Source organism: uncultured Aquimarina sp. (assembly GCF_947492965.1).
Classification (GTDB): domain Bacteria; phylum Bacteroidota; class Bacteroidia; order Flavobacteriales; family Flavobacteriaceae; genus Aquimarina.
On the sequence record NZ_CANLOZ010000002.1, the window covers coordinates 403,701 to 461,371 of the forward strand.

At 32.0% G+C, this 57,671-nt stretch carries 60 protein-coding genes (2 of these 60 cut by a window edge); 19 read left to right on the forward strand and 41 right to left on the reverse strand.

Annotated features, from left to right (window positions below):
• Positions 1-146, reverse strand: partial view of a S24 family peptidase gene (locus Q1B37_RS06095; protein ID WP_299896699.1) — the beginning only. The gene continues 454 nt to the left of window position 1, outside the view; only the first 146 of its 600 coding nucleotides appear in the window; it begins with the start codon at positions 144-146; its stop codon lies off the left edge, out of view.
• Positions 147-256: 110 nt separating this feature from the next.
• Between Q1B37_RS06095 and Q1B37_RS06100 the strand changes: the two genes are divergently transcribed.
• The 4 genes from Q1B37_RS06100 to Q1B37_RS06115 all read left to right on the forward strand — a co-directional run bounded on the left by Q1B37_RS06100 (position 257) and on the right by Q1B37_RS06115 (position 2,081).
• Complete coding sequence (locus Q1B37_RS06100) at positions 257-391, forward strand: hypothetical protein (RefSeq protein ID WP_299896702.1); 135 nt, start codon at positions 257-259, stop codon at positions 389-391.
• Between the two features lie 117 nt (positions 392-508).
• The gene (locus Q1B37_RS06105) at positions 509-898 is read left to right on the forward strand and encodes a hypothetical protein (protein WP_299896705.1); all 390 of its coding nucleotides are present in this window, start codon (positions 509-511) and stop codon (positions 896-898) included.
• Between the two features lie 11 nt (positions 899-909).
• A complete protein-coding gene (locus Q1B37_RS06110; protein WP_299896708.1) occupies positions 910-1,038 on the forward strand; it encodes a hypothetical protein in 129 nt (42 codons plus the stop codon).
• A gap of 182 nt (positions 1,039-1,220) precedes the next feature.
• Positions 1,221-2,081 (forward strand): hypothetical protein, encoded by an 861-nt coding sequence (locus tag Q1B37_RS06115; protein WP_299896710.1) that lies wholly within the window; start codon positions 1,221-1,223, stop codon positions 2,079-2,081.
• A 937-nt stretch (positions 2,082-3,018) separates the two neighbouring features.
• On the opposite strand, the gene Q1B37_RS06120 is transcribed toward Q1B37_RS06115, so the two are convergent.
• Entirely contained in the window at positions 3,019-3,405 is a 387-nt protein-coding gene (locus tag Q1B37_RS06120; RefSeq protein WP_299896713.1) for a helix-turn-helix transcriptional regulator, read from the reverse strand.
• A gap of 76 nt (positions 3,406-3,481) precedes the next feature.
• Between Q1B37_RS06120 and Q1B37_RS06125 the strand changes: the two genes are divergently transcribed.
• The 3 genes from Q1B37_RS06125 to Q1B37_RS06135 all read left to right on the forward strand — a co-directional run bounded on the left by Q1B37_RS06125 (position 3,482) and on the right by Q1B37_RS06135 (position 6,322).
• Complete coding sequence (locus tag Q1B37_RS06125) at positions 3,482-4,399, forward strand: hypothetical protein (protein WP_299896716.1); 918 nt, start codon at positions 3,482-3,484, stop codon at positions 4,397-4,399.
• 21 nt (positions 4,400-4,420) lie between these two features.
• Complete coding sequence (locus tag Q1B37_RS06130; RefSeq protein ID WP_366944306.1) at positions 4,421-5,545, forward strand: DDE-type integrase/transposase/recombinase; 1,125 nt, start codon at positions 4,421-4,423, stop codon at positions 5,543-5,545.
• Positions 5,546-5,650: 105 nt separating this feature from the next.
• Positions 5,651-6,322 (forward strand): ATP-binding protein, encoded by a 672-nt coding sequence (locus Q1B37_RS06135; RefSeq protein ID WP_299896718.1) that lies wholly within the window; start codon positions 5,651-5,653, stop codon positions 6,320-6,322.
• Here the strand turns inward: Q1B37_RS06135 and Q1B37_RS06140 are convergent.
• Both Q1B37_RS06140 and Q1B37_RS06145 read right to left on the reverse strand, forming a co-directional pair.
• Complete coding sequence (locus Q1B37_RS06140; protein WP_299896721.1) at positions 6,319-6,879, reverse strand: metallophosphoesterase; 561 nt, start codon at positions 6,877-6,879, stop codon at positions 6,319-6,321. The genes Q1B37_RS06135 and Q1B37_RS06140 overlap by 4 nt on opposite strands.
• Positions 6,876-7,463, reverse strand: coding sequence for a hypothetical protein (locus tag Q1B37_RS06145; RefSeq protein WP_299896724.1), 588 nt, complete (start codon positions 7,461-7,463; stop codon positions 6,876-6,878). Before Q1B37_RS06145 ends, Q1B37_RS06140 begins: the two co-directional genes overlap by 4 nt.
• Positions 7,464-7,590: 127 nt before the next feature.
• Between Q1B37_RS06145 and Q1B37_RS06150 the strand changes: the two genes are divergently transcribed.
• A complete protein-coding gene (locus Q1B37_RS06150; RefSeq protein ID WP_299896727.1) occupies positions 7,591-7,752 on the forward strand; it encodes a helix-turn-helix transcriptional regulator in 162 nt (53 codons plus the stop codon).
• 107 nt (positions 7,753-7,859) lie between these two features.
• On the opposite strand, the gene Q1B37_RS06155 is transcribed toward Q1B37_RS06150, so the two are convergent.
• The 14 genes from Q1B37_RS06155 to Q1B37_RS06220 are packed head-to-tail and all read right to left on the reverse strand — an operon-like array spanning position 7,860 to position 19,184.
• Positions 7,860-9,503: an FAD-dependent oxidoreductase gene (locus Q1B37_RS06155; protein ID WP_299896730.1), complete on the reverse strand. Its 1,644-nt coding sequence runs from the start codon at positions 9,501-9,503 to the stop codon at positions 7,860-7,862.
• Positions 9,504-9,514: 11 nt separating this feature from the next.
• Positions 9,515-10,093, reverse strand: a complete 579-nt coding sequence (locus Q1B37_RS06160) for a TMEM175 family protein (protein WP_299896733.1) — start codon at positions 10,091-10,093, stop codon at positions 9,515-9,517.
• Positions 10,094-10,105: 12 nt separating this feature from the next.
• Positions 10,106-10,312: a (4Fe-4S)-binding protein gene (locus Q1B37_RS06165; RefSeq protein ID WP_299896736.1), complete on the reverse strand. Its 207-nt coding sequence runs from the start codon at positions 10,310-10,312 to the stop codon at positions 10,106-10,108.
• 2 nt (positions 10,313-10,314) lie between these two features.
• Complete coding sequence (locus tag Q1B37_RS06170) at positions 10,315-10,599, reverse strand: GNAT family N-acetyltransferase (protein ID WP_299896739.1); 285 nt, start codon at positions 10,597-10,599, stop codon at positions 10,315-10,317.
• Positions 10,600-10,610: 11 nt separating this feature from the next.
• Positions 10,611-10,913, reverse strand: a complete 303-nt coding sequence (locus tag Q1B37_RS06175) for a phosphoribosylpyrophosphate synthetase (protein WP_366944301.1) — start codon at positions 10,911-10,913, stop codon at positions 10,611-10,613.
• A gap of 5 nt (positions 10,914-10,918) precedes the next feature.
• Positions 10,919-12,274 (reverse strand): alginate export family protein, encoded by a 1,356-nt coding sequence (locus Q1B37_RS06180; RefSeq protein ID WP_299896742.1) that lies wholly within the window; start codon positions 12,272-12,274, stop codon positions 10,919-10,921.
• Complete coding sequence (locus Q1B37_RS06185; RefSeq protein WP_299896745.1) at positions 12,275-12,724, reverse strand: DMT family transporter; 450 nt, start codon at positions 12,722-12,724, stop codon at positions 12,275-12,277.
• The gene (locus Q1B37_RS06190; RefSeq protein WP_299896748.1) at positions 12,721-13,158 is read right to left on the reverse strand and encodes a DoxX family protein; all 438 of its coding nucleotides are present in this window, start codon (positions 13,156-13,158) and stop codon (positions 12,721-12,723) included. Before Q1B37_RS06190 ends, Q1B37_RS06185 begins: the two co-directional genes overlap by 4 nt.
• Positions 13,142-13,774, reverse strand: coding sequence for an SCO family protein (locus Q1B37_RS06195; RefSeq protein WP_299896750.1), 633 nt, complete (start codon positions 13,772-13,774; stop codon positions 13,142-13,144). Before Q1B37_RS06195 ends, Q1B37_RS06190 begins: the two co-directional genes overlap by 17 nt.
• A complete protein-coding gene (locus Q1B37_RS06200; protein WP_299896753.1) occupies positions 13,761-15,161 on the reverse strand; it encodes a tyrosinase family protein in 1,401 nt (466 codons plus the stop codon). The genes Q1B37_RS06195 and Q1B37_RS06200 overlap by 14 nt, the downstream gene beginning before the upstream one ends.
• Before the next feature lie 56 nt (positions 15,162-15,217).
• Entirely contained in the window at positions 15,218-15,745 is a 528-nt protein-coding gene (locus Q1B37_RS06205) for a YceI family protein (RefSeq protein ID WP_299896757.1), read from the reverse strand.
• 25 nt (positions 15,746-15,770) lie between these two features.
• Entirely contained in the window at positions 15,771-17,606 is a 1,836-nt protein-coding gene (locus Q1B37_RS06210; protein ID WP_299896760.1) for an amidohydrolase, read from the reverse strand.
• Between the two features lie 58 nt (positions 17,607-17,664).
• Positions 17,665-18,414: a hydrolase gene (locus Q1B37_RS06215; protein WP_299896763.1), complete on the reverse strand. Its 750-nt coding sequence runs from the start codon at positions 18,412-18,414 to the stop codon at positions 17,665-17,667.
• Between the two features lie 56 nt (positions 18,415-18,470).
• Positions 18,471-19,184 (reverse strand): pirin family protein, encoded by a 714-nt coding sequence (locus Q1B37_RS06220; protein ID WP_299897663.1) that lies wholly within the window; start codon positions 19,182-19,184, stop codon positions 18,471-18,473.
• Between the two features lie 336 nt (positions 19,185-19,520).
• Between Q1B37_RS06220 and Q1B37_RS06225 the strand changes: the two genes are divergently transcribed.
• The 6 genes from Q1B37_RS06225 to Q1B37_RS06250 all read left to right on the forward strand — a co-directional run bounded on the left by Q1B37_RS06225 (position 19,521) and on the right by Q1B37_RS06250 (position 30,332).
• Positions 19,521-21,638, forward strand: a complete 2,118-nt coding sequence (locus Q1B37_RS06225; protein ID WP_299896766.1) for a sigma 54-interacting transcriptional regulator — start codon at positions 19,521-19,523, stop codon at positions 21,636-21,638.
• Positions 21,639-21,757: 119 nt separating this feature from the next.
• Entirely contained in the window at positions 21,758-22,318 is a 561-nt protein-coding gene (locus Q1B37_RS06230) for a recombinase family protein (protein ID WP_299896769.1), read from the forward strand.
• Positions 22,319-22,460: 142 nt separating this feature from the next.
• Entirely contained in the window at positions 22,461-25,973 is a 3,513-nt protein-coding gene (locus Q1B37_RS06235; protein WP_299896771.1) for a hypothetical protein, read from the forward strand.
• Positions 25,970-26,413, forward strand: a complete 444-nt coding sequence (locus Q1B37_RS06240) for a hypothetical protein (protein ID WP_299896773.1) — start codon at positions 25,970-25,972, stop codon at positions 26,411-26,413. The genes Q1B37_RS06235 and Q1B37_RS06240 overlap by 4 nt, the downstream gene beginning before the upstream one ends.
• A 4-nt stretch (positions 26,414-26,417) precedes the next feature.
• Positions 26,418-27,422 (forward strand): hypothetical protein, encoded by a 1,005-nt coding sequence (locus tag Q1B37_RS06245; protein ID WP_299896776.1) that lies wholly within the window; start codon positions 26,418-26,420, stop codon positions 27,420-27,422.
• A gap of 627 nt (positions 27,423-28,049) precedes the next feature.
• Positions 28,050-30,332: a lytic polysaccharide monooxygenase gene (locus tag Q1B37_RS06250; protein WP_299896779.1), complete on the forward strand. Its 2,283-nt coding sequence runs from the start codon at positions 28,050-28,052 to the stop codon at positions 30,330-30,332.
• A gap of 74 nt (positions 30,333-30,406) precedes the next feature.
• Here Q1B37_RS06250 and Q1B37_RS06255 read toward each other — a convergent pair whose 3' ends face one another.
• The 5 genes from Q1B37_RS06255 to Q1B37_RS06275 all read right to left on the reverse strand — a co-directional run bounded on the left by Q1B37_RS06255 (position 30,407) and on the right by Q1B37_RS06275 (position 36,472).
• On the reverse strand, positions 30,407-31,705 hold the full coding sequence (locus Q1B37_RS06255) for a serine hydrolase (protein ID WP_299896781.1): 1,299 nt from the start codon (positions 31,703-31,705) through the stop codon (positions 30,407-30,409).
• Between the two features lie 116 nt (positions 31,706-31,821).
• Positions 31,822-32,238, reverse strand: coding sequence for a nuclear transport factor 2 family protein (locus Q1B37_RS06260; protein WP_299896784.1), 417 nt, complete (start codon positions 32,236-32,238; stop codon positions 31,822-31,824).
• Positions 32,239-32,347: 109 nt separating this feature from the next.
• On the reverse strand, positions 32,348-33,409 hold the full coding sequence (locus Q1B37_RS06265; RefSeq protein WP_299896787.1) for a helix-turn-helix transcriptional regulator: 1,062 nt from the start codon (positions 33,407-33,409) through the stop codon (positions 32,348-32,350).
• A gap of 39 nt (positions 33,410-33,448) precedes the next feature.
• Positions 33,449-34,048, reverse strand: a complete 600-nt coding sequence (locus Q1B37_RS06270) for a hypothetical protein (RefSeq protein ID WP_299896789.1) — start codon at positions 34,046-34,048, stop codon at positions 33,449-33,451.
• Positions 34,049-34,270: 222 nt separating this feature from the next.
• A complete protein-coding gene (locus tag Q1B37_RS06275; protein ID WP_299896792.1) occupies positions 34,271-36,472 on the reverse strand; it encodes a T9SS type A sorting domain-containing protein in 2,202 nt (733 codons plus the stop codon).
• Between the two features lie 311 nt (positions 36,473-36,783).
• On the opposite strand from Q1B37_RS06275, the gene Q1B37_RS06280 reads away from it, so the two are divergent.
• Genes Q1B37_RS06280 through Q1B37_RS06290 form a run of 3 tightly spaced genes read left to right on the forward strand, consistent with a single transcriptional unit; the run spans position 36,784 to position 39,653 of the window.
• Positions 36,784-37,683, forward strand: coding sequence for a DMT family transporter (locus Q1B37_RS06280; RefSeq protein ID WP_299896795.1), 900 nt, complete (start codon positions 36,784-36,786; stop codon positions 37,681-37,683).
• Positions 37,684-37,714: 31 nt separating this feature from the next.
• A complete protein-coding gene (locus Q1B37_RS06285) occupies positions 37,715-38,842 on the forward strand; it encodes a hypothetical protein (RefSeq protein ID WP_299896798.1) in 1,128 nt (375 codons plus the stop codon).
• A complete protein-coding gene (locus tag Q1B37_RS06290; protein WP_299896800.1) occupies positions 38,823-39,653 on the forward strand; it encodes a hypothetical protein in 831 nt (276 codons plus the stop codon). The genes Q1B37_RS06285 and Q1B37_RS06290 overlap by 20 nt, the downstream gene beginning before the upstream one ends.
• Positions 39,654-39,659: 6 nt before the next feature.
• On the opposite strand, the gene Q1B37_RS06295 is transcribed toward Q1B37_RS06290, so the two are convergent.
• Together Q1B37_RS06295 and Q1B37_RS06300 are read right to left on the reverse strand one after the other, a co-directional pair.
• Positions 39,660-40,241: a DUF4251 domain-containing protein gene (locus tag Q1B37_RS06295; RefSeq protein ID WP_299896803.1), complete on the reverse strand. Its 582-nt coding sequence runs from the start codon at positions 40,239-40,241 to the stop codon at positions 39,660-39,662.
• 79 nt (positions 40,242-40,320) lie between these two features.
• A complete protein-coding gene (locus Q1B37_RS06300) occupies positions 40,321-41,007 on the reverse strand; it encodes a DUF6090 family protein (RefSeq protein ID WP_299601363.1) in 687 nt (228 codons plus the stop codon).
• Between the two features lie 135 nt (positions 41,008-41,142).
• Here Q1B37_RS06300 and Q1B37_RS06305 point away from each other — a divergent pair, with 135 nt between their 5' ends.
• Positions 41,143-42,372 carry a multidrug effflux MFS transporter gene (locus Q1B37_RS06305; RefSeq protein WP_299896806.1) on the forward strand — a complete coding sequence of 410 codons (1,230 nt, stop codon included), beginning with the start codon at positions 41,143-41,145 and terminating at the stop codon, positions 42,370-42,372.
• On the opposite strand, the gene Q1B37_RS06310 is transcribed toward Q1B37_RS06305, so the two are convergent.
• On the reverse strand, positions 42,369-42,551 hold the full coding sequence (locus Q1B37_RS06310; protein ID WP_299896807.1) for a hypothetical protein: 183 nt from the start codon (positions 42,549-42,551) through the stop codon (positions 42,369-42,371). The genes Q1B37_RS06305 and Q1B37_RS06310 overlap by 4 nt on opposite strands.
• Positions 42,552-42,750: 199 nt before the next feature.
• On the opposite strand from Q1B37_RS06310, the gene Q1B37_RS06315 reads away from it, so the two are divergent.
• Positions 42,751-43,356: a YceI family protein gene (locus tag Q1B37_RS06315; RefSeq protein WP_299896809.1), complete on the forward strand. Its 606-nt coding sequence runs from the start codon at positions 42,751-42,753 to the stop codon at positions 43,354-43,356.
• A 399-nt stretch (positions 43,357-43,755) separates the two neighbouring features.
• Here Q1B37_RS06315 and Q1B37_RS06320 read toward each other — a convergent pair whose 3' ends face one another.
• The 15 genes from Q1B37_RS06320 to Q1B37_RS06390 all read right to left on the reverse strand — a co-directional run.
• Entirely contained in the window at positions 43,756-46,599 is a 2,844-nt protein-coding gene (locus Q1B37_RS06320; RefSeq protein WP_299896812.1) for a pitrilysin family protein, read from the reverse strand.
• A gap of 68 nt (positions 46,600-46,667) precedes the next feature.
• Positions 46,668-47,210, reverse strand: coding sequence for a 4'-phosphopantetheinyl transferase superfamily protein (locus Q1B37_RS06325; RefSeq protein WP_299896815.1), 543 nt, complete (start codon positions 47,208-47,210; stop codon positions 46,668-46,670).
• Positions 47,207-47,461 (reverse strand): phosphopantetheine-binding protein, encoded by a 255-nt coding sequence (locus tag Q1B37_RS06330; RefSeq protein WP_299601352.1) that lies wholly within the window; start codon positions 47,459-47,461, stop codon positions 47,207-47,209. Before Q1B37_RS06330 ends, Q1B37_RS06325 begins: the two co-directional genes overlap by 4 nt.
• 11 nt (positions 47,462-47,472) lie before the next feature.
• Positions 47,473-48,747: a beta-ketoacyl synthase gene (locus tag Q1B37_RS06335; protein ID WP_299896817.1), complete on the reverse strand. Its 1,275-nt coding sequence runs from the start codon at positions 48,745-48,747 to the stop codon at positions 47,473-47,475.
• Positions 48,744-49,187, reverse strand: a complete 444-nt coding sequence (locus Q1B37_RS06340; RefSeq protein ID WP_299896820.1) for a 3-hydroxyacyl-ACP dehydratase FabZ family protein — start codon at positions 49,185-49,187, stop codon at positions 48,744-48,746. The genes Q1B37_RS06335 and Q1B37_RS06340 overlap by 4 nt, the downstream gene beginning before the upstream one ends.
• A gap of 11 nt (positions 49,188-49,198) precedes the next feature.
• Positions 49,199-49,681, reverse strand: a complete 483-nt coding sequence (locus Q1B37_RS06345; protein WP_299896822.1) for a hypothetical protein — start codon at positions 49,679-49,681, stop codon at positions 49,199-49,201.
• Between the two features lie 51 nt (positions 49,682-49,732).
• Positions 49,733-50,785, reverse strand: coding sequence for a type III polyketide synthase (locus Q1B37_RS06350; protein ID WP_299896825.1), 1,053 nt, complete (start codon positions 50,783-50,785; stop codon positions 49,733-49,735).
• A gap of 12 nt (positions 50,786-50,797) precedes the next feature.
• Positions 50,798-51,511, reverse strand: a complete 714-nt coding sequence (locus Q1B37_RS06355; RefSeq protein ID WP_299896828.1) for a methyltransferase domain-containing protein — start codon at positions 51,509-51,511, stop codon at positions 50,798-50,800.
• On the reverse strand, positions 51,502-52,632 hold the full coding sequence (locus Q1B37_RS06360) for an NAD(P)/FAD-dependent oxidoreductase (RefSeq protein ID WP_299896831.1): 1,131 nt from the start codon (positions 52,630-52,632) through the stop codon (positions 51,502-51,504). Before Q1B37_RS06360 ends, Q1B37_RS06355 begins: the two co-directional genes overlap by 10 nt.
• A 79-nt stretch (positions 52,633-52,711) precedes the next feature.
• Positions 52,712-53,320 (reverse strand): OmpA family protein, encoded by a 609-nt coding sequence (locus tag Q1B37_RS06365; RefSeq protein ID WP_299601336.1) that lies wholly within the window; start codon positions 53,318-53,320, stop codon positions 52,712-52,714.
• Between the two features lie 116 nt (positions 53,321-53,436).
• Positions 53,437-53,919: a lipocalin family protein gene (locus Q1B37_RS06370; RefSeq protein ID WP_299896834.1), complete on the reverse strand. Its 483-nt coding sequence runs from the start codon at positions 53,917-53,919 to the stop codon at positions 53,437-53,439.
• Positions 53,920-54,101: 182 nt separating this feature from the next.
• On the reverse strand, positions 54,102-54,797 hold the full coding sequence (locus tag Q1B37_RS06375) for an OmpA family protein (RefSeq protein WP_299601332.1): 696 nt from the start codon (positions 54,795-54,797) through the stop codon (positions 54,102-54,104).
• Between the two features lie 16 nt (positions 54,798-54,813).
• Positions 54,814-55,293 carry a lipocalin family protein gene (locus tag Q1B37_RS06380; RefSeq protein WP_299601330.1) on the reverse strand — a complete coding sequence of 160 codons (480 nt, stop codon included), beginning with the start codon at positions 55,291-55,293 and terminating at the stop codon, positions 54,814-54,816.
• 316 nt (positions 55,294-55,609) lie between these two features.
• Positions 55,610-56,932 (reverse strand): MFS transporter, encoded by a 1,323-nt coding sequence (locus tag Q1B37_RS06385; protein ID WP_299896837.1) that lies wholly within the window; start codon positions 56,930-56,932, stop codon positions 55,610-55,612.
• An 85-nt stretch (positions 56,933-57,017) separates the two neighbouring features.
• Positions 57,018-57,671, reverse strand: partial view of a M48 family metallopeptidase gene (locus Q1B37_RS06390; RefSeq protein WP_299601325.1) — the 3' portion only. It continues 168 nt past the right edge of the window; only the last 654 of its 822 coding nucleotides appear in the window; the start codon falls outside the window, past its right edge — the gene reads right to left on this strand; the stop codon is at positions 57,018-57,020.

Sequence of the window (57,671 nt, forward strand, 5' to 3'; positions counted from 1 at the left end):
TTCTCCAATTGAACAATATGATGATGAACTACACTAGTGGATGCGACATCTAATTCCTCCATTAATTCAATCATTGTTAATGGGTTATCGATATTGATACGTAGAATATCTATTAATTTTTCTTGATTTGGATGTAAATTCTTCATTATTACAAAAGTAGTTAACATTTTTGAGAACTTATAAACATATTCTATTTTTTATTCTACGAATTTATATATTTGTTCTATATTTCATTCTAATATTAAATAATAGCAAAATGGCAAGAAAAAGTAAAAGAGGTAGAGATGCTAAAACAGGTCAATTTATTACTATAAAAGAGGCAGAGAGAAGGCCAAGTACAACAGTTATTGAAACAATTAAAGTAGGTCCAACTAAAAGAAGAAATAAATAATTTATATACAGATCAATGCGTAATAGAATTTGGACCGAGCTAACACAGTCAAAACACAATATAGAATTCTCTTCTCTTTATTCCGAACATCAAAGATTCTTGTTAAGGGCTTTTAATATGACGGTCCTTATATTTTCTTCGACAGGTGTAATGGGATGGAAATTCTGGGACAATTTACCTTTGGTAGCATGTATAATCATTGCTTCTATTTCTTTATTAAAGCTTTTGCAACCTCATTTGATAATGAATGAAAAACAATTAAAGAATCTAGATGATATTCATAGGTTTTACTCTGATTATTATAACAAAATAGAAAAATTATGGTATGATTTTGAGTCCGATAGAATAACAGAAGAAGAAGCAACTAATATATTTTTTACGTTAAAATCCTTAGAAACTGAGATTAATCCAATTGTTTCTGAGACAATAAAGAGTAAACCAAAAAAAATAATACAAAAATGCAAGAGAAACTCCGACGAGTATTTCGAACAAGTTTTTAATACATAAAATGAAACATTATGGCAAGAGAATCTAATTCAAGACCACAAGGAAGACCATTAAATAATCCAAGCAACAATCCTAAGCCTAAAGGAAATAGCATGCCTCGTTATCAAAAACCACCTCCGCCACCGCCTTCTAAAAAATAATATAGCAAGTAGGGAAGGTGTTTGAGTCTTTAAAATATTAAAAAATATCTACACACAGATACGGATATCGGTTTGAAAACACCTGAGTTTATCCACCTGTTTACAGATTTGTTAAAAACTTCAAGATCTAATTATCTATTGCAACTTGTTAAAAGCTAGCTTTGTAGCTTAAATATTTTTTAATGATTCAAAAAGTTCGACGTATTATGACTCCAGGTATTTTAATTTTTATAGGAGCAGTAGCTATGGCCATTGGAGGTTTATGGTCTGATCGCCAGCAATCCAAAAAGGATAAGGAAAATGAAAAGTTGCAGGAAGAACTTAGGGCGGAGTCGGCTGAAGTGAGACGTCTAACTGAAGAAATACAGGAGCTTTCTGTTAAATCGATGGATGCTACTATAAAACCATTACCAACTTCTTTTTCTGTTGATAATTTAATAGCATTTGAATTGGATTCATCGTTATTTGAACAGTATCTTCCTGAATTAAGGAATCTTGCTTCTAAAAAGGGGATGCATGGTAAAAGTACTTCTAATTCCTATTCTGGTATTAACATATTACCCAAAACGAATAAACCTCTATTTGATTTTTTAAACGGAAAACGTATTCTGATGGAGTTTTCTATAGGTCTTCCAGATCCGCCTGCTCCACATGAAAAATATATATCCTGGATTATTATGATTGACATTGACTTTAATAATTCTTTTGAAGAATTAATGTATATACCTGATCACGAAGGAAAAGAGTACTTTAATTTAAGAGTCAATCCTGATCGAATCAAAAGTTTTGCAGTTGGAAATAACCATAGCAATTATATTTCCGCCAAAGATTTATGCGGAGAAAAAGTTCTAGTAAATCAATTCGGAATTTTTGGTGTTTCTTTTGACCCCAATATGATCTCACTTTCAGATTCACTTTATTTAAAAGACAATAATAACAATAGCTATGCTATTATTCTAGATAAAATAGAAAGTAATACAACTTATTTTAGACATGAAACAAATCATGGTTGGGTTGGGACAATGAATTGTTCAAATTTTTAGTTTCGTGTGTTTGTTATATTATGTAAAATAGAACCTAAAAATCTAAAACCGGCCTCAGAAAACTTTGGTATAAACAATAGGCAAAGGAGCGTCAATATTTTAGAGATCTAGTACTAAGGTTTAATCAAAGCTATGCATATTGATTCTAGTTCAAAGCAATCTTATGAGTCAGAATGTTTTCTAAAATATAGAGACTGCGCCGTACATTGTTTCCAAAGTTTTGGGAAGCCTTGATTTTTTGTTTCTTTTTCATTAAGGAAAAATATAATGCAAACTCTTAGAAAGTCTAATCTGTGTTGCTACGATAGCATGTGTATAGAAATTATCTCGTTAGAGTAATTTTATACTTATGCGGCAACGTCACGAGAATTGCGTAAAAACTTTTTTCATGATTTTATCAAATACGTGATTTATAAGCTACCTAAAAGTTTTGCTTTTTTTGGTGTGGCCAAGCGTTGGCAAATTGTGTGTAGAGAAAAATGCATTAAGCATTTTTATTTACAAAGCAATAAAGCGGTTGGGCGCGGCAATTTTACATAACGGCAAATTATAGCTACAAATGAGAGCAGAATGTTTCAGCAATAGTTTTTTTTGAATTATGATGACCCCAGTAGCTACGATCACTATGAAATAAAATTATCCTGGGATATTTTACATAGTATTACATTATAGCTACGAATGAGCTTAACGTTTCGCAAATTGACTTTTACATAATTACTATCGATATAAAACACTAATATGTTATTATATCTGCAATTATGTAAAATGCAAGCATCTGTAACGGTTAATTTAGAATGAAGAATATAGAAATTTATTAAAATATCTTCAATGGTTGGAATAGTCTAAATTGATGATGAAATTTAGTTGTGAGATTAAATAATTTATAATGAAGAAATTGGGAGTTAGGAGGGAAGTAAAATAATTTAAAATGAGTAATTTATTGAAACCTTCTTCGTGCTTCATTTTTAAAAATAATGGCTTCAAACATTTTCTTAATCGTTAGAACTTCGCTCTGATCATCAGAAACAAGATCTCTCATTTTTTGATACAGTGAATCAATATCCTTTATTTTTACAAATTCCTCATTGGATTCAAAAAAGTGATCTGTAGGAATTTCTAGAGCATCTGCCAACTTTTTAATAATCTTTGAAGTTGGCTTGGAAATATTATTCTCATACCTTCCTATTTGAATATATGAAACTCCAGAGATTTCACTCAGTTCCGTCTGCGTTAATCCTTTTTTAGTTCTTATTTTTTTTAACTTATTTCCTATCATAGTTAGAATAAACTCTCTTTTATCTAATAAATCAGTTTTAAATTTCAAAAAGTAGTTTTATTTAGTTATATTTATGATGGATCTCACCACTCCCTTAATTATCTAACTTAAATATACTAAAGTTATGAATGATTTAGGGCTTTTCTCATCTTTAGAATTAGATGAAAATGAAATTACTATTAAAAGTAGCGAAGTTTTTTTATCCAAATCTTTTCTTATAAAACGAGGATTTAATCCTCAAACTTTGGATAATTACTTATCGAATCACAAAAAAAATCGGAGTGATCATTACGAATTCCATATTGATCAAAATACTAAAGAAAAATGGATTCGATATAATACAATACCTAAAGCAAAATTGAGGAAGCTATCACTTCCTCCTAGGATTTCATCTGCTAATAAACTTTTCAATAAGGATAGAACAAAGATTAAGTACAAAGAATTTAGTGAGATATGGCTAATTCTCTATAATGCCTGGAACAATCAATCTTATTGGAAACAATATATTTCTTATTACTCAGCGTATTATTTGGATATTGAAAAAAGAAATCTTTTTGCAAAAACACATTCTGTAATTGCTGAAGCGATTCATATGAAGAACAATACCGATTATAAATTGAAAGACATATATCAGATGTATTTGAAGTTTGATAAAGTTTTATTTAGAACTAAAAGCTATAATTCTTTTAGTAGAAAATTATTATTGGCTGAAAAATCGAGTATCCCAGAAACAATTATTCATAAATTTAAAAAAGATGGAAGAAATAATTATAGATTGATTCCATTGGTTGAAAAAAGAATCATATACTATTATTCTCACCCAAAAAGATATTCTAAAAAGCAGATCACCGAAAAGGTAAATGAAGAGTTAGTAGATAAAGGTCTAAAGAAGATTTCATACAATTCAGTAACCTTATTTCTTAGAAACCCTGAAATGAAGAATAAATATGATATGCTTAGGTATGGAATGAAGTATGCCCAAAATAAGATTCTTCCATATTTGAGGAGGCGTGATCCTGAAAACAAAGGAGATGTATTTTAGATCGATAGTACTAGACTGAACATCCCATATGTTGATAAAGATAACAATCTAAAATTTCTGCATTTATGTGTAATGATGGATGTTTTTTCTAGAAAAATTATTGGTTTTTCTTTCTCAGAATCTGAAAATCATATTATGATCATTGAGTGTATTAAAATGGCTTTTGAACGGTATAAATTAATTCCCAAGCATATTATTCACGATAATCATTCTGCGTATAAATCTCAAGAGTTTAAAAAACTTTCAAATTGCTTAGATGACTATGGAGTAATTTTAAGAAATTCTACCCCAGGCAATCCTAAGGACAAAGGACATGTTGAAAGATGGTTTAATTCCTTTAATTCATATTATCTCAATAGATTAATTGGAAATTTAGGAGAAGGAATAAAATCAAAAACAGAAGGAGGTAGAGCCCCTTATGAGTTAGAAATTTTATATAAGAGTAAACCTTTTTTAAGAAACAAAGAGTTATTGATAAAGACTGTGTCTGCCCTTATTAAAGAATATAATTCGAAAAAAGAGGAAGACCATAGTTTTAAACAATCTAATATTAAATTTAGACAATTTAAAGAATGGGATATAGCCAAATTGTTTTATAGGTCAGGACTACGTAAAGTAAGAAGATCAATGATTTTTATTACAATAGGAAAGAAGAATTATTCATATACCATAACAGATTTTCAATTGGCAAATAAAACGAATGGAGAATATGTCCTAATACGTTATGATGAAGATTTTCCATATAAGATATTTCTATTTACTTCAAAGTCAAACAGGTATTTAGGTATGGTAAAAGCAGATCAACCTATTGACATTATACCTGATAATAACCATAAAAAGATTATAACCAAACATAATCACTTGATAAGACAAAGAATTCAAAAAGTATTTGATAGCCTAGTTGAAGATATTGATAGTAGCACCTTGGAATTGGAGTCACTACCTACTGTACAAGTATTTAATTCCAAAGAAAATTTGAATAAAATACTTAGTCAAGCAGAAGATCAGTTCTTAATAAGTGAAATGATCGATATACAATATCAAAAACCTAAGAAAAAAAGGAAATCTACAGATAAGAAAAGTCAATATTTGTCTAATAAGTTACTTCGCAAGATGAAATACAAAAAGATTGAAATTATTAGATAAAATCTCTTAGAGCCACATATGATAAGATCATTTTAAGACTTCACGCTTTTAATCGAAAGGAATCAACAAAATTTACTCTATCAATAACTAAACAAATTATAGATCATGAAAATCTTCAGAACAATCAACTTCAACATTGTTGAAGAGTTATGTAAGGATGCATTAGAAAATTCCAAAATGGTCGCTTTAATAGGATATCCTGGAGCGGGAAAGACCATTGCTCTTAAATATTTTCAGAATAATAACGAAAATGTAATTTATTCTGTAGTTAGAAAAAGTATGACTCCTAAAGAATTTTACTTGGAAATCTTACGGGATGTAGGCTATGAAGGTGATGTGCTTCAAAGCTCTTTATTTGTTATTTTGAATATGATAATTTTTAGAATTAAAAAACTTAAAAAGAAAACATTACTTATAATTGATGAAGCTGGTAAATTTAAACCAGGTCAGTTAGAATATATCCATGAAATGAGAGATCAAACTATAGATCACCTTGGTATTCTTTTGGCTGGTCCAGAATATTTTTTTGACAATTTGTATAATTGGAAAGAAAGAAAAGTAATTGGTATTCCAGAAGTTTTTAGAAGATTAGAAACAATAGAAGCATTAGGACCACCATCTTTTATTGAAATTAAATCATTTTGTATTGCCTATGGGATAACGGATCTCAAAGTAATAAGAACAAAGTTCAGAAATTGCAGCAATTTTGGTGAGTTATATAATAACATCCTTAAGTATTTAAAAGATTTAGATCAAGAACAGGATGATGATAGTTAAGTATCAAATGACGTATTTGTTTTTTTAATTTTCATTATTATTTTAATTTCATCATAAGACACAGGATAAAAATTGTGACAATCCACCCCTACATCTATGGATAGGGAAGAGGAATCATCCTTTAAATTTCCATGGGAATGTCCATATAAATGATAGGAACCCCAATGTGAGGAATTCCAAACTCTTAATGCGTAGTGAAAAAGCACAATCATCTGTTTATTTTTTTGGAAGTCATTGTCTTGAATTTTTAGTTCGTGATAATCTTTAATCCATTCAAATCTGTCTTTACAGGCTAAAGCTGATTTCTCATGATTCCCTTTTATCAGATATATTCTTCCATTTAGCCTATCTAATATCTTTTGAAGCTTTTTAGGATTTGTCAATCCAACATCTCCTAAGTGATATACCTGATCATTTTTACTAACTTTTTCGTTCCATTTCTGGATAAGAACTTCATTCATTTCTGAAGCATCTTGAAATGGTCTATTGGAATGTTTTATAATATTGGAATGCCCAAAATGATGATCTGAAGTAAAAAATATTTTGCTTGGATTCAATTTCGCTGTGTATTTTTAATTAGTTCTGGTATTTTTTCAGAAAACTTGAAAGATTTAATTTTATAATCATTAGTCCTTTCGATCCATATTATTCGTTTTTTCTGAAGCATGTTGATAATTTTCCATATCTCTTGATTTTCCAAATCATTATTGAAAATATGTTTATAAATCAGCATTTTATCTCTAAGTTGGATAATTCCAATAAGAACTCGGTACTCCAAATCTGATAATTCATCAATACTTTCTTGAGTTGGAAAAATTGTTGAGACACCCTCAAGGTATTTTGGTGAATATGATTGGCAAGGATTACAAACACGTTCTTGACTATTTACCTCATTCAAAAACTCTTTTCGACTAGTAACGATTTTTTCGTAACTGGAAAAACATAAGGTGCAATTTGAAAAATGTAAAATACAGTGAGATTTATCAAGAATAGTTGATTGAGTATACTTGAGTCTAGACAATTCTTTATTTATGTTTTCTATTGAATAAACAAAGCCTTCATCTTTAAATGACCAATATTTTGATATTACTGCAACTAGGTCCTTAGAGGTTTTATGTGATATGACAATTTCGTATTCCATACTTTTATAAATATACAGACATTTATGTCATTACAAAAATGATCAAATCTTGTGATTTTTCCCTTGCATGGGAAATCATCTAAAAAACACAGAATTATTACAACAAATCACCTCAAAGCTTAAATCCTTGAGACATGAAAAGGGACTTACCCAAGAAGATGTATATAATGATACTGGGATACATATATCGAGAATAGAAAGAAGTAAAGTAAATATTACCGTAAGTACTTTATCCGCTTTGTGTGATTATTTTGGGATCACGTTATCTGACTTTTTTAATGAAATTTAATATCGTTATATAAATCTAAATATGTACGATGTCCATTTTTGTTAATTCTAAGATTACTAGATTGATTGATTCACTTTGTTCTTAATAAAAATTTAATTATGAATACTTTATAAATCAAATTGATTAATTTCCGTTAAATATTGATGTATTTGACTTATAGCCATTGAACCTTCCCCAACCGCAGAAGCCACTCTTTTTACAGAACCTTTCCGTACATCTCCTACCGCAAAAAATCCAGGTATACTAGTTTCTAATGATTGTGGCTTTCTATATTTATATATTGATGAGTCCATTGTCTCATCTATTTTCACATCAGGACCGGTATAAATAAAACCTTTTTCATCAGTTGAAACAATACCATTTAGCCACTCAGAACAAGGTTTTGCTCCAATAAAAGTAAACAGATTAGAAATTGGGATGGTTTCTAATTTGTTTTTTGTATCCAAAACCAATGATTCTAAATGGTTATCACCATTAAGTTTAACAACATTACTTCCTTTGTGAATCTTGATATTTGGAGTAGCTTTTATTCGCTGAACTAGATAATCGCTCATTTTAGCGCCTAAATCATTTCCTCTAATTATTATATGAGCTTCTTTGGCAAATTCAGCTATAAAAAGGACCGCTTGTCCAGCGGAATTACCACCTCCAACAACACCAACTATTTCATTATTACAGGCGGCAGCATTCATTCCCGTAGCAGAATAAAATATTCCACACCCTTCAAATTTCTTTATATTAGAAATTGGTAAATGTTTATAATTTGCACCTGTGGCCGCAATGACCGTTTTAGCCTTGATTTTCATATCATTTGACGCTAAAAGAGTAAAGTATTTTCCATTATATATAACTTTTTTAGCTTTATGTGGAATGGAAATATAACAACCAAATTTTTGAGCTTGAATAAAGGCTTTGTTAGCTAAATCGCTTCCTGATATCCCAGTTGGAAAGCCTAAGTAGTTTTCGATTTTTGAGCTTTTCCCTGCTTGACCTCCTGGTGCTTTACTATCTATAGTAACCACGCTTAATCCTTCAGAAGCAGCATAAACTGATGCTGCAAGTCCGGAAGGACCAGCCCCGACAACTAAGACATCATATAGTTCATCTCCAAAATCTAATAAAACACCCGTATGCTTAGCTAGCTCTTCTATTGATGGTTGTTTAAGTAATTCGCCAGATGCACCTAGTACTATGGGCAAGTCATTAATGCTTAAATTAAAATTTTCAAGTAACTGAATGGCCTCTGGCGATTGTTCTGTATTTAAATATGTGTACCAAATATGGTTTTTATCCAAAAAGTCTCTTAAATCATAAGATTCTTTGGACTTCTCAGTCCCAATAATTTTTATGCCACCATCAAATTCTTTAAGCATAGTTTCCTGCCTATGAATGAAGGCAGTTAACAAAACATCTCCGATATCACTTTGTTTAGAAATAAGTTCTTTAAGTGAATCTGGTTTAATCCGTAATAACGTAGAATCTTTACTTGCATAGGCATTAAATTGTGCAGTTTTACTTGATAGCATACTATTATCACCGGTAAATTCATTAATACCATGGGTAACAATGAGATTCCTCTTGTTTGATTCATCTACAACTATGACTTCTCCTTTAAGTATTACGAAAAAATCGTAAGACAAATCACCAATTTTAAAGATTAATGTTTGTTCATCGAAATAGTCAACTGTACCATATGTTTTGAGAATATTAATTTGTTTCTGTGTTAAGACAGGAAATCTTGGATCGGTCATAGTGTTTTAAATTAATTAGTAATAATAGTTTTTTCAAGCTGTTTATTAGGTATAAACCAAAGTATTGCTACCAAAACATAAATACTAATAGCGATTACAGGATAAAAAAAGCTTATCACAGTTCCTATTGCATAGAGTCCTGTAGAAGTATAGGCTTTCCAAACGCGGTTATATGCTTTTCGAAAAATAGTTTGGTTAGAATGTTTTTGTCTTAATACATAAAAAAGAATTCCCCAAGCTAAACTTGCCATTAGTAATACAAATCCGTAAACTGCGGTTGGCAAATATTCAAAGTGATTTTCTCCCATATATCCAGTTGCAAAAGGGAATAGTGAAAGCCAAAATAGAAGATGTAAATTTGCCCAAAGCACTTTACCATTTACCGTATCTGAAGCATGCATTAAATGGTGATGATTATTCCAATAAATTCCCAGATATACAAAACTTAAAATGTAAGTAATAAATGTTGGTATAATTGGTTTTAAGCTTTCCAAAGTATGACCTTCGGGAATTTTTAGCTCTAAAACCATTATAGTTATAATAATAGCTAATACGCCATCACTAAAAGCCTCTAGTCTGTTGGTTTTCATAGTTTATTCATTCTATTTATATGTGAGTGCGCCTGAGGGACAAGCGTCAATTTGTTTTTTCAATGCTTGTGTTGAAGCATTTTCTGGCTTTATCCAAGGTCTATCATTTGGATTGTAAACTTCTGGTAACCGCTTTACACATTCACCAGCGTGAATACATTTATTGGGTTTCCATACTACTGTAAAATCACCTTTTTTATATTCTTTGATTTTTTCCATGGTTAAGGTTTTAATACATCTTTAATATCATCAAGTTTTTTAAACATAGCATTGGCAAAAGGACATAAAGGAAGAATCTTTAAGTTTTTTTTTCTTGCCATATCTACAATCTTGTAAAGTAGTTTTTTACCAACTTCTTTACCTTTTTGTTCTGGCTCAACTTCCGTATGGTCAATTATAATAAAATCACTCCCGGGAATTGAATAACTCATCAATCCTGCCTTTTTGCCGTTTTCTTTAGCTATAGCGAAGCCTTTATTTTCTCTTTCTCTTATTTCTATTTCCATTGATTAGGTTTTTATGGTCTATATTTTAATTTTTGAATCATTTCAATATTCAGGGGATCAGCATATACCCCATATGCATCAACCAGCAATCCTTTTAATTCAAAAGTCTTTGATGAAATTGCAAATAGGATAGAAGAGTCATCTGGATTGGAGTCTCCTTCAAAACGATGCATTTCATCAACTTCAAACTGGTCTGCATGTATTTTATAATCCAACGCTTTACACTCAAGACAGTCATTTCTGAGATTTAGGTCCTCAGAATAGCCTTTATTCTGTAAATCTGTTATAGCCTCTGAGAGGGTGTCATATTTCATAATTTTTAAAATTTAAATTCTGCTGTAATTACTGCGTGAAACAAGGTGTCATTTAAGTCACTTTCTTCAAGAAAGCCATCAGGAAAGATAACATTTGATTCAAATTCTAATGCAAAAAACTCATTGACTTCAAAACCTGTTATTGTACCTATTTGATGTCCTATAAATCGTTCTTCATTGATAGAAGGGTACTCTAAGATAAGTGGGGGACTGTATACTCCATCTTGTTTGGAAAATCGCCAAAAAGCCACATAATCAAGAGACAAAGAAAAATCTCCAAATTGAGTATTTATATAAGGATGAAAGTCAATTAAATTTGAGGGGCCAAAACGAGCCACACGACCAAAATAAGCTCCTCTTGGATATAAGCCATCAAATGTATTTAGACCATTATCAGCGTTATTGGTATCACCACTAATGGCTTCTGTTTTAAGACCAACTATCCCGTTTTCACCTAATAGACTAAAAGGGTGTTCTATATTGAACGATGCCGTCCAAGCTCTTATATTTTGGTCTCCAAATCTTCCTATCTGATATACGAACTCATTATTATATGTGAAGTTTTTCCAATTTCCATAATGTCGCAAACCTATTGACATTCGATTATCATCAGCAGTTCCAGAATTCCAAGTTTTATTTTTTTCTTCTTTATACAAAACATAAAAATCTGTACCAGTTTCTTTTGTCCAATTTTGACTCCAATACAAGGCTACTAAACTTTCTTGTTCGACGTTTAAAGCATCATTATCGAAAATTCCTTCTTCTAGTTGAAGGGGAACAGCATAAAAAACTTTAATATTAGTGTTTTCGTTTTTATATTCAACTTGTAGCATATCAAATGACAAACGTACATTAGGACCTTCTCTTACATCAATAAGTCGACCACTTCCCAAGCGCATATTTTGACGACCTACCAAAAGATTCAAATTCTTATTAAAATAATATCTAGCAAATAGTTGATTGAAACTCAACTCGTCTCTATCCACTGGTGCCAATTCTTCTTTGCTATAAATCAAACTCGAATTTAGCTCCGCAAATAATTCAAATTTATTGTCAATTTTAAAGTGCGAATGCAACTGTAATCTGTTCAAAAACCATATGTCATTCTGGTCTTCTTCATTAGAAAATTGTTCATTTATAAAAGTTTCCGTTTGGAATCTATAACTGCCTCCGAAACCTAACGTAATATTCTTACCTAATTTTAGTGACTTTAGATCTTCATAAAAGGTTTTGGAATCTTTTTGAATGATTTTGATATCATCATTTTGTCTTAGTAAACTAAAATCATATACTGATTCAATCTCTTGCGCTCTTGCGAAACTAAAACAGAGTAGAAGCCATATAATTGATACATATCTCATTTAAAATCTTCGTATTAAAAGTACACCTGCTACTAAGAAAGCAACACCTAATAATCGTTGCCAATTAATTTGTTTTACTGGTAATCCTAAAAGACCATAATGATCTAATATTAAGGATACAGTCATTTGTCCAGCAACTACTAAAACAAAGGTAAGGGCAGTTCCTAGCCTTGGAGCAAGAATAATTACTGCAGCTACATAAAATGCTCCCAAAATTCCTGCTATCCATACTACTGGCGAAACTGTTTTTGTCTGAGCTATTGCAGAAAAGTCAAATTTTAATATCAATAAATAAATAAGTAGTCCTATGGTTCCTATTAGAAAAGAAGCAAAGGCAGCAAAAATAGGTTGATGCACCGTTTTACCTAATTGTACATTTAATCCAGCCTGAAGTGGCAAGACGGCACCCGCTATGATAGCTAGCACTATAAAAAATAGTTGTGATTTCATTTTTGGTTAGTTTTAAAAAATTTAGAATCAAGAGAGTACTTTCCAGCCCCCATAAATAAGATAAGAAGATAAGCAAGAGAATACATTAATGGAACATCTCTAACCGACCAAGGATCATTACCATGAACGATAAAGAATCCCATTAATGTTACGCTAAGTATTGGTAATGTTGCCAATCTTGTCCCTAAACCTAGAATTATAAAGACGGGCGCAACGATATTTGCAACAATTGCAATTATGGTGCTTATTTCACCGCCAATACCCATCGGATCTGGAATGTGTTGAATAGTGCCTTCAAAATCAAGCAGCTTTTTTATTCCGTGTGTATTGATCATAGATAAGGACAACAAAATGCGAAATACTAATAAAGAAAGATCAGATGTCGACTTGTCCGCCTCAGGATTAAAAATTATTTTCTTAAGACTTATATTCATTTGGATATTCATTTAAAAGGATTCTTATATCATTGATTAGCCTGAGCGTATCATTTTCATCCAATCCATTATAATACCCTCGTATTCTTTGTTTACCATCTACTAAAACAAAAGTGCCATCATGTAATAGATTTCTTTCAGTATCGGTACTATCATCAAATGCACGCACTTTATAGTTCTTTGCTAACTCAAATATGATACTATCATTCCCAGTCAGTAAACTCCATCTATCAGTATTAATATCATTATTCTTTGAATATTCTAATAAGCGATCAGGTGTATCATTCTTTGAATCAATGCTTATTGAAATTATTTCTACATTATCCTCTTTTAAAAATACTTTCTCTACTGCCTTCAAATGATTGGTCATTTGTGGACAAATAGTTGGACAACTGGTAAAAAAGAAATCAACAATTTGAATTTTACCCTTAAAACTCTTAGAGTTTATTTCTTCATTAAATTGATTTGTAAGTCTAAAATCTGGCGTTTTATAATAATCATATTGACCTGTGTTGGCATCTATACTTTTCTCTCCCAGGATAGGTAAAACTTCTTTTTTCTTGCAAGAACTGAGCAATACAAATAACAGGAGAAATAAATGATTAATTGTTTTCATAATGTGTTACTAATGATATGTTCTCTAGTTTTAAAATTTCATCAGGAATATTTCTATTAGGAAGTGGTACAGGCTGAAAAATCACTTGAATATCTTTTTTGGAATCAATAGCATCAGCAATTTCTTTTTCAATTTCAATCTGCAAATGCACACCGTTTTGTAAAAGCACAGAATCTAAATCAAGAATTGGGAGTATCGTAAATGTTCCTGTATACTTACTTTGTTGTACACCATTTTTATCATATTCAAAAAACACTCTAGCACAATATGGTTGATAGGGTAGTTGTGCCCTTTCAAAATGTAATATTACATGGGTTCTTTCTTTGTCAACAAATTCTTGATAAATATTGTCTGTATCAGATGTTTTTAGATTCAAAGTAGCAATACAATCTCTTTTAGATTGATTTCTCTTTGGTTTATCAGCTTCTATAAAAGGATTGCAATAACTTGGATTTAGATTCATATCTGCAAAACGATACCCTAAGGCTTCCGTATCGAGAAGCTCTTTAATTTTAAAGTCAACAGGTCTTCCATTTCCGTCAGTAGCGAATAATCTTTTTTCTAACCATTCTTCATCAGTTGGCAGTTTATTTTCTGGGTTATAAGCTCTCCAAGCATCCCAGATTCTATCACAATTTCCGTGGTGAGCATAAAAAATAGGATCAAATCCAGACTCTGTAAATGTGGCCATTTGTCCACCTATCCAATTATGAATATTGTTGTGAAATGATTGTTCTGCAATTCCATCTAGTTGGGAATCTCCTCGTTTTTTAATAGCAGGATATCCTCCAAACGTCTTATACTTATCAGCACGAAAAGCAGCTCCTACATTGATAAAATCTTTAGGGATTTCATCAGTTTCTGAAACTAATCTAGTAATATTATTTAGAGGATTAGATTCATCACCCCAATAATGTTTTGGAATGTAATTATACTTAGTCCAATCCCAATAATGCAAAGCTAGTTTTGGTTCGCCTACTGCTTTCTGTAGTTTTTGCTCCATTCCCCATAGATATAGTCTATGCCAAGGCCAAACATACCAGTTATAATGCACTTGATTAGAATACATACTCGTTGCACAAAAAGTAGCGTGTAACATTCCATGGGCTGTCCACCCAAAAGGATCTAAAGGAGAAACTTCAGAACGATCCTTTAGTATTTTAATGGCATCCTTCAACAACTTAATTTCTGGATCATCAACTGGAATGTCTGCGATATTTCTACGAGTTACAACAGACGATAAATTTGAGGAGTCTGTTATATTTTTTTTTGTTTTAGGATCAGTATCGCAACTAGTTGAAATAATTGGGATCGCACCAAGAGCTAAAGTTGATAAGCCCATCTTTTCAAGAAAGGCTCTTCTTGAAGTATTCTCTTTATTTTTCATCAGTTTGGAGGGGTTAAAAAAGGCTGTCTTAATAGTAGGCAGCCTTTGGGTTATATTTATCCTTGTTTAACGAACTGAGCGTCAATTACCAATGTCACTGTATCAGCCACCACAATACTTCCCGCTTCAGTTACAGCACTCCAGGTTAAATTAAAGTCTTTACGGTTGATTTTTCCTCTCATTTCAAAACCAGCTTTGGTTTGACCATAAGGGTCAACGGCTACTCCGTTAAAATCAACATCAAGGGTTACCTCTTTAGTGATATCCCTTATTGTCAAATCACCCACTAAAGTTTCTCCATTGAAAGACTTTGAACTAAAGGTCATTTCAGGATATTCAGCCGAATTAAAAAAATCGTCCGACTTTAAATGATTATCTCTATCCGTATTTTTAGTGTTAATTGATTCAATTTTTGTAGAAAATTTAAATTCAGCATCACTAAAATCTTCCTTATTGGTTTCTATAGAAGCATCATATTCTTCAAAATGACCTTTAACTGTGGAAATCATCATATGTTTTACTTTAAATCCGATTTCAGAATGTGCACTATCGATACTCCATTTAGTTTTAACTACTGTTTCCATAATTCATTTTTTTTAATGTTATAATTTATTTTGATTGATAACCACCAAAGTATTTAACCGGAGACCAGTCTGGTATTACCTCTGGTAATGGCGGATTCATTTCTTTATATTCTTCACTTGCATAAACAATTTTTCCTCCTACCACTGTTACCACTGATTTTAAAGAGTTAATTTTTTTCTCAGGTACAGTAAAATAATCATCAGAAAGGATTGCAAAATCAGCAAACATCCCGTCTTCCAAAGTCCCTTTTACCGTTTCTTCATTAGACACCCATGCACTACCTTGAGTATAAAGATGAAGTGCTTCTTCTCGTGTCAATTTATTTTCTTCAGAGGCTAATTGAAAATCCCCTACAGTTTTACCAGAAACTAACCAGTACAAGGCAGGCCAAGGATTATAACTAGCTACACGAGTACCATCCGTACCAGCACCTACAGGAAGTCCCATAGCAATCATTTTTTTTACGGGAGGAGCTTGTTTAGCTTTTTCCGCACCATATCGCTCTACAAAATATTCTCCAGCATATGCCATACGAGCCTGTATAGCGATTCCTCCATTTAGCGCTTTGATACGCTTTAAATCTTTTTCCTGTACTGTTTCAGCATGATCAAAAAGCCATCTCTTGGAAGCTAATTTTCCATTCGTTTCCTGATTAACTTCTTCAAATACATCAAGCATATTAGAGATGGTCTCACCATAGGTAGCATGAATTCTGAAAGGCCATCCATTATCAACATGTAAACGTACTATACGTTTTAAATCTTTTCGCCATGTTGGTCTATCTCTATTAAGCATTGGTTGTGGAGCAAGAAAGTTCTCAAAATCTCCGGCACTCCAAGCCAAAAACTCTCCACCACCTTCCAATTCATATCCATGATCTAAATGGATTTCACCGTTATGACCCACTTCATTGTTTTCCATCCATTCTTGGAATTCTTCATACTCAGAACCCTTGTTTTGTGGAAATAGATAGTAGGATAATCGAATTGGCATTTCTCCCTTATCTGCAAGAGCTTTTGTTCCTGTATAATCTTTAGGAAATTTATGACCACCACCTCCAGCATCTATTCCACTGGTAATACCAAAACTATTTAATTCTCTATAAAACTGCTTAGTACCGTTTTCCATTTCCGCTTGCGTTAAAGGAGGAAGGCTTCCAATTCTGGCATATAAAATAGAAGGATTAGGTTCAGCTATTAAGACACCAGTCAGTTTACCATCGGGTCCTTTTTCAAATCTAGATCCTTTGGGAGCTTTAGTATTTTCATCAATACCTAAAACATCCAAACCTGCTTGATTTAAATATCCTTGACTATACAAAAAGAGTACATAAGTAGGAACATCTCCGGTCGCTTCATTTAATTCTTTCATGGTGAATAGCCGTTTTTCTTCAAACTGAAAAGGACTCCAACCACCTATGACCCGTACCCATTGACCTTTTGGTGTTCGTGCAGCTTGTTCTTTGAGCATTTCTAAAGCACGTTTTAAGGTTTTCACTCCATCCCAACGTACTTCCGCATTAAAAAACCTGCCTCCTCGAGTAAGATGAAGATGTGAATCATTTAAACCTGGAATGATAGTTCTTCCATTAGCGTCTATACTTTTGGTATTCGCTCCTTTAAGAGCTAAAACATCAGTTGTGCTTCCAGTTTTGAGTACTTTACCATCTTTTACTGCAATGGCCTTAGCAAATGAATGATTTTCATCCATCACAGCAATTTTCGCATTAGTAATGATCAAATCTGCTGTTTCTATCTGTTCTACAGTTTCTTTTTGTTCTACTTCTTTTTTGGTATCATTATTCTTACATGAAATAAGAAAAAGCAGTACCGCTGTTAATAATAAAAATGTCTTTTTCATTTGGTGGAGTTTAAAGGCCTTCAGCTAGATTTTTGAAAGCCTTGATTAGTTTTATCTTCTAGTGTTTAGAAGGATTTTCTTTCATCCAGGTTTGCATAGTTTTGATATAATCAATTCCTAATCCATACGCACCACCATATCTTTTTGAGATTTTTACTACTTCCAAATATTTATCACTACGAGCCCAATCTCTGTGAATCTCCAATAAGTACTGAAGAGAGGTAATTGGTTTTACACCAGCTTGGATCATACGTTTTATAGCCATGTCATGTGCTTCTTGTGAAGTTCCTCCAGAGGCATCTGTAACCACATAAACATCATAACCATCTTCTAAAGCTGAAAGAGATGCAGATAATGTACATACTTCTGTCCAAAGCCCTGCAATTACAAGTTTTTTCTTTCCAATATCACCAACTGCTTTAACCACTCTTTTGTCTTCCCAAGAATTCATGGTAGTTCTATCTATATAATCTTTTTCATTTGGAAAGTACTCTCTAATTTCTGGAAACACAGGTCCACTAAAAGATTTTTCAGCCACCGTAGTAACGATAGTTGGCACCTTATATAAGGTTGCTGATGCAGATAGTAATCCAGTATTATTACGTAATTCTTCGATAGGTTGAGATTCTACTGCAAAGGCCATCTGACTTTCGTGATCAATCAATAGCAAAGTATGATTTGTGGGATTTAATAATTCTTTAGACGCATTAGCTGGATCATTATTTGGATTAGGATTGTATTGATCCCATTGCGCAAATGAAACGATGCTTGAAAAAAGTGTTACTGCTGTTAAAATTAATTTTCTCATTGTTTTAGATTTGTGTCAATTTTGACTGTTTATTATTCAGTTTTAAATATTAAGTGTTAGTGCATTGGTACTTCCATTAGAAGTAATTCGCTGTTGCTATCCGCTTTTATATCCAGTTTTTCAATATCCCATATTCCATATCCATCTCTTTTGTCCAATGATTGACCATTGATGTTTACTTTTCCATCAAGTACAAAAGCATAGACTCCGTTTTTTTTAGAATCTTTTAAGTTGTATTCCAAATGTTTTTGGTTTTCGAGTGAAGTCATATGAAACCATGCATCTTGATGGATCCACACTCCAGAATCATCTTGATTAGGTGATAGGATTTGTTGTAGTTTATTTTTTCGATCGTTCGAGTTGAGTGTGATTTGGTCATATCTAGGTGCGACTCCCTTTTTATTCGGATATATCCAAATCTGTAGAAACTTTACCTGTTTATCAGGATTGTTATTGTATTCTGAATGCATTATGCCAGTGCCAGCACTCATCACTTGTATGTCTCCAGATTTTATTACTGCGGTATTTCCCATATCATCTCTATGTAATAAATCTCCTTCTAAGGGGATAGATATTATTTCCATATCTCTATGTGGGTGTGTTCCAAAACCCATGCTTTCAGAAACTATATCATCATTGAGTACTCTCAGTACTCCAAAATGCATTCTTTCAGGATTATGATAGTTTGCAAAACTGAAGGTATGCTTAGACTGCAACCAACCATGATTAGCCTTTCCTCTTGTATCTGCTTTGTGTAATACGCTGTTCATTGTTTTAAATTCTTTGTTTGGTAAATGGTTATATCCAACATTATCTGGCTCCACGTATTTCTTTTTATCTGTATTTGTCGAGTTTGCTAGAGCAGAAATTCCAACGATTGTCGCTGCTGATCCAGCTACTGATTTTTTTAAAAATTCTTTACGCTTCATTGTTTATGTTGAATTTTATTTGCTAAATAGTAAGCCAACGATGTGCCATTTAACTAACTATATGATATTCAGTATTTTAAAATGTTAATACGTAAATTAATTTTTCCTTTTTTTTAGAATTTTCTACTATTTGAGAAATTTTTAATTATTTTTAACATTCATAAACATGAATTAATAATGGTTGCTTTACATCACGAATTATCAATAAAAGAATGGCTAATTGATGCATTACCATATGAAGTAATATGGGCAGATGAGTCTGGTAAAATAGTATACGCCAATGCTAAGTTTTGCAAGCGTTTAGGCTATAAAAAATCAGAACTAATTAAGCTCTCTATTTATGATCTAAACGTCACAGTTACTAAAGAAAGTTGGAAAAATCATTGGGAAACGCTTAAAAAAGAAAAAGCACAATATTTCAAGGCGATTCATAAAACTAAATCTGGTAAATTTTACGATGCAGAAGTTTTTGCTCAATATTTCTCAAATAATGGAAAAAAGATGATTTGCTCCATTATCAATGATATTACCGAGTCTAGTTTTTATAGAAATTTATTAAAAGATGCTGAATCTATAGCCAATGTAGGTGGTTGGAAATTTGATTTACAGGATAATTCAATAATAGTAACAGAGGAATCTTTCCGTATTTTAAATACAAAAGATAAGGAAGCTTTTTTACCAGGTAATGCTGTAAATTTTTTTAATAATAAAGAGAAAGCAAAAAAACTTTTTAGTAATATTTGGAGAAAAGGTCAAGGGTTTGATGAGATTTTAGAAACCAAAACAACACCATCAAAATTTGTTAGAGTAATTGCAAAACCCATTAAAAAAGGTAATAAGTTATTTAAAATAATTGGCATATACCAAGATGTAACCGAGCAGCATAAAAAAGAAAATAGGCTTAAGTTTTTTAAGGAAATTATAGATAATGCACAAGATTTGGTCTATGTATATAATAGAGAAGGTAAATTACTTCATTATAGTGATACTGTGTCTAAACAACTAGGGTTCAGCAAAAAACAACTTGACAATTTTTCTATTTATGATTTAGATGCAAATATTACAAAAGAATGGTGGTATGAACATTTTGATGAATTGAAAGAAAAAAGTTCCATGCATATGGAATGGTTAGTAACCAGAAAGGACGGGACTAAGTTTCCTGCTGATATTGTTGCTAATCATTTAATATATGAAGGTGAAGATATTAATTGCGCAATAGTTAGGGATATTACCGAACGAAAAATGCGTGATCTAAAATTGTTTGAGGCACTGGAAGAAATTAAATCTCTAAAAACTAGACTTGAATATGAAAACGAATATTTACAAGAGGAGATTAAAAGTAAGATAAATGCCGATAATATTGTTCATAAGAGTGCTACATATTCTAAAGTATTAGAGCAAGTACATCAAGTAGCCCATACAGATACAACGGTTTTAATAACAGGTGAATCTGGTACTGGTAAAGAACTTTTAGCTAGTGCTGTTCATAATAATAGTTCTAGGAAAGAAAGAGCTTTAATCAAAATAAATTGCGCTACTTTACCTAATGAGCTAATTGAAAGTGAGTTGTTTGGACATAAAAAAGGTGCGTTTACAGGTGCTGTTGATGATAAAATTGGAAAATTTTCATTAGCAGATGGTGGAACTATTTTCTTAGATGAGATTGGTGAGTTGCCCATAGATTTACAACCAAAGTTATTAAGAGTACTGCAGGAAGGGGAGTTTGATATGCTTGGAGGAAATAAAACAAAAAGTGTAGATGTACGTATTGTAGCTGCGACCAATAGAAATTTGGAGGATATGGTTCGAGAAGGAAAATTTCGAGAGGATCTATATTACAGGTTAAATGTTTTCCCCATAGAGAATATTCCACTTCGGGCAAGAAAAGAAGATATACCTCCTTTAGCACAATTTTTTCTTGAAAAATACTCGGCAAAAGCGGGTAAGGCGTTCAAACGATTGTCTAAAAGAACAATTGAAGCTCTTTTAAATTATAATTTCCCTGGTAATATACGGGAATTAGAAAACCTCATAGAACGTGCTGTAATACTTGAAAGCGGAACTACATTAAATCCAGGATCTTGGATTCCAAAATCTATTAGCGATATCTCTTCTTCTGATTTTAAGTCTTTTGATGAAATGCAAAAAAATTACATAATAGATGTTCTTAATTATACTAACTGGCGAGTTAGTGGTCCTAAAGGTGCAGCGATTATACTAGGCATAAAGGATAAGACACTTTTTGCTAAAATGAAAAAGCTTGGAATAGAGAAACAGGTAGGATTGAAAAAATAATTGTCTTTTAAAACGATCCTTTTATGATACAATCCTGACAGCTTGGCAGCTGATAAGAATTTAGTCTCATTTACCGTCTTTTTTAGTAGTTTTGTAAAATAACTTTTTATGAGACGATTATGATAGTTGGATATGCGAGGGTCTCAACTCCCGATCAAAAATTAGAATCACAAATCAACTTACTTAAAGAAGCAGGTTGTGAAAAAATCTATACGGATATTGCCAGCGGAGTAAGAGAAGATCGTTCTGGATTAAAAGAGATGCTAAAATATCTCAGAAAAGGCGATAAGGTACTTACCTATAAAAATGACCGAATTTTTCGTTCCCTAAAGAACATGATCGATCTTATAGACCAGTTTAACGAAAAAGGGGTCCACTTTAAAAGTTTAAGCGAACCAGAATTTGATACCACATCGGCTAATGGAAAATTCTTACTACAAATCTTCGCTGCAGTAGCAGAATTTGAACGAAACTTGATAAGTGAACGTACAAAAGTAGGACTCTCTAATGCTCGCAGACGAAAAAAACTTTTGGGTAGGCCCAAAGGTCCAAAAAAGGAAACTATCGAAAAATACCAATATGCCAAACACCTCTATGACAATATGAATCTTCCGATAGAACAAGCTTGTAAAAGGGCAGGGGTGAGCAAGGCAACTTTTTATAGGGTGGAGAAGAAATAACTTAAAGCGATAAATTAATTTGATCTTATTTATGACCTAAAAACATTGCTTTAATTATGATATAATTTCCCCGTAACAAAATAGGCTATTTAGTTTATTTCAATTACATTTAGCTTCCATTTAAAAAATTAAAAGGAAGAATTTGGGAAAAAAAATCAAAGAAATACCATATGGAATTAGAATAGCAAGAAACAAATATTCTTTTATTGCTTCAAAAGAGAAAACTAGAAAAAATGCTTATTCCGAAATTAAAGAGGAGTTGACCTTTCCTGAACTATGTGAATCGGTTGATTATTTAGAGAAAAAATTGAATAAAAGATGGCAAGAACTACTTTGGGGTAATGCTCTTCCAAATGATTATTCCGAACTAGGAAATTTAAAAGAGTATCCTTATATCGGTCATAATATAAGTTCAGAACTTAATTTTGTTTTAATTAGTATTAGGAAGTATAAGTTTGAAATTAATCTATTCTTAAATTATAAAGAACAATATGAAATTTGTCTATTAACTGGTAATTATGACGAAGCTGAGTTATTATTAGATAAAATTGAAAATGAAATTTGTTTTTCGTTATGGACTTTAGAAAATAGATTTCTTCTAAAGGAAATGTCAGGGAATGCATTGGAAAACAAAGAGTTCCTAAATCTATTCAATCAAGTTAATAAATCAAAATCAATCACGTCTTCAATTGCTCATTACCTTAGTCTTAGAGCAGAGCATTCCCTTTCGACAAATAAATATAATAATGATTTGGAAGATGCTCTGGAAAGCATTCCAGAAAGTGGAACAAAACAAGCTTTTCAGAATTATTATAGATTTAGGCTTACTTTTTTGAATCATATTGATTTTATTGACTATGCAGAAATTTTATCTTTAGATTTTGGTCATAGTATTATTGATCGCTACTTACATTTGGTAAGGATGCTATCAAACCTTTTAGTAGTATCCTCATATTTAAAAGATCGAGAAGATGTTCAGTCAAAACAAGGAGTTATAAAAAGATATATACTAAACAGAGTTAACTATTTAATAAAAAAAGTTAAAGATCCTGTACTTTACAAGTTAAAACTATTAGCAGGAGATCAAATATTTCCAGCATTTGATGTTCAAAAAAGTTTGAATGAAATAAGGATACTGGATAAATACACAAGTGGATTATACAGTGATGTAGAAAAGGAACTGAAAAATTATTTGATTAATAATCCAAATCAATTTGATTTATATTTAATATATATTAAGTCTTTAGTTTACCAAAATAAACATTTTGAGCCTGTTGGAAAAAAAGGAAGTATTCAAAATCAGATTCTTTTGAATTTACATAAAATCATTTCTGTTGAAGGAAATCCTGATCAAGCTGGTCATAATCTTTTGCGAATTGCTAATAATTTAACAAGTTGTACTATAAGTTATGGTATAACGGACTTTGTTTATTTTCAATCTACTGGCAAAGAAGAAAGAAATATGCTGGCTAAGATTTCATATAATCTTTCAAACCCCATCATTCATGAAATTTTTAATTCTGATGAAGATAAAATCAAGTTTTTAGATCTTCTTGAAGAAAAATTTCCAGATTCAATAACCATTAAGTTTTTTAAAGAAAAAATAAAGGGAATCGAGAATCTTATGGATTTTAAAGAATATATTCCCGAGGGTAAATTTAAAGTTGAGTATGCAAGAAAATTACAGGATACGGGCGATTATATTGGAGCTATCGAACATTGGGAATATTTAAAGAAAAATTATAAGAATACCATACCAATTTTGGAAACAACAATAGTTAATTTATTTAATTGTTTTCAAAAACTTAATAGAATTAATGATTGTCTAAAGCTATATGTAGATTGTTTTTTCTATAACAATTACATAGTTGAAAAAATTGAAACTGGTGAACTCTTAAAGTCAATTCATTCTGAAAAATTTAGAAATGTAGATAAAACTATAGATTTACCCTTGTTTTATACTATAGTTGATGCTGATGAAGTTGAGACACATATTGCATTTGAGCTGTTTAATTTGTCTCATAATGTTGAAAAACCATCAGAATTAATTGATCTAGTATCAATCTTTGATAAGGAAAGATTCAATTTTTACATTGAAAAGACATGTAGATCAAAAATATTGATGCATTCTCCATTTATAAGTAATTCTAAACAGAGATTAGAAGAGAGACTAATACTTCTTAATTACGTAAAGAACAATCATGCTGATAGGGATAACATACTAGATGAAATAAAAAGTATAGAAAATATCTTAATTATTCAACAAGGTTTAATTGATCTCGATGAAAGCAAAATTTATGTAAACGAAGAAGGAATAATAAATAATGAATTACAGGATTTTGAAGCTATATATGAAAGATTTGAAATTATATCAGGAATAACAAGAGATAACAAAAGTTTTCTAATGTTAGAAGGAGGGAAGCTAACGACCTTTGTTACAAAAGAAAACACTGAGTACGAGAAAATTGAATATTCAAATAATCCAGTTTATGAAATTTATTATGAGTTATTTAATGCTGTAAAAGATAAATTTTTGAATAGTCAATTTGGGATAGTAGCTTATTTAAGTACTAGAATAAGACATGGTGTATTAGTAGGAGAATTAAGACCAATATTTGAGACACATAAATTAATTACACTAAAGCAAGGAAATAGTTCTAATTATAGGAGGAATGTACATTGGGATCTTGTCTTTAAAAATTTTGGAACTGATGAAAAAGAACAAATTCAACATTTATTAAATGACTTCTCCAGTAAAATTGATGGTTTAATATTTGACCTTATAAAAAAATATCTTCAAGTGTATAAAAAAGATATTAATGAGTATGGATGGTTCAATTATGACTTTGATCACACGGATTTGTGGTTACATTCTATAGATGCAATTAGCACAAAAAGTTTTGATCAATTTATAAATAAAATTTTTAAAATTTTATGGCAAAGGACTGATGAAAATTTAGAGTTGATTAGAGGGAAAATAGAAAAGGAAATTTTAGAAAAATTTAACGACTATTTTGATGATCTAGAACTTAAAATTACAAATCAATTTGGAAGTACAAATTGCCAACAATTATTGAAGGAAATTAAAAACTGTTCTACAGAAGTTCAAACAGTAATGAGTAAAATTAGTAGATGGTTTAAGAGGAGTGAGATAAAAGCTAACAGCTTCATGTTAAGCGATTTAATTACCTTAGTTTCCGAACATGTAAATCGTAGTAATTTATCTAAAACTTTATCGATAGAAGAGGATTTACAATTTAATCCAAAAATAAAAGGAGAATTTAAAACTCATTTGGCAGACTTATTGAGAATATTTTTAGAAAACATTTTAAAACATTCTAGTGATCAAAAATATGTTCTAAAGTGTAAAATCAAATCGCTAATTGATTCTGAACATGATTTTTTAGTTATTTCTGTTGAAAATGAAATTACAAACGAAGAATCTATTGAAGCATTAAAGGCCGTTTGGAACAATAATACAATGGATGTTAAAAAGCTAATAAGTGAGGGCAAATCCGGATATCACAAGGCATATAAAATTTTAACATCTGATTTAAAATCTAATGCAAGGAAATGTATAAGTACTTCCATTTCTGATAACGAAGAGTGGTTCAAGGTTTTGGTTAATATCAACTTACAAGAAATAAGAGAATGAAAATATTATTCATAGAAGATCATCCGAGAAAACAAGCTCAGATTATTGAATACGTAAATTCAAAATTTAAAGACGTAGAAATAATAACAAAGAATTCTTATATAAGTGGTTTGAGAGAGTTAATTACGAATAATGATAAATATAACATTCTATTATTAGATATAAGTATGCCAAATTATGATATTTCTTCAGAAGATAATGGTGGTGACTGGATGCCATTAGCTGGAAAAAAAATACTACAACAAATGTATTTAAGAGATATACCAACCAAAGCTATTGTAGTTACAATGCATGGGAGTTTCGATGATGGCACAAAAATAACCGAACTTGATAACCAATTAAAAGAAGAATTCACAGATAATTATGCTGGCTATGTTTTTTATACGCAAATAAATGAAGAGTGGCAGGACAAGTTGTTTAATCTATTAAAATCGACTTAATAATATGATAAAAGTTTTAGTTGTTGATGATAATAATGATAAATTAAAAAAGATTAAAGAATCCATAATTAATAATCATACAATAGATGAAAGTTATATTCACTCAGCATCTTGTAAAAAAGATGCGTCAAGATATCTATATAAAGAGCGGTATGATTTGATGATATTAGATTTAGTTTTACCTGTTGAAGATGGAGGTGAGAGTTTAGCTAAAAATGGAATAAATTTTTTAGATGAAATATTAATTAATCCCTCTATTAAACCTCCAATTCATATTGTAGGTATGTCTGGTTTTAAAGATGAAGTAGCTGATGCTCATGAACATTTTACATCAAAATTATGGAATATAATAGATTATGAGGAAACTTCCACAATATGGTCTGATAAGTTAAATTCAATTATTTTCCACTTAGTAAAAATTAGACAACAATATGTTCAAAACTTAATTGAAGAACAGAATAACATAGTAAATAAACATATTTCAAATACGGGACTTCCAAATACTTCGTCGGGTCTAACAATTAAAGAAGTTATTACAAAAATTGAAAATGTTGTAGAAAAAAGCTTAGCAGTACCATCAAAATTTTCAAATGGTTTTAAATCAAAAAATATAAATAAAGAAAGATTAATAATTACTAGTGAATATGATTTTCAGAATTTAATGCATTTAATTATCCGACCTTGGATGCCTAGCATGGAACCTGAAAACATTGCCATTGTTTTTGATGGGAATACAAAGAACGCTGATTTTTCTATAAAAGGTAATAAAATAATTATTGAGGTTAAATATATAGATACTAATGGTAAAAAGAATGATACTCTGAAAACTTTAGAGGGATTAAAAAAATTTTATTCAGAAAATTCTAATGTAAAAGGTTTATTATTTATAATACTATATGAGAATAATGTAAAATTAGATAAATATAAAATTGAATCTGATTTTAGTGATATAAATTCATCACCATATATTTCAGTAAAATTGATAGAAAATAAACTTACTAAGAATTAGTTTTTAAAGATCGTATAACGTGTATTTGAAAATTTCTAGATAATTGTACAGAATATTCGATTTATAAGAATTACGGATTTCTTGAAAAAACTTAGAAACGTATTTTTCACAGATTTTTATAATGCTAAACTGGAAATAAAGCCAGTTTTCACAATTTTTTCACGAAATTTTTCACAGAGCAGATTCTCGAAGGTACTATGAATACACAAGAAGTTATTTTAGAGTGTCAAAAAAATTCCACATTTTAAATGAATACATTCTACATTTTAAATTGTCGGCGACACATTCGTCAATTTGCTTCCATAAATACATTTGTACTATAATTTATATTATGTAAAATAGAATATTTTGAGTATTCCAGAATATTATGATTCTTCCACTTTTTATTTCTCCTTATGTGCATCACAATTTTACACTACAGATGTATTTATAATCACTATATACTATTTTATTTACCCACTCTTTAAACCATAAACGATTATTAAAATCTCTCTTGCTTATGTTAAATATTATTTGAAATACTGTTAATTAATTGATATCCATTGCGGTATATAGTAATTTAACCACAGTTATTGAACCACCCTGTTTTTATAAGCCGAAACTTATTACTAACAATTCAATAACAACATGAGAAAAACAAACTCTAAAACCGAAGTTTTAGGTCGGATGATTTCCAGCCTAAGAAAAATCGCTGCACCCTTACTAATATGTGTAGCACTGATGTATCCTTATCTTCAAACACTCTTTTCACACGGTACGGTTACCAGTCCGCCTAGTCGTGTTTGGATATGTTTTCAAGAAAATCCTGAAAGTCCAGATTCACCCGCATGTATCGATGCTGTTGCAATGTACGGTACTCAAGCGCTATATGATTGGAATGAAGTCGCTCGTATGGATGCCAATGGTATGCACCAAGCCATCATTCCTGATGGAAATCTTGCCAGCGCCGGTCGACCAGACAAATATGGTGGATTAGATCAAGTACGTGATGATTGGATCGCTACACCAGTAACTCCTGGTCCATTTACCGTTACCTGGACAAACTCGGCACCACACCAAACCCTATATTTTGATGTGTATATTACCAAAGCCGATTGGACTCCAGATCAACCACTTACCTGGGATAGCCTAGAACTTTTAGTACGTACTGGTCCCAGACCAGCTTCTGCTATTGATGATATTGATGTGGTACTTCCGGCAAGAACTGGAAAACACGTTATCTATAGTATTTGGCAACGATCACTTAGCGAAGAAGCATTTTATTCTACCAGTGATGTAGATTTTGGTCAATCTACAGAACCACAACCTCCTGTAGCAGCATTTACTAGTGATAATGGTCGATGTGGTGGACCTAATGTTACCTTTGATGCTAGTGATTCCTATGATCCTAATGGTGATACACTTACATATTCCTGGGATTTTGGTGATGGTACTACTGCCCAAGGTGTTAATGTTTCTCATGTCTATGAGAATTTGGATGTTGCCACGGTTACACTTACGGTTAGTGATGGTGTTTTTAGCAGTGGTACCGTACAAACCATTGATTTAGTAGTGGATACCAATTGCGAAGAAGTTATTTGTCCGTTTGATACACCAAGAGCCACTCCTCTACCTTCTATAAATAATTCATATTCAAATATTTATGTATTTGGAGAAGGCGGTCCTGATTTAGATAACATCGGTAACTTTTCTATCAATTGGGATTTAGGCAATAATGGGTTATACCAATTCTCCCTTAGTACTAATAATGGTGTTCCGAACTGGTATAACGATCTAATTCCGATATTAACGCAAAACTTTAATGCCCCAGAACCACTAATTACCATTACAGGTTCTAGCTTTGTAGGATTAGATGGTAGTTATTACGTAACCTTAGATGGAGAGAATCTGGTACTTGTATCTACCACTGGAGATTTCACCATTTATTGTAGTAATTCTGATACCGCACCATCTTGTAGTGATACTACCGATCCTGGTAATACAGCTCCAATCGCAAGTCTTACTGCTACGCCAAGTACAGGAGTTACTCCATTAGATGTTGTTCTAGACGCTTCGGGATCAACTGATGCAGATAATGATACACTTACGTATAGTATTGATTATGGTGATGGTACTGTAGGTACAGATGTGATATCCACACATACATATACCACAGGAGATTATACCGCTACGGTTACAGTAAGTGATGGAAATGGCGGAACCGATTCTGCTTCGGTAAATATTACCGTTACAGACGATATCATTATAGATCCGCCAAATGGGGACTGTACCTTTGGTACACCGACAGATACTCCTTTGGTAAGTATCAATACATCATATGAAAATGTATATGTATTAGGAACTGGTGGTCCTAATGTAGATAATATCACCTTATTTACACTTAATTGGGATTTGGCTAATAATGGTTTGTATCAATTTTCTTTTAATCTGGATATCGCACCATGGTATATAGATTTTTCAGATGCTACTCAAAACTTCAATGGTACAGCACCACAAATCACATTGGTAAATACAGGTATTCCTGGATTGGATGGAGATTACTTGGTAACTAACGATGAACGTAACTTTGTACTGGTAGCGAAGGATTATTCGATATATTTCAGCAATTCGACCACAGCTCCCGATTGTACTACTGCTATAAACAGAGAGAATAATGCAGAAAATGCGTTCTTTGAATTATTTCCAAATCCAGCAACAGGAAGTGTTTTCATTAAAAATACTACGGATCTAAAAAATAGTATCATTACCATTTCTGATCTTAGTGGAAAACGATTACAATCTGTAACAGTACCTAACAATACTACTGAAATGAGAATTGATATTTCTGGAATTACTTCTGGATTATATCTGGTCCATATATTAGATCGTTCTGGTAATAAACGTAGTATAAAACTGGTGATAAATGAATAGCATATTCTAATAACTTTATATAGCATTATAGAAACAACCTTCTAGATTTTAGAAGGTTGTTTTTTTAATACAATTTAATCCACTTTTTCAAAACTATTGACTCCTCCAAGAGACATATATTTTATTTCTCCATTTTCATTTTCTACAAAACCCATCGTTCGCATACCATCGGTACTTTTAAACATTAAATAATCCACTTCTTCATAAGTTCGATTCATAATGGTAAATGTTCCATCATTATTTAAAACTAGTTCTTCTTGATTGGGTTTCCAACCACTTTCGCAGCTATGACAATGTGTTGTCCATATATAATGTCCCACTAATCTATTGAGATCAGTTTTTCGTTTTATAGATTCTGGTATAAAGGCTTGTTCATTCTTTTCTTTTGAAAATGTTGCTAAAATTAGGTCCATCACTGCATAACGCAATCGAGTTCCTTCATGATGATGTACTACAAAAACCCCCAGTTTTTCTTCTGGAATCATTGCCATATATGAAGCGTAGCCCAACATATCTCCTCCATGACTAATAGTTCTAAATCCATGCGCATCTTCTTCATAAAATCCATATGCAAATGCCTCAACGGTATCGTGAACTCTTAATTCAGCAGATTTCATTTTTTGAGATAAATTAGTACTCAAAATTCTTTGATCACCTAGAATACCATCGTTTAAATGCATATTTAGATACTTGCCCATATCTGCAACCGTACTATTAATTTCTGAAGCTGGATAGGTATGATAAAACTCCCAAGGTTGTGGTAGATTCACTCCATTTCGATATTCATATCCCCACGAAGCATACTGTTCTACCTGATCATTCAAAAACATAGATGTCATATGCATTCCTAAAGGTTCCCAAATGTGTTCTTTCATATATGTATCTAATTTTTGACCACTGACATCTTCTACTAATAGTCCTGCTAGTGCAATTCCAAAAGAAGAATAACTAGAAATAACACCTGGTTCTCGTACGCGAACAAGTCTATTTTTAAGAAAATCTGCTAGCGGAATGGATTGATTTTCTCGATACACTACTCTACCTCTTAATTCATCAAAACCAGCACTATGATTCAACAAATGTGCTGATATTACTGATGTATTATAGGTATTGGGAACTTTTACAGATTTTAAATATTGGTTCACATCTGCATAAAGATCTACCTTTTTTTGATCTATTAATTGTAATAAAGCGGTTGCAGTAAAGGTTTTTGTAACAGACCCAATCCGAAATATGGTAGAATCTGGATCTACACGTCGTACATCTTCTCCTAAACTGGCATATCCATATCCTTTCTTCAATAGTGTTTTTCCATCTTTTACTATGATAAAAGCAGCTCCAGGAATATGCTCCTCTTCCATAGTTGTTTGCATCAATGAATCTAAGCTATTTTCAAGTTTTTTATAATCAATTTGCTGAGATTTCGAAGTATAAATAATACCAATACAAAGGAAACAAAGTATATAACATCTAACCATAGGATTCAGTTCTATTTATAAGGTACAAACGTATAGGATTTATGAATGATTTTCCATTCACCTTTTACTTTTAGTAACATCATATAATCGGTATATAACCTCTTCCCTTTTGGGAAATCTATTTCTACTTTGGCCATTGCGGCATTATTAACCACATCTATAGAAATAATCTTTCCGATACGGTTTCGTTTTTCTCCTTCTTTAAAATATCCGATATACTTTTTACCAGAAGTAATGCTTAAAGTATCATTAGCTATTGAATATAAATTCAAGTCTTTATGAAATGCTTTTTTAATTCTTTCTGGAGAACCATCAGCAGTTCCTTCTATATAATGCAGTAAAGTTTCTGTGATTTGTTCTTTATCAGATTGTGCAAAAGAAATGGTAACAGTAAATAGTGCTACCACTAAAATAAATAAATGTTTCATTGTTCGTTTTTTATTATTGATTTGTATAGCTAAACTATAGGAAACTCTTATAAATCAAGTAAAAAACAAGCTCGTTATTCTACGGAATTATAAATCCGAAGAAAATAAATCACGAATTCAAGGACTTTTTGTATTGCGAAGGTGTCATTCCCTCCTGTTTTTTAAAAGCAGTATAAAATGTAGAATTGGATTTAAAACCACACTCACTGCCAATAGCTTCTAGTGTTAATAGAGAATTCGTTTGTATCAATTGGGTAGCCGTTTGTATACGATACTGATTAACATAACTAGAAAAACTAAGTCCCAAATTATCATTCAGATATTGTGATAGTTCATGAGGTTTGATCTGCAATTGTGCTGCTACTTCCGGTAGTTTTAAATTAGGATTTCGATGCAATTCTTGTTCACTAAACAAAACACTCAATTGATCCGCTATCGAAGATGCCTTTTTAGTATCAATCTTTCTATTTGCATATTTTACAACAGGTGTTAGAAATGTGAGCGTACTTTTTCTTCTTTTGATAATCCAAATAACCAAAGTGATATAAAATGTAAAAGAAAATGACAATGCCCCTACAATGTACGATGTATAGGTCGTGGTATTATATGCTAACCAAATAATAAACCCACCAGTAACGATATTGAGTATCCAAAAATCTAAGGTGTTGATGGATTTTGTTTTGCTCCAAAGCTTACTAAACACATGGCGCGCTTGATATATTGCTGCTATAGTATAAATCGTCCATTGCGTAAACAAAATGGTACCAAAAATTCTGGGAGGACTCCTCCACCATAAATATCTATGCGATCGATAGGGATATTGAATGCTGATTACCACCATAAAAACAAGTACCGGCACTACATGAAATAACCAGTTCCATCGATGTACTTTGGTAGGATTGATGGCTATTTTAGTATATAAATACAGAAAAGGACCTATTAAAAAACAAGCAGTAAGACCAATACTAACAAATGTGGATGAAGTACCAGGATAAAAAGTAAGAAATACTGATTTGGTAACTCGTACACTAATTACAAAGAGGAGTGCTGCTAAAAAATACGTGGCTCTACTCCTATTCTTTATGAGAAAACCAAAATAAAGACTTAAAAAAAGTCCGTTAAAAGCACCTAATGCACTGAAAAAGAATAATAAGTTTTTACTGAATTCCAAACGCTTGCTAGTTTATTTATCCGTTATAATTGGTTATTTCTATCTGCTTAAAATCCATAATAATGCTAATATTACTAAGCAAATAGGCAAAATAATTTTCGTCATCCAATCGTGATATTGTTTCTGTTCCTTTAAAAATTCCCGTTTTGTTTTATCATATTCACTCTTCATTTTTCTTTTAAGATTGCCATCTATTCTTTTATTAAGTTCGAGCAAAAGCTTATCAGAATTTTTTATTGCAAAAGTGTTAACTCTATAATTTTTATCATTCGAAAAAAACCGGATCTCCTTACCAGTTTTATAAGAATAGTTGCTTGCATCATTTTGAGTAGTAATAAACTTCATACCAGCATCTGATATTGATTTCCACTCTATGTTTTTCTTCCTTCTTAGTAATGGATATGTTAGAATAAGATACTCCTTTGTTATAGTAATTGTACAAAGGATTAATGTATGATAAGCTATTAAACCTCCAAAAAAGATCGCTCCCAAAGGAAAGACAATAACCCAATTAATTCCTGACTCTTGGGTATTTATGAGCATAGTAATCCCCATTCCAACAAAAAAAAGACATCCAATTATCATCATCATTAGATGAAAAGCAGACAATTGACTTTTATAAATAATTATTGAATTCATATGGAACGAGCATCAATTTTGTGAGTTTAAGCATACATATTAGATGCAAAAACATGATAACAAATGTAAGATAAGAAATGAAAAATGAATGTACTTATCAAGAATCCATAAAAAAGATGCTCCGAATAAATACGGAGCATCATTTCTATATGCATAATATTTTGTGATATCATCTTATAAAGTGAAAAATTCACTCGAACAGACGATTCAATCTATATTGACTTATCGAACGATCAATTTCTGAGTACTTTGCTCCTCTCCTTTCGATATGACTTTTACCACATAAATTCCTGATCCTAAGCCAATACTACTTGCTGATAAGTTTTGCGTACCTGTTTGTAGTTTGGCTTCATATTGTATCTGACCTAACATCGTATAGATACGTACTAGCATATCTTCTTCTGTTTTAGCATTCATATTCATGGTTATTGAGAATTGATCATTCACAGGATTTGGTGCTATTTTAAGTGTATGAACATCTTCAGGCTCATTACCTAATACAGGTGATTTTGTAGCCAATCCAGCAATAAGTTCTTGTGCTGATAATGAGCTACCACAAGATCCTTCATATATTCTAATATTAGAAAAAACTGAATTATTTCCAGAACCACTATCATTGTCATTAATAAACACCAAACGATCCATAACACCTGTATAGAAATTCCCAACAGGAATCGTATAGATTACAGTACCTGAGGTATAATTATCAAAATTAGTAACTCCATAATTCTGTGTTCCATGGACTTTGAAATAACGTGAAGAAGTTAAGGTATTGTTGTTTTCAAAACCAACTGCATGAATCTCTCCTTGCGACGTGCTACTAAAGCTAAATTCGATTACTGTATTTGCAGTTACCGTATAATCCAAAGGAATAAATTTCCATGTATTGTTTGTTAAAGATAAAGCATCTCCTCCATTAGTAATGGCAAAATTTCCGTCTGCATCCTGATTAGAGAATCCGGAAATAGCAAAATCATTGAAGTTTAAAGCTGTACAATCAGGATCTGGAGTGCCACTACCATCCTGAATACTTATAGCATCAATAGCAATATCACTTTGCCAACCACTAGTACCATTACCAGTAACCACATTATATCGTAGTTGTACACTCGCTTCTCCTGCATATGCAAAAAGATTTACACTGGCAGCATTCCAAGTATTTCCTTGATCACCAGACTGATTAAAAACAGCTGCCCAACTTCCAGTATTATCGGTTCTTGCTTCTACTGTTAAAGTATTGATAGCACCTCCAAACATGTGATACTGAAATGTAAGCGTAGGATTAGAAACACTGCTAAAGTCTAAACATGGAGAGTTTAAAATAGCTCTTTTATTTGGATATCCTGTTCCGTTACCTGATGCTTCTACGTATAGATAAAAGTTTCCATCTGCTCCTGTAGATGGACCTGTACCATTAGAAGGTGTTCCTCCCGAATCTCTTGTCCAGTTAAGATCATCGTTAGTGGCTTGCGACCATTGTCCGATACTGGTTTCAAAACTTTCGCTAAAGGGAAATGAGGATACTATAGCAGTACAGGTATCTGGTGGTGGCGGTGTACTATCAATCGCACCATCGATATCAAATCTCGAAAAGAAATTCCAAACTTCTTGAGAAGTATTGATATTTCCGCCATTCCAGCTATGTCCTTTTCCTTGTACCCGAATAAATTCTGCCGTAACACCATTATCACCATTATCCCAGATAGAACGTGTAGTACCACCACCTAATTGGATAACATCTGGTGTCGTATCTGCATTATTTACAGAAGCCCAATATTCCATAACATCTTGTATCGGTTCATTAGTACTATTTCCATTAATAGAAATTACATTATCATTGGTTCCTGTAATTTGTAAAACTGCCGTAGGATGTTGCGGTTGACATTGATTATTATCGATCCATCTTCTAGTCATACTACCCGCTACAGAAGCTACTGCGGCTATTCTTGGGCTTAATTCACAAGCTAATCGATAACTAAAAAATCCTCCATTAGAAAATCCTGTAGCATAAATACGTTTTTCATTGATATTATAATCTTCAATGATTTTATCTATTAATGCATTCGAAAATCCTAAGTCATCTTCGTTTCCACCAAAATTGTTATTAATGGCCCATCCAGAGAAAAAACCTCCTAATCCTTGTGGAGTAACAAATAGAAACTGATTGTCTTCTGCTAATTGCCTGAAATCACTCTGATTATACTGCGTATCTATGTTGTTGGTAAACCCATGAAAGTTTAAAATTAAAGGTGCGGGCTTACTAGGATCATAACTAGCAGGTACATACAAACGATATTGTCTTGTACGTCCGTCATTTTGTAAGGTAGCATTGATCACCTGCTGTGCAGTAGTACCAATGGTGGTCAGTAGCATAAATACTACCAACCAATAGTTCTTTTTAATAAAGCTTAGTTGAGTTTTCATTTTTTAGGTTTTAAATAAATGAGTTGTGTTAAATAGTTACCATATATTATGCATGAATAATAAATTGGTTTGATGCTGCAAATATACCTACTCAAATAAGTATTTATCAATTTTTTATATAAAATATTACAATATTCTCAATTTTGTTATACTAAAAATAACAGTATGATAATTCTTACTTAGATTTTAACCATTTTCCTACAGTAGTCTTGACTGTAGCAGTTTTACATTTTAGTAATCAAATAATATGATGATGAAATTCAGTGTAGACTATTCTTGGTAGAATTTCCCAATGATTTTATATTCGCGCCATGTGGATGTATTTAGGGCTTTTGGCCGCACTTTTTTTAGGATTACATAATTTATGTAAAAAACATGCTGTACAAGGAAATGAAGTATTTCCAGTACTATTAGGAACTATAGGATCTGGTTTTCTGGTATTACTTCCTTTTTTTATAGGATCTGTATACTATCCCGAATACACTAAAGAAATTGGGTTTTATATTGATCAAATCCCTGCAAGCACCCATGGTTTTATTTTTATAAAGTCCATGATTATGGCTGCATCTTGGGTACTGGCCTATCAGGCATTAAAACATCTACCGATTACCATCGTAACACCGATACGTTCTGCAGGTCCATTTTTTACATTTATAGGAGCCATCTTAATTTATCAAGAAAAACCTAACTTTTTGCAATGGATTGGCTTCTTTCTTATCATCTTTTCGGTAATTCTATATTCAAAAATCGGTAAAAAAGAAGGTATCAACTTCAAAAAAAATAAATGGATTTTTGCCATCATTGGCGCTACCTTTTTAGGTGCTTCTAGCGGATTATATGATAAGTTTTTAATACAACAGCTTGCACTAACTCCACAGACCTTGCAATTCTGGTTTTGTTTTTATACTGTGTTGATTTTATTAGTGATCTTATCATTTACCTGGTTTGGTAATGCCGAAAAAAGGAAACAATTTACCTGGAGATGGACTATTGTAGCAGTTGGAGTGTTACTACAGGCAGCAGATTATTTTTATTTCAAAGCTTTACAAGATCCAGAAGCACTTATCATGCTATTATCTGCTATTAAACGAAGTCAAATACTGATCGCCGTTGTCATCGGAGGACTCGTTTTTAAGGAAAAAAATAAACGTAAAAAACTGGTTCCATTATTTGGTATCATGCTAGGGGTGTTTTTAATTTTGTATTCTTAAAACATACAGCTTTTATAATCCAACTCACTTTATGAAGAACAAAGTATTATTACTCTTAATGATTTCAGTTTTTTGTTACGCTTGTAACACATCTACTGAATCTTATGAGCGTTTTTTTATACCCAAGGGAGCTTCTAATCAAGGGATCATTAATAAATATTATATTAACAACTACCCAAAGGATAATCAAACAGTAAAAACCACCTTAGATTATTCTGTCGTTAAGAAGATAAATGATAGTGTTTATGAGCAAATAAACTATAATCCAGCTTTTACGAATTCATCCATCCGTGAATTTAGTATACTAAATGATAAACTTAAGGAGCTGAGTCATGAACGATATTATTCGAGAGATACCTTAGTAGCAGCGTATGAGAATACTTCTGAAAACTATTTTTTAACTTTTGGAAAAGAAACTGCTACTTATAACGCCAAATTAAAAACCAAAAGCGTGAATTATGTTACTGTTCATCAAACCACTAAATTTATAAAAGATACTACCATAGCTTCTAAAGCTGCTAAAATTGTAGAACAAAACATAGCCAATACCTTTGTTTTTGGTACTAAACCAAAGGATACAATGCATTTTCATTATCGAAATATTTATGTTCAGGATTTAGGCCTCTACTCTTCTACCCTAACTACAGAAAAAAATCGATTAGAACGTGTATTGGTAGAACAAATATCACCAGACGTATTCGAAGAACTATCAGATCATGATATCAAACGAGTAGGATATATTGATTTTGATGACACTATAGATAAAAACTTAGATTTTAATTTATGCTCCGACCATAAGTCAATTTTCGATTATTATAATGGCAGGAATGATCGAGCTGGATTTATCGGTGGTAAAGGAAACTTAAAAAAGCTCGTTACTAAACAATTAGACACGACGAAACTTAAAAATGAATCAGGATATTTAACCTACCGATTTGTTATTAATTGTAAAGGAGAAGCAGGAAAGTATGTCACCAATGAAGCAGATTTTGATTACAATGAAAAAGAGTTTGATGTGGAGACCAAAACTCATTTATACAAGATTCTTTCTTCAGTAGAAAAGTGGAAACCTTGTATTATCCGAAATCAGCCTGTAGACTCATATTTCTACATAACTTTTATACTAAAAAATGGAAAGATTGAAGATATTTTACCTTAGTTGTTGTTTTGGGGTATTGTTATTTGGCTCATGCACAAACGACCACACTTTATATAAGAGAGAATTTGATAAAACAACTTCTCAAAAATACGCCAGACAATTCATTGAAGGATTGCATGGTCAATATTATCAAGGTTCTCCAGAGGAACATTTTTTAATTCAGGAAGCGATCGCTTTAGATCCTAATTTTTCGGATCCGCATCGAGAAATGGGTGCTCCTAGAGTAAAAAGAGGTATTAATACGGAAACCATGAAGAAATACGCAAAAGCGGTGGAATTAGATCCTAAGAGCTGGCAAGGATATAGAGGATATTTGTATTTGTATTTTTATCGGGATTATGATAATGCGATAAAGGATTTTGATGAGTTAGATGCACTTACTCCCAATTTTGTAGATTATCCTCAATCAGAGAACATTGACTTTATGCGTGGTGTTGCTTATATGATGAAAAAAGAACACACTAAGGCACAAGAATATTTTAAGAAGTTTTTTGATCATGAAGCTAAAGACATTAATTATATAGAAAGCAGAGCTTTTATGTATTATGGAATTACCTATTTTCAAACCGGTGATTTCCAGAAGGCATTAGAAAAATTTGACTTGGGTATACAAATGAATAAAAATGCAGATTTATTCTATTGGAAGGCTAAAACTTTAGTGAAATTAAAACATTCTAAAACAACAATTCGGGAGTTATTAGCAACTTCTAAAGAATTATTAGCGCAAGGATCTAACAGCCGAAGACCTTACGTAGAAGAGTTTTATCAAACTTATATTGAAGATATTGAAGAATTAGAAGCTAGCTTGTAATCTGCCTTAATTTACGACCAAACTTTTTTCTTTATCATTTTCTGATACCACACCTCTATATCGGATTGAAGTACGGTGGCTACTATTAATATTGATACTTGTAGTCCAATTGGGAAACATCGTCATCGTAACTCGATAGGATTCTCTGTTATTTTTTACCGTAAATTTGATAAGATGTCTTTGTTTTTTCTCGTCTTTAATCACTTCATATTTATCAGGAATGCCTTCGAATACGATTCCACCTTCATTACGTGTATATTGTCCTGGTAATTGACGCTCGCCATAAAATGGTAAATTCATGGATATACTATCACCGTATATCTTTACAAAATTAGGGTTCCCAATAAGACTTATTCCATTTACAGTACTTCCAGGAGGTATTAAACCACTATTAGCAATCGTATTTAGACTCGTAGTTGCCAGAGGATACATCCACTCTGATTCTATAGTAAATGATTTTTCAGCTATTAACGCTTCTAATGCTTCACTTTGAGCAGTAGGAGCTACAATACTTTTCGCGCTATTACAACTGAGAAGGACTCCTCCTGTGATCAATAAGAATCCTGCTATTTTTGCCAACCTATTCATTTGACTATCTTTTACTTACTTCAAATTTCCTAATGTAAATTACAAAATTTGAACCAAAAATAATGTCATTTAACAGATCTTAACCATCTATTCGGTTTTCAATTTTGCCTAAAATATCTCTAGAACTCGTTAAATGTTGATCCAATAATGGTCTCAGATTTCCATATACCAACATATAATGTATCGCTAATCGCGCATGATATGTATCACTAATAAAATACTCATACATTTTTGGATTTTCCAACCTACCAAACAACAAATCTCCAATCCAAGGGTGATTATACTTTAGAAAATCCATATTATCAGTTACATCTTCCCCTATTCTTTTGTGAGTTTCTTTTAATAAAACATCAAAAGTATTATGATGTGCCAAAATCTGTATAACCAAGCTATCCGTCTCCGTACTACTACTCTCAAATTTTTCTAATAATCGAATACCTTTTTGTTGCAATTCGAAAGGGTTATAACTCAATACCAATCCCATAGCTCTAGGAGTATCTTTATACATATCGATCGTTACCGTATCACTTAGAAATTGATCGAACATCGCTTTTCTCGTATCCAATAACTGCAAAGCATTATGTACTTTAAGCGTATCGAGTTTTAAATCTTCCTGATAGGTTACAAAAACATTTTTTAAATGATTTTTTGTTTTTCTAACCTCATTAGCATTGTTAATACTTACTGCAATTAAAATACCAATAACTACCAAAATAATCTCACCTATTGCGTACAGCAAGTATTTCCGTATTCCTTTGCCCTTCATAAGATTTTTCCGTTGTGCATTGAACAATTTCATCATTCTAAATATACAATAAATAAAAAATCAAGATACTTATACTTTTCATGGCACAATAAATATTAGTTAAATCAAGGAGAAGTCTATTGATGAGCTTATGAAATGAGCTATTTTTGCCGAATGCAATTTAAAAACCTCCAACAGTTAGAATTTATTGTACTCATGGCATCATTGATGTCTATTGTAGCTTTGGCCATAGATGCTTTGCTTCCTGCTTTGGATATTATTGGAATTGATATTGGCACCACAGAATTAGCAGATAACCAATTGCTTATCACAATGATATTTCTTGGACTGGGTATTGGTCCTTTGATTTTCGGTCCAATTTCGGATGCTATTGGAAGAAAACCTGTGGTTTTTATGGGGTTCCTGCTATTTATCATTGCTAGTTTTATCTGTATAAGTGCTACTAGTTTAACTATGATGGTAATAGGTAGAATATTGCAAGGTGTTGGACTTTCTGCACCTAGAACTATCGCAATAGCAATGATTAGAGATACATATAGCGGAGATTACATGGCTCGTATTATGTCTTTTATTACCGTAGTCTTTATTCTTGTTCCAATTGTAGCACCAGCTATAGGAAAAGGGATTCTTGATCATTATAATTGGAAAGCTATCTTTTACATACAGCTTGTTTTTAGTGTATTAGTTTCTTTTTGGTTTTGGAAAAGACAAAAGGAAACACTGATGGTTTCTAAACGAATAAAATTTACTCCTTATATATTTATAGATGGAACTAGAGAATTGGTGAAATACAAAAACACTATGGGATATACTTTTATATCGGGACTTATTGTAGGGTCTTTTTTAGTATATCTAAGTAGTTCCCAACAGATCTTTGAACAGCAATATAATCTAAAAAATGAATTCCCTTATATCTTCGCATTATTAGCGATCTCTATTGGTACCGCCACTTTTTTGAATGGTACTTTAGTACTTAAATACGGAATGGAGCGATTAGTTTCTATTTCTTTATTTGCATTTTTTGGGATATCGCTACTCTATATTCTTTTATATCATGGAAATACAAATCCAAACGTAGTGATCTTATTGATCTTTTTTGGATTACAATTTTTCTCAATAGGATTTTTGTTTGGAAATCTTAGAGCATTAGCTATGGAACCTGTGGGTCACATTGCCGGAATTGGTGCTGCGATTACGGGGTTTATAAGCACAATAATGGCAGTACCTATAAGTACTTTTATAGGTAGATATGTTGAGGACACAGCATTACCGCTGTTTTTGGGATTTTTGATTTGCGCTAGCATTTCGATAGGTATTCTTATATACCTTAAAACTTCTTCTAAAGACAAAGTAGTCACTTCTTAATCTTGTTGATTTTTATCGTGTAACTGCTTATTTTCAGGAACAGAAAGCTCTCCATTACCTGCTATTGCAAATTGATCTCTTTTTGATCCGTATCCAAAATTTGATGATCTACGATACTTGTTCTGAAAATCCGCAAATTTTCTCTTTGACCAGGATCTTTTTTTCTTTTGATTCTCCATATGCATGATAATTTTGGTATGGTTACCTGATTGACACTTAATTTCTTATCTAAAGTTATAGGATTTTGAAGAATAATTAAAAAACCTTAACATCAAATTATAATTATTCCCCAAATTATTAAACAATATTAATCGTTGCATTGTTAAAGCAGTTGGAATGATTATTGTTTATTTATATCTTGAAAACTAAAATATTACTATGAAAACCTTTTTCTGTTCTATCTTTTTTTTAAGCCTCTCTATTTCATTGATTTATGGTCAATTCACACCACCTCCTGGTGATATTACCAATCGTTCTGATGGATATACTGGACATGAAGATGCCTTAATTAATGATGTTATCAAACTTGAATTTGATAAAAAGAATACAAAAATTACTTTTGATTTTGTTTCAGAAGAGACAAGTGGATCTATTGGAGGATTAGATTTTAAAATTTCATTTAATCCAGAAGATACAGATAACGCTTATTTTAAAGGTACTGCACTGGTAAACACTCTAGAAACTGGTAATTTCTTAAGAGATGGGCATTTGATGTGGGAAAAGTTCTTTTACAAAAAGAAATACCCAAAAATTGCTTTTGAAAGCAAAGAAGTAGTACACTTTGGTAATAATAATTATAAGGTAATAGGTGAGCTTACCATTAAAGGTATTACCAAAGAAGTAATCATCAACTTTGATCTAGATATTACTAAAAACCTTTTAGGTAAAACTACAATTTACACCAGTGATTTTGGAGTGAATATCCATGACGAAAGGGAAAAGAATAAACTAAACATAGTATTCGATTTCCCTATTTTAAATTAATATAAAACTAGATAGCATCTGAAAGTGATGCTATTTTTTCTAGATATGTATTGTGTGAGCTTTCGCTAATCTTTCTGAAGATTTTAGAAATTCGTTATTAACGATATTCATTTCTGTTAAACGTGTGATTTTTATTTTTTCTTCACGTTTTGTATTCCTTTTTTGCAATAATGAGTTCATCATGTTACTTAATTTTTACTTTAATTTTCCCTGACACGAAGTTAAGAACAAATCACCAAAAAAATAAGGGTATAAATACGGTTTTTAACGGGGGTTTTATACCCTTTGTAGATTTTGTTATATTAAATCTGCATGGATCTCATCACTTCCATGGAAAAAGGCTCAATCATAAGACGAGCCCTTTTAAATATTTCTTCAATAAAAAGGCAATGGACTGCCTTATAATTTGTTTCCGTAAATATCTAATTCTATAACATTTTTACCTAGTTTTTTAATCTCATCAAATTGAGTTGCCTTATCTCCTACAACTAAATAAATCATTTCACTTTCTGAAATATACTTTGATATAATTGATTTAAAGTCTTCGGTAGACATATCAACTAATTCTTTTTGATTATTCTCTATAAAAGATGGATCTTTATCATATTTACTCATTTCTCTTAAAATACCCAGTTTATCATTTAATCCTTCGAAAGCTCTAGTGTTACTTTTCAAAATTTTTGTTTTTGTAATTTCTGAGGCATTATCATCAAAGTTTTCCCCATAATTAACTATCATTTCTTGGATTATTTTCAAAGATGGAAGCGTAGCGTTAGACCTAACACTAGTTGAAACAATAAATGGACTAATATCTTTTGATGACCTAATAAATGAATATGCTCCATATGTATATCCTTTCTCAATCCGTAAAGTTTGAAACAATTTCCCACTTGAACCTCCTCCTAAAATTTCATTTGCATATTCTAAGTTATTGAACTCTTCGCTTAAACCAGATAAAACCAAATTACCAATCAAAATAACAGATTGTTTTGAATTAGGAATATCAATGAAATATAATTGATCTTCTTTTTTATTTGGTGAAACTTGAAAACTCGGAATTTCTACTTCTTCAGTATTCCATTTAGAATCCAAAGATGATAAAGCTATTCCAACATCTTTTTTATTAACATCTCCTACTACATGAAAAATAGCATTTTTCGATGACAATTTATTGTAGTGTTGTTTTACATCATCTAAGGATATATTTTCAACAGTCTCTAAAGTGCCAGAGTTAGGTATTCCAAAAATATGTTTATCTCCATATATTAGCTTATCAAAATTAAAATAAGCTATCGATCTTGGATTAGCTTCTTGGCCTTTTAAATTAGTTTTTAAGGCTTGTTTTAAACGGTCAAATTCCTTTTCATCCCAACGAGGTTCTAAAATTATTTCTTCAACAAGAGATAATGTCTCTTTAAAATTTTTGGCTAAACATGATCCTGTAATTATGATTTCTTCATCATTACTATACATATAGATTGATGCTCCCAAAAGACCAATAGCTTCTTCCAGTTGAGCTGGTGTTCTAGTTGCAGTACCTTCCATCATCAAACTCGCCATCAAACTAGAAATCCCTGCTTTATCTAATGGATCTAATAAATGTCCTCCTGCGATAGTAAGATCAAAATTAACCAGAGGGAGTTCGTTATTTTCTATTCCGAATACTTCAATTCCATTATCCATTTCACTGGTCCAAACTATTGGAGATTTGAATAATGGTAATTCTCCAAAATCAGGTTCACTACGATCATAGGTAGATGGGGTTTTTTCATAAACAGCCTCCTCACCTTGTCCAACTTCTTCATTCGCTACATCATTTTTTACCTCTTCAATCCAAACAGTTGCCTTTTCTGAATCAGAAACAGACAACTCTAATTGATCCTTTGGAATAAAACTGGTCATTACATAATTTTTATTTTTTATGTAAGTATTATATACTCTCATTACATCTTCTCTAGTTACAGCATTTGTTAACTTTACTGTTTTACTTATATATCCAGGATCACCATTAAACTCATTGTCTTGAACTAATTGAAATGCCTTATTTAAAACAGTACTTACTCCTTGATACAATCCAGTTTCAACTTCAGCCTTAATTCTTTTTAATTCATTGTCTTCAAAACCATTTTTCTCAAACCTAGCTAAACTTTCATCTATAGCTTTTTTTACACTATCCAAATCCTTGCCAGCATTCGCTCGGACTCTAAAAGTGAATTCACCAGCTAATTCATAAGATCGTTGGTATCCTGAGGCATTAGGAGCTAATTTCTTCTCTTCAACTAGAACTTTATAAAAAGGAGATTTTTTACTTCCCGTAAGTAATTGTCCAAGAATATTTAATGCGTAAACGTCTTTATGATAATCTTGTACAGTTGGAAATACCATTCTTAGTTCAGGTAATTTAGCGAAATTATCTTCAAAATATAATGATTTACTCCTCGGCAAAGTAACTGGCATTGGTTCTAAAGGTGTAACATCAGGCCCTCTTTTTATTTCTCCAAACCATTTTTTAACTAATTTTTTAGTATCCTCAATGTCTATATCTCCTGCGATCACTAAAGAACCGTTATTCGCTCCATAATATTTGTGATAAAACTCTTTTACATCTTCTAAAGTCGCAGATTGTAAATCAGGTAAAGAACCTATAACAGTCCAACTATATGGATGTCCCTTTGGATATAAATTTTTTCTTATAACTTCGTCTGTGTAACCATAAGGAGCATTATCTACACGTTCGCGTTTTTCATTTTTAACTACTTGTTTTTCTCTTTCCAATGCCGCTTCTGTTACAGTATTTATCATATATCCGTACCGATCAGAATCAATCCATAAGATTTTTTCGAATGCATCTTTCGGAACTACTTCGTAATAAACAGTTCCATCTGTCCAAGTTCCACCATTTCTTTGTCCTCCCCATTCAGGAATCAATTTCCTGTTCGCACCAACCGGAGTATTTTCGGAATCGTTAAAAGACATATGTTCAAAAAAGTGTGCAAAACCAGTTTTTCCTAATTTTTCTCTATTAGAACCTACATGCATCATTGTTGCTACAGCTATAATAGGATCACTATGATCTTCATGGAGAATAACTTCGAGACCATTATCCAAGGTGAATTTTTCGTAATCAATCGTAAAATCTGAAGTGTCCGATTGTGTAGAGGCTATTTCGCTATTAGACTTTGAGCAAGATAATAACGCTAGACTTATAAATATAAAAACAAAGGTTCTTTTATAGAATAACATAAAGTGAGTATATATTTTGATTAATGAATTATTTTTTCCAAAAATATAAAAACAAAGATCATTTTATTTCATAAATCCACGGCATATGAAGAAAACAAACCGTGACTAGAAAAAGAAACTTTTATATCAGTTTGCAAATTATTAATGTACACAAGAGGAATTCTAAAATCATTTTTTTTGATTGTAATTTTTTCGGAATTCAACCCCTTGGTTTTTGAAATATAATCTAAAAGGTGTTTTTTGTACGTTAGCGATTCGTTGGTAAATACTTTTGCATTTATAACTTTTGGGTGTATAAAGGCAACGGAATGAATATATTCTGATGTTATCGTTGTTTTGGTTTTATATTGCATCCCCTTAACAATCACTGAAGTTTCAGAACATTTAAAATCCCAGGGATTATAGGTAGGAGCCTTTAAAAATTGTCTTTGATACGCTTTATATGTAGCTTCTTTCATACTCCATAATTCCCATACCGCTAAATCGGGATCAAGAGCATCCCAAATCCTATCTTGTTCTGATATTGTAAAAATCTTTTGCAACCAACCTTTTCTTCTCCAATTACTTTGGGTCGTGGCTAAGGCAAGATCAACAATATCGTTTCCTATCATTTAGCTGCTAATTTATCCTGAATCACCTCTATAGAGGCTTTAACGGTTAACATTTTATCCATACCATCATTATCAATTTCGATATTAAACTCATCTTCCACGTCCAAAATAACATCTACAAGATTAGCGGAATTAATCTCTAAATCTTCAATAAAATTAGTTTCTTCAGAAAGATTTGCTAACCCATCTTCATTCTGAACATAAGGTTCGATAATGGTTTTTAACTTAGATAATAATTCTTCTTTTGTCATGAATGGTTTTCTTATGAATATTTTTTAAAGATAATACAAGCATTTACATCACCAAATCCAAAACTGGCTTTTGCTGCAATATTTATAGGTTTTGATACCGTTTTAGTAGGGATTCGTGTAGGATCTACTAAAACCTCGATTTCTGGATGTAAATCTTCGCAATTTATATTTCCGAAAACAAAGTCTTCATATACCTGAAGTACAGTAGCCACACTTTCAATACTCCCTGAAGCAGCAAGACAATGTCCTACCAAACTTTTTAAAGAATTGATAAACGGAAAGTCCTTCCCTCTTCTGTTTAATGCTTCGCACCAATTCATAATTTCGGTAGCATCTTTGGTGGTAGCTGTGAGATGACCATTAATCAAATCAATATCATCTGCATGAATATTAGCATTGATGATTGCTTGTTGAATACAATGCCGTACTGCCTTGCTGTTTGGCGCGGTCATACTGCCTCCATTTCGCTGTCCTCCACTATTGATATGTCCTCCAAGAATTTCTGCGTAAATGGTAGCACCTCTATTTTGTGCACTTTCCAAACTCTCTACTACTAACGCTCCTGCTCCACTTCCTGGTACAAAGCCACTTGCAGAGGCACTCATGGGTCTAGATGCTTCTGTAGGATTCTCATTGTATTTATGAGGCAGAATTCTCATCGCATCAAATCCTCCCCAAACATAAGGACCACTATCACTGGTGCTTCCTGCTAATATAATTTCTGCTTTTCCAGATATAATTCGTTCATACGCCATTAAAATGGCTTCCGTTCCCGTACTACAAGCAGAAGAATTAGTCGTAGTAATATTTCCACAACCGATCATACCACCTAAAAAAGCACTAATACCACTGGCCATAGTTTGTATGACTGTCGTACTTCCTAAACGCCGAACTTTACCCTCATCAACTTTATAAATCGCATCTCTAAATTTATCAACACCTAAAATACCGGTTCCAAAAATGACACCTGCATCCCAAATTGGATCATCTTCTTTGTCATTTAGAGATAAACCAGCATTTTTCCAAGCATCTATACCCGCTATTACTCCATATTCCAATCCTGAAGCATTCAATCCTCTTAATTGTATAGAGTTAAAGTAATTGTTTAAGCAATCTTTTTTATATAATGGTTTTCCAGCTATTTGACAGGAAAAATTTAGTTCTTTTAAGTTGTCAATATGTCGTATTCCAGAAACACCATTTTTTATAGACCTATTAAATTCTGAAACGTTCGTTCCATTTGGTGAAACCACTCCTAAACCTGTAATTACAACTCTTTTATTCATAAAGAAACTGGTTTCATCATTCCAGAGATACTTCCTTTTGCCACAAGTTTGCGCTCAGCATTAAACATTTGTACCGTACATTTTAATTTGTTAAACCTAAAATAATCCTTTTTAGAAACCACAAATACCTTTTCACCAGGAAATACTGGTTTATAAAAGTCAATAGTATTACTACTCATAGCAACTCCCATTGCGTCTTCAGAAATAGTTTCTTTAAATAGATAAATTCCCAAACAAACAACTCCTATCTGAGCCATAATTTCGGTAAGGATTACTCCTGGTGTTACAGGATGCTCCTTAAAGTGTCCTTTATAGAAATATTCATCTTTTTTTAATGTATAGTACCCTTCTATTCCATCTTCGTGTACTTTACTAAGCTCATCCACAAATAAAAATGGAGATTGATACGGTAGCTTTTCTATAATTTGTTCTGAAGTCAAATGATATTATTTTAAAATGCACAGTTATTAGGCAATGGTTCTTCTGATGCTAATTGATTTGCAAAAGACGCATCTAATGTATCCTGAGTAAAGCCATTAGCTATGCTACCCTTATAAACTATAGTACCATATCCGTTATTATTCATATGAGCTCGAACATATACTATTTGATCCGGTGTTATTGCTACAGGTCCTCCGGATCTAGTAAATGGTTGTTCATTTACGTGACTATGGGCCAAAATCCTTCTATATACTAATGTTCCATCTTCTGAAATAACTTCCCACCAATCTGCATATTGGTTACATCCCAGATCTGGACTTCTAATTTCTACGCTAAATGTATAACTACCCGCCTCTCCTGTTACAGTTACATTAGTTACATCTGCATTTTGAGGTTCTGGAGTTGGATCATCTATATTTGAGCGAACATCATCACCAGAACAGGCTGATGCTGTAAAGGTGATGAATAAAATATATAAACAGACATTTTTCATTTTAAATTTCTTTATGATTTAAACTATATACAATCATTATCTTATTACCTATTACCATTCCAACAATACTCTTTGCGCAGAAAAACCAGGACCAAAACTTAGCATAAGACCTGTTTCTCCAGAGGTAGGCTTTCTATCCATAAATCGTTCTAAAACATACAATACTGTAGCGCTACTCATATTTCCGTATTGTTTTAATACTTCTTTGGTATCATCAATGTTTTTACCCAAGTCTCCGAAAAGGGTTTCTACCGTTTGGACGATCTTTTTCCCTCCTGGATGAAAAATTAAATAATCAACCTCTTCAATTGACTTATTATTCTTTTTGAGAAAAGGATGTATAATATCTGGAAAGTGAGTTGCTATCTTCTCCGGAACTTCCTTATCCAATACCATTTGTAAACCATGATTAGTCAATTTAAAACCCATCATAGAGGTCGCGTCATAAAAGTGATACATTTCATCTGCGATAATAGTAGGGCCTTCGACATCTTCTTCTGAAGAAAGTAACACACATGCAGCACCATCACCAAAAATAGCAGAACTTACAATGTTTACCATACTATAATCAGTATGTTGAAAGGTTGCTGTTGGAGATTCTACAGCGATTACTGCAGCTCTTTTATTAGGATTAGCTTTTAAAAAGTTTCTCGCATAGATAATACCAGAAACTCCAGCTGCACATCCCATTTCTGTAACAGGCAGCCTAACAATATCTTGCCTAAGATTTAATGTATTTATTAAATATGCATCTAAAGAAGGTATCATAATACCTGTACAACTCACTGTGATAATGTAATCTAAGGAAGTAGGATCCCAACTTGCCTTATCTAACGCTTTTTTAAGAGCAGACTCCCCTAGTTTCTTTATTTCTCGGATATAGATATCATTCTTTTCTTCGAATGAGCTAGCAGTAAAGACTTCTTCAATACTCATAATTCCATATCGTTTATCAACAGCAGCATTTTCGAAAATCTTAAGCACTTTGCGCTTAAATCTTTCTTCCTGTCCTGTTAACCATTGAGATACATATGGTAAAATCTCTTTCGTTTCTCTAACATACGCTGGTAATTGCTTAGCGACTGATGTTATTTTTACGTTCAATATTCCCTTTTTTTACTGATTAATAATCCATCGATATCTAAAAGCCCATTTCCAATCTAATCGATGCTGTTTTAAACCAAGATCCTTGGCAAAACGTAGTAATTCCCTTCTTTTAAAACCTCTTTTTATTGATACCAAACCATCATTTTTTGCTATATACCCTTTTATAAAGAAAAAACTAAATAGCTTGAATAAATAATAAGATAACCGAGTTCTATGGATATCATTAATAATAACTGTTTCAGAGGCTAACTCCAGTCCTTTACTAATTACTTTCTTAATATCCTTATCTGTAAAATGATGCAATGTCAGTGTGCAAATAATAATATCGCAAGAAAATTCTCCTTTATTCAAGGTTAATATATCTTCTTTGTAATATTTAATATCTGTATTAGAACCACTTAAATTTCTTGCTTGTACTAGACATTTATCATGATTATCCACACCAATTAATCTGGCATTTATATCATTCTTTTTTAAGATGTTAGCCAACTTCCTTAACATTTCTCCATCACCACAACCAAGATCCATTATAACATACTCCTTTGATGGTATATTCTTCTTTTTAATAATCTCTAATACTGCATCTATAGTGATAGCATTACCACCTAACATTTTATTTACTTTAGCGATATCCTCCAAAGCTACAGAAAGATCTTTTTCATTAACTTCTGGATTATCCATAAGCTCTGGTTCATTACTTCTATATGTAAGATCTATGAGCATACTAATGGTTTTCCGTGTGTTTGTTTGATAATTTCTGGTACTATAGCAGGAATGGTTTTAGCTACTTTTTGAGCTATTTGCTGAAATCCGTTATGCAATAATACCTTTTGTAGTACTCTTCCAGCATACAATCTTTTAGAAAATGCTTTATTCCATTCTTTGGCATACATTAGTTCCATCTCTTGTCTGCTATACTGTATAGAGGCATGATTTGCTACAAATAAATCACATAAAACCTTGGCACTTTGGATCGCCATAGCCATTCCGTTACCACATAATGGATGAATCAACCCAGCAGCATCTCCAATCATAAAGACGCCTTTTTCTACAGGCTTTTTGGGATCAAAATTAATTTGACTTATTGTTATATGTTTTCTAAAGAGCATTTCAGAATTTTCAAAAAAGTCTTTCAAATAGGGATTCTCATAAAGAATATTTTTTTCAAAACTCACTATGTCTTTATGCTTTTTAAAACTTTCATAATTCACTAAATAACAAGCATTCACCGCCTTATTCTCCACTACCGACAAACCACAATAACCACCTTCAAAATTATGTAACGCTACAGTATCTGAATCAAATTTTGAAACATAATGTGCTTTTACTGCCAACCATGGAGATTTTCTTTGACTGAAATCACGATGTAAATTTTTATCTAATATTGATCGTTTTCCATAAGCTCCTATTACATAATCCGTATAAAATATTCCATTATTAGAAGTATGAACAAGAAATGTGTGTCTTTGAAAATCTACATTTATTACCTGATCATTTATAAGTTGAACTCCTAATTTTTTAGCAGTTATCCATAAATGATGATCCAAACGATATCTACTTACTCCAAAACCTCCTAAAGGCAATTTACTTTTAATCAATTTCCCGTTTTTGGTAGATATCTGTAACTGTGAAATGCCAACTATCTCTAGATCTTTCAATTTAATACCTAAAAAATCCAAATACGGAACGACTTCATTAGAAATGTATTCTCCACATACTTTGTGCTTAGGATAGGTTTCTTTCTCAATTAAAGTAACGGGTATTTGCATCTTAGCTAAGTGAATAGCGCTCGTTAATCCAGCCAAACCGCCTCCTATAATTACTATGTGTGAATTATGAATCATTGATTGAAGATACACAAATTTTGAGCATAAAAAAATCCCGAACTATCAGTCGGGATTTATTATTCTAGATTACAATATGTTACTCTTTTATTTGAGCAACAGCTTGTCTACGTAGCTCTTCATTAGGTGAAATTGTTACTTCTACTCTTCTGTTTTTTGATTTACCTTCTACTGTAGTGTTATCATATTTGGGTTGAGATTCACCATAGTATCTTACTGTAAATCGTTGTTCATCAATCCCTTGTTCTACTAAGTATTCTTTTACGGAATGTGCTCGATGTTTTGATAACACAAAATTAGATTCTTCTTTACCTACATTATCTGTATGTCCTTCTATTAAGATATTAGAATATGGATATTCTTTTAAGATGCTAGCTAATTTATGGATTGTTTCCTTGGATGATGTATTCAAATCATGCTTATTTGTTTCGAAGTAAACACCACTTTCTTCGTCAAACACGATATTAATATCCTCTTCTACTCGTTGTACCACTACACTAGGCATTTCTTCTTCAATTTTTTTAGCTTGTTGATCCATTTGATTTCCAATAATACCTCCTACGGTAGCTCCGACCATACCTCCTATTACAGCTCCTAGCTCAGTATCATCGACTTGGTTACCGATTACTCCTCCAATCACTGCTCCACCAGCAGCACCAATTAATCCTCCTATTTCAGAGTTTTTCATAGTTTTACAACTTCCAAAAACTAAAATAAATAAAAATAGAAAGCTGATTTTTTTTGTGTGTTTGATCATCTGTAATTTCATTATGTGAGTTTTATATTTGTTGGTAATAATTAATTCTATTGCTTCTGAAAATTGAGCTTTACAGTAAATTTCTGACCATCTACAATCATATCATACGCCCAAACCATATTAGTTCCGTCAAGCTCGTATAATTGCATTCGATACCCTTTATTGTTTATAGTACTTTTCATTTTACTATCTACAGGTTTTAGTAAAATACTATGCGTATATCCTTGTAATTCATTTGGAATGGACCAGATAAAATTGAAAACTCCTTTTTTAAGACAAGTCGATCCTGATAAGGAATAGCTACCTGTATGATTATTAGCTATAAACTCCCAGTTAGTATCTTCGAGACAGGATAAAGGAATGTTATCAAGAATACTTATTTCATAAGTTCCCTTGCTATCTGTTTCATAATTGATAGTTTTTAAGATCCATACACCATTCATCGAAATCTTAGCAGTTCTTATAAATTTAGTTGTAGAACCACAGCTTGATAGTAGTATTGCAAATAGTATAAAACGAAGTGTTTTCAAAGTAAAGGTTTAAAGAATTTATGTGAATAAAGTACCCTACAAATATCCTCTTATAATACTCTTTAAACTACATCATATATAGTGAAAATTACATCACGGAATACAGTGTAAGAAAAGGTTTATAAAGAAAAAATCCCTAACAAATACTTGTTAGGGATTCTCTATATCTAGTGTAAAAAGTACTAGTCTACTTTCTGTTTAGCGTCTTCAATCATTTTGTCATTGGCCATTACTCCAAATTCTACTCTTCTATTCTTCGCTCTTCCTTCGGCCGTTGAGTTATCATATTTAGGTAAGGTTTCTCCATGATAATAGGTTGTTAACCTTGTTTTACTAATTCCCTGAGAAATTAGGTAGTTTGTTACCGCATAGGCACGCTTTTTAGATAATTCTAAATTATAAGCATCATCACCAGAACTATCTGTATGCCCATCTACAATAATGTTTGTATCCGGATATTCTTTAAAAATACCTATTAATTTATTTAGGTTCTCCTTAGATTTTGTATTGATATCTGATTTATTAGTATCAAAATAAACTCCACTAGTTTCATCAAATATAATATCAATGCCTTCTCCTACTCTAGTAACTTCTGCTCCTGGAATTTCTTCTTCTATTTTCTGAGCTTGTTTATCCATCTGCTTTCCGATTACTCCACCGGCAACACCTCCAACAACACCACCAATAATAGCTCCTAGAACGGAATTCTCCTTATTACCAACATTATTGCCTATTACTCCACCGAGTACTGCTCCAGTAGTTGTTCCGATAACGGCACCTTTTTGGGTGTTATTTGCATTTTGCACGGCATCACAACTACTTAAAATAATAAGCGTGGTTAATGCAATTGCAGTTAATTTTAAATTTGCTTTTATCATTGCTTTATGATTTGAGTTATTGTATTTTATTAAAGTCCATTGTAATAACAAATGGTTTTCCTTCTAGACTTACTGTCTGTGTCCAAGTCATGGTAGTGGCATCCAAATGCTTAAGCGTCATTCGATAGCCTTTGTTATTGTTTGTGCTTTTTTTCTTTTCATCAATTGGTTTGAATAAAAAACTATATTCACCATTTTCTGAAGGTTCTGGAATTGTAAACCTGAAATTTCTCGCCCCTGTAGATGTACATTGATTTTCATTTACAGTATACATCCCAGTATTATTATTTGGGATAAACTTCCAAATTCCACCTGTTAAACATTCTGCAGAAGCATCATTGTATAGCGTAACCTCAAAAACTCCAGAACGATCATATGATATCTTATCAAGTGACCATTCTCCTTTTAATGTTTTTTTGGCAGCAATTATCGTTTTCTGGCTTGCAGAACATGAAGCCAGAAGTACAACCGTGAGAATTAAAATTATTTTCTTCATCAATTTTATATTTACTTAAAGTTTGGTTTATTGGTTACATTAATCCAAATATCATAACACCTCAGATATTTTGATCATTTTAAAACATGAAAATTTGATATTATTCGATAAAAATCCCGAATCCTAGATGAACTAATATTAGTATTGCTATTTGGTTAAATAACGATATAAATAGGTTAATATTTTTTCTTAAGACATTTTTAAAAACAACTTAAAATATTTGTTAAGAGTCTGTAATAAGAATACTGCAAATGTAACTTAGCTTATAAATTGATACGTCCTCAAATGAAAGAATGTTTAGTTCGTATGCTAACTATTATTTCTCATTTCGAGGGACTCTGAATAAAAGAAACACTCCAATAACAAAGAATATAATAAAAAATAGAATTGAATATCGTACACTCCCGGTTACTTGTGCCACAAGTCCATAAGAAAACATTCCTATAACAATTCCAATTTTTTCGGAAACATCATAAAAACTAAAATAAGAAGCAGTATCTACTGCATTTTCTGGTAATAATTTAGAATATGTAGATCTTGATAACGCTTGTATTCCACCCATTATTAATCCTACTATTGCAGCAGCTACATAGAATTGACCAGGCGTAGTGATCGTATACGCGTATACACATATGATGATCCATATAATATTTATAACAATTAATGTTTTTATATTCCCGTATTTACCAGAAGCTTTAGACGTAAGAAAAGCCCCTGCAATTGCTACCAACTGAATTAGAAGGATGCTAATAATAAGTCCTGTTGTTGCATCTTGCTCTCCCCAATCCAATTCTTCTATTCCGAAATAGGTTGCTATTAACATTATTGTCTGAACAGCCATGCTATAAACAAAAAATGCAAATAAATAGCGTTTAAGTTCGATGTTATCTTTTAGTGCTCGCCAAATAGATTTTAGTTCTTTAAAACCATTAAATAATATATCTTTTGACAACTTATCCTTTTTGTTCCCTTTTGGGAGATAGTAGTACGTATACTGACTAAACCCTATCCACCATACTCCAACCATTAAAAAGGATAACCTTGTAGGCAATCCTTCATTTTCAAAACCAAACCAATCATATTTTAATATCATGATCAGATTAATTATTAGGAGAATAACACTTCCTATATACCCTAAGGAATATCCTTTAGCACTTATAGCATCCTGTTGTTCTGGGAACGCTATATCTGGCAAATATGAATTATAAAAGACAATACTTCCCCAAAAACCTATTAATGCTAATAGATAGCATAGTAAACCAAAAAATAAATTCTCTAAGGAAAACCAATATAATCCAATGCAAGAAAGTGCCCCTAAATAACAAAAGAACTTTAAAAAATTCTTTTTATTCCCTACATAGTCAGCAATACCAGAAAGAAAAGGACTTATAAATGATACAATTAGAAATGCTAAAGCTGTTACATAACTAATAAGTGAATCATTATTAAAGTTTACACCCAAAAAAGTAACAGTATCACTAATGATATTATCATCATTATCACGTACGATTGTAAGTGCTCCCCAAAAAATTGGAAATACTGCAGATGAAATTGTTAAGTTGTATACAGAATTTGCCCAATCATAAAAAGCCCAGGCATTTAGTAATTTTTTATGTCCTTTTGGTAAACTATTTCCCATGTGCGAAAATTAAAAAAGCTGCTCTGGTTTGTCCAGAACAGCTTCTAAAATAGTTATTATCTTTTTAAGAAAGGATATTTTACAATTATTTAAAACTGGTAACACCAAATTTTCTAGCTTCCGCCTTTGCAGCAGGCGCCCACGCTGTAAGATTAGCAATTCTTGTATCGTTAGATGGATGTGTACTCATAAACTCTGGTGGTGCTTGTCCACCACTATTAGCTTTCATACGCTTCCATAATTCTGCAGCTTCGTCAGGATTATATCCTGCTATTGCCATTAATGTTAATCCGATTTTATCAGCTTCTGTTTCATGACTTCTGCTAAACGGAAGCATTACTCCGAATTGGCTTCCCAAACCAAAGGCTTGACCTACAATTTGTTGGGTTTGTTCGTTCTGACCACTTACAGCCACCGCAGTTCCTACGGCAGCTATTTGCTGTAATTGACCTGCACTCATACGTTGTTGCCCGTGATTAGCAATTGCATGTACTACTTCATGCCCCATAATAGCTGCAACTCCTGTTTCGGTTTTTGCAATTGGTAAAATTCCTGTATAAAATGCTATTTTACCTCCTGGCATTGCCCATGCATTCACAGCATCATCTTCAATAAGAGCATACTCCCATTTATAATCTTTTAAATATCCCTGATGTCCATTAGCATTAAGCCATCTCTCCGCAGCTGTAGCAATTTTTTGCCCTACACGTTTGATCATTTCCGAATCTGAAGTACCATT

Excerpts from the sequence above, each read along its gene's own strand:
- Q1B37_RS06230 (WP_299896769.1), top strand. The coding sequence starts at position 21,758 with ATGATAGTTGGATATGCGAGGGTCTCAACTCCCGATCAAAAATTAGAA.
- Q1B37_RS06360 (WP_299896831.1), bottom strand. The coding sequence starts at position 52,632 with ATGATTCATAATTCACACATAGTAATTATAGGAGGCGGTTTGGCTGGA.
- Q1B37_RS06185 (WP_299896745.1), bottom strand. The coding sequence starts at position 12,724 with ATGAAATCACAACTATTTTTTATAGTGCTAGCTATCATAGCGGGTGCC.
- Q1B37_RS06110 (WP_299896708.1), top strand. The coding sequence starts at position 910 with ATGGCAAGAGAATCTAATTCAAGACCACAAGGAAGACCATTAAATAAT.
- Q1B37_RS06105 (WP_299896705.1), top strand. The coding sequence starts at position 509 with ATGACGGTCCTTATATTTTCTTCGACAGGTGTAATGGGATGGAAATTC.
- Q1B37_RS06245 (WP_299896776.1), top strand. The coding sequence starts at position 26,418 with ATGATAAAAGTTTTAGTTGTTGATGATAATAATGATAAATTAAAAAAG.
- Q1B37_RS06200 (WP_299896753.1), bottom strand. The coding sequence starts at position 15,161 with ATGAAAAATAAAGAGAATACTTCAAGAAGAGCCTTTCTTGAAAAGATG.
- Q1B37_RS06100 (WP_299896702.1), top strand. The coding sequence starts at position 257 with ATGGCAAGAAAAAGTAAAAGAGGTAGAGATGCTAAAACAGGTCAATTT.
- Q1B37_RS06280 (WP_299896795.1), top strand. The coding sequence starts at position 36,784 with ATGTGGATGTATTTAGGGCTTTTGGCCGCACTTTTTTTAGGATTACAT.
- Q1B37_RS06355 (WP_299896828.1), bottom strand. The coding sequence starts at position 51,511 with ATGCTCATAGATCTTACATATAGAAGTAATGAACCAGAGCTTATGGAT.
- Q1B37_RS06385 (WP_299896837.1), bottom strand. The coding sequence starts at position 56,932 with ATGGGAAATAGTTTACCAAAAGGACATAAAAAATTACTAAATGCCTGG.
- Q1B37_RS06300 (WP_299601363.1), bottom strand. The coding sequence starts at position 41,007 with ATGAAGGGCAAAGGAATACGGAAATACTTGCTGTACGCAATAGGTGAG.
- Q1B37_RS06380 (WP_299601330.1), bottom strand. The coding sequence starts at position 55,293 with ATGAAGAAAATAATTTTAATTCTCACGGTTGTACTTCTGGCTTCATGT.
- Q1B37_RS06285 (WP_299896798.1), top strand. The coding sequence starts at position 37,715 with ATGAAGAACAAAGTATTATTACTCTTAATGATTTCAGTTTTTTGTTAC.
- Q1B37_RS06310 (WP_299896807.1), bottom strand. The coding sequence starts at position 42,551 with ATGGAGAATCAAAAGAAAAAAAGATCCTGGTCAAAGAGAAAATTTGCG.
- Q1B37_RS06315 (WP_299896809.1), top strand. The coding sequence starts at position 42,751 with ATGAAAACCTTTTTCTGTTCTATCTTTTTTTTAAGCCTCTCTATTTCA.
- Q1B37_RS06225 (WP_299896766.1), top strand. The coding sequence starts at position 19,521 with ATGGTTGCTTTACATCACGAATTATCAATAAAAGAATGGCTAATTGAT.
- Q1B37_RS06335 (WP_299896817.1), bottom strand. The coding sequence starts at position 48,747 with ATGAATAAAAGAGTTGTAATTACAGGTTTAGGAGTGGTTTCACCAAAT.
- Q1B37_RS06195 (WP_299896750.1), bottom strand. The coding sequence starts at position 13,774 with ATGAAAACAATTAATCATTTATTTCTCCTGTTATTTGTATTGCTCAGT.
- Q1B37_RS06375 (WP_299601332.1), bottom strand. The coding sequence starts at position 54,797 with ATGATAAAAGCAAATTTAAAATTAACTGCAATTGCATTAACCACGCTT.
- Q1B37_RS06205 (WP_299896757.1), bottom strand. The coding sequence starts at position 15,745 with ATGGAAACAGTAGTTAAAACTAAATGGAGTATCGATAGTGCACATTCT.
- Q1B37_RS06295 (WP_299896803.1), bottom strand. The coding sequence starts at position 40,241 with ATGAATAGGTTGGCAAAAATAGCAGGATTCTTATTGATCACAGGAGGA.
- Q1B37_RS06305 (WP_299896806.1), top strand. The coding sequence starts at position 41,143 with ATGAGCTATTTTTGCCGAATGCAATTTAAAAACCTCCAACAGTTAGAA.
- Q1B37_RS06275 (WP_299896792.1), bottom strand. The coding sequence starts at position 36,472 with ATGAAAACTCAACTAAGCTTTATTAAAAAGAACTATTGGTTGGTAGTA.
- Q1B37_RS06190 (WP_299896748.1), bottom strand. The coding sequence starts at position 13,158 with ATGAATATAAGTCTTAAGAAAATAATTTTTAATCCTGAGGCGGACAAG.
- Q1B37_RS06170 (WP_299896739.1), bottom strand. The coding sequence starts at position 10,599 with ATGGAAATAGAAATAAGAGAAAGAGAAAATAAAGGCTTCGCTATAGCT.
- Q1B37_RS06255 (WP_299896781.1), bottom strand. The coding sequence starts at position 31,705 with ATGCAAACAACTATGGAAGAGGAGCATATTCCTGGAGCTGCTTTTATC.
- Q1B37_RS06175 (WP_366944301.1), bottom strand. The coding sequence starts at position 10,913 with ATGAAATATGACACCCTCTCAGAGGCTATAACAGATTTACAGAATAAA.
- Q1B37_RS06240 (WP_299896773.1), top strand. The coding sequence starts at position 25,970 with ATGAAAATATTATTCATAGAAGATCATCCGAGAAAACAAGCTCAGATT.
- Q1B37_RS06220 (WP_299897663.1), bottom strand. The coding sequence starts at position 19,184 with ATGAACAGCGTATTACACAAAGCAGATACAAGAGGAAAGGCTAATCAT.
- Q1B37_RS06260 (WP_299896784.1), bottom strand. The coding sequence starts at position 32,238 with ATGAAACATTTATTTATTTTAGTGGTAGCACTATTTACTGTTACCATT.
- Q1B37_RS06155 (WP_299896730.1), bottom strand. The coding sequence starts at position 9,503 with ATGACCGATCCAAGATTTCCTGTCTTAACACAGAAACAAATTAATATT.
- Q1B37_RS06125 (WP_299896716.1), top strand. The coding sequence starts at position 3,482 with ATGAATGATTTAGGGCTTTTCTCATCTTTAGAATTAGATGAAAATGAA.
- Q1B37_RS06345 (WP_299896822.1), bottom strand. The coding sequence starts at position 49,681 with ATGAAAAATGTCTGTTTATATATTTTATTCATCACCTTTACAGCATCA.
- Q1B37_RS06115 (WP_299896710.1), top strand. The coding sequence starts at position 1,221 with ATGATTCAAAAAGTTCGACGTATTATGACTCCAGGTATTTTAATTTTT.
- Q1B37_RS06135 (WP_299896718.1), top strand. The coding sequence starts at position 5,651 with ATGAAAATCTTCAGAACAATCAACTTCAACATTGTTGAAGAGTTATGT.
- Q1B37_RS06325 (WP_299896815.1), bottom strand. The coding sequence starts at position 47,210 with ATGATAGGAAACGATATTGTTGATCTTGCCTTAGCCACGACCCAAAGT.
- Q1B37_RS06215 (WP_299896763.1), bottom strand. The coding sequence starts at position 18,414 with ATGAGAAAATTAATTTTAACAGCAGTAACACTTTTTTCAAGCATCGTT.
- Q1B37_RS06365 (WP_299601336.1), bottom strand. The coding sequence starts at position 53,320 with ATGAAAAACTCTGAAATAGGAGGATTAATTGGTGCTGCTGGTGGAGCA.
- Q1B37_RS06270 (WP_299896789.1), bottom strand. The coding sequence starts at position 34,048 with ATGAATTCAATAATTATTTATAAAAGTCAATTGTCTGCTTTTCATCTA.
- Q1B37_RS06320 (WP_299896812.1), bottom strand. The coding sequence starts at position 46,599 with ATGTTATTCTATAAAAGAACCTTTGTTTTTATATTTATAAGTCTAGCG.
- Q1B37_RS06160 (WP_299896733.1), bottom strand. The coding sequence starts at position 10,093 with ATGAAAACCAACAGACTAGAGGCTTTTAGTGATGGCGTATTAGCTATT.
- Q1B37_RS06250 (WP_299896779.1), top strand. The coding sequence starts at position 28,050 with ATGAGAAAAACAAACTCTAAAACCGAAGTTTTAGGTCGGATGATTTCC.
- Q1B37_RS06165 (WP_299896736.1), bottom strand. The coding sequence starts at position 10,312 with ATGGAAAAAATCAAAGAATATAAAAAAGGTGATTTTACAGTAGTATGG.
- Q1B37_RS06145 (WP_299896724.1), bottom strand. The coding sequence starts at position 7,463 with ATGGAATACGAAATTGTCATATCACATAAAACCTCTAAGGACCTAGTT.
- Q1B37_RS06330 (WP_299601352.1), bottom strand. The coding sequence starts at position 47,461 with ATGACAAAAGAAGAATTATTATCTAAGTTAAAAACCATTATCGAACCT.
- Q1B37_RS06180 (WP_299896742.1), bottom strand. The coding sequence starts at position 12,274 with ATGAGATATGTATCAATTATATGGCTTCTACTCTGTTTTAGTTTCGCA.
- Q1B37_RS06210 (WP_299896760.1), bottom strand. The coding sequence starts at position 17,606 with ATGAAAAAGACATTTTTATTATTAACAGCGGTACTGCTTTTTCTTATT.